Origin of the sequence: Helicobacter sp. CLO-3, assembly GCF_001854545.1 — a bacterium.
GTDB lineage: Bacteria > Campylobacterota > Campylobacteria > Campylobacterales > Helicobacteraceae > Helicobacter_B.
In genome coordinates, this window is sequence record NZ_MLQN01000018.1 from 1 (window position 1) to 47626 (window position 47626).

45 protein-coding genes and 2 pseudogenes are annotated in these 47626 nt (G+C 45.4%); 15 read left to right on the top strand and 32 right to left on the bottom strand.

The annotated features are described in order from the left end of the window. Positions 1-319 precede the first annotated feature (319 nt). Both fliQ and BKN38_RS05825 read left to right on the top strand, forming a co-directional pair. Complete coding sequence (gene fliQ / locus BKN38_RS05820) at positions 320-589, top strand: flagellar biosynthesis protein FliQ (RefSeq protein ID WP_066456489.1); 270 nt, start codon at positions 320-322, stop codon at positions 587-589. 75 nt (positions 590-664) lie between these two features. Continuing rightward, positions 665-1456, top strand: a complete 792-nt coding sequence (locus BKN38_RS05825) for a UDP-N-acetylmuramate dehydrogenase (protein ID WP_066456491.1) — start codon at positions 665-667, stop codon at positions 1454-1456. Positions 1457-1509: 53 nt separating this feature from the next. Here the strand turns inward: BKN38_RS05825 and BKN38_RS05830 are convergent, their stop codons facing one another. The 6 genes from BKN38_RS05830 to BKN38_RS05855 all read right to left on the bottom strand — a co-directional run bounded on the left by BKN38_RS05830 (position 1510) and on the right by BKN38_RS05855 (position 6900). Continuing rightward, the gene (locus BKN38_RS05830; protein ID WP_233712939.1) at positions 1510-2784 is read right to left on the bottom strand and encodes a glycosyltransferase family 4 protein; all 1275 of its coding nucleotides are present in this window, start codon (positions 2782-2784) and stop codon (positions 1510-1512) included. A gap of 166 nt (positions 2785-2950) precedes the next feature. Then, complete coding sequence (locus BKN38_RS05835) at positions 2951-4387, bottom strand: S-adenosylmethionine:tRNA ribosyltransferase-isomerase (protein WP_066456493.1); 1437 nt, start codon at positions 4385-4387, stop codon at positions 2951-2953. Positions 4388-4391: 4 nt separating this feature from the next. After that, entirely contained in the window at positions 4392-5171 is a 780-nt protein-coding gene (tatC, locus tag BKN38_RS05840; protein ID WP_066456494.1) for a twin-arginine translocase subunit TatC, read from the bottom strand. Positions 5172-5183: 12 nt separating this feature from the next. After that, the gene (gene tatB / locus BKN38_RS05845) at positions 5184-5954 is read right to left on the bottom strand and encodes a Sec-independent protein translocase protein TatB (RefSeq protein WP_070957734.1); all 771 of its coding nucleotides are present in this window, start codon (positions 5952-5954) and stop codon (positions 5184-5186) included. An 8-nt stretch (positions 5955-5962) separates the two neighbouring features. Then, complete coding sequence (locus BKN38_RS05850; protein ID WP_066456499.1) at positions 5963-6220, bottom strand: hypothetical protein; 258 nt, start codon at positions 6218-6220, stop codon at positions 5963-5965. Continuing rightward, on the bottom strand, positions 6217-6900 hold the full coding sequence (locus BKN38_RS05855; RefSeq protein ID WP_066456501.1) for a F0F1 ATP synthase subunit A: 684 nt from the start codon (positions 6898-6900) through the stop codon (positions 6217-6219). The genes BKN38_RS05850 and BKN38_RS05855 overlap by 4 nt, the downstream gene beginning before the upstream one ends. Positions 6901-7214: 314 nt before the next feature. Here BKN38_RS05855 and BKN38_RS05860 point away from each other — a divergent pair, with 314 nt between their 5' ends. Continuing rightward, on the top strand, positions 7215-7445 hold the full coding sequence (locus tag BKN38_RS05860) for a hypothetical protein (protein WP_066456503.1): 231 nt from the start codon (positions 7215-7217) through the stop codon (positions 7443-7445). 8 nt (positions 7446-7453) lie between these two features. Here the strand turns inward: BKN38_RS05860 and BKN38_RS05865 are convergent, their stop codons facing one another. From BKN38_RS05865 to BKN38_RS05875, 3 genes are read right to left on the bottom strand one after another with little or no spacing between them, the layout of a single operon-like run. After that, positions 7454-11632, bottom strand: coding sequence for a DUF2339 domain-containing protein (locus BKN38_RS05865; protein WP_070957735.1), 4179 nt, complete (start codon positions 11630-11632; stop codon positions 7454-7456). A 15-nt stretch (positions 11633-11647) separates the two neighbouring features. Further along, positions 11648-12301, bottom strand: a complete 654-nt coding sequence (locus tag BKN38_RS05870) for a metallophosphoesterase family protein (protein ID WP_066456507.1) — start codon at positions 12299-12301, stop codon at positions 11648-11650. Further along, positions 12279-13970, bottom strand: a complete 1692-nt coding sequence (locus BKN38_RS05875; RefSeq protein WP_066456512.1) for an ABC transporter ATP-binding protein — start codon at positions 13968-13970, stop codon at positions 12279-12281. The genes BKN38_RS05870 and BKN38_RS05875 overlap by 23 nt, the downstream gene beginning before the upstream one ends. A 209-nt stretch (positions 13971-14179) precedes the next feature. On the opposite strand from BKN38_RS05875, the gene glmS reads away from it, so the two are divergent. From glmS to BKN38_RS05890, 4 genes are all read left to right on the top strand, one after another. Continuing rightward, on the top strand, positions 14180-16000 hold the full coding sequence (gene glmS, locus BKN38_RS05880) for a glutamine--fructose-6-phosphate transaminase (isomerizing) (protein WP_066456519.1): 1821 nt from the start codon (positions 14180-14182) through the stop codon (positions 15998-16000). Positions 16001-16007: 7 nt separating this feature from the next. Then, positions 16008-16922: a hypothetical protein gene (locus BKN38_RS05885; RefSeq protein WP_066456522.1), complete on the top strand. Its 915-nt coding sequence runs from the start codon at positions 16008-16010 to the stop codon at positions 16920-16922. A gap of 144 nt (positions 16923-17066) precedes the next feature. Continuing rightward, on the top strand, positions 17067-17207 hold the full coding sequence (locus tag BKN38_RS11095; protein ID WP_156528177.1) for a hypothetical protein: 141 nt from the start codon (positions 17067-17069) through the stop codon (positions 17205-17207). 38 nt (positions 17208-17245) lie between these two features. Continuing rightward, positions 17246-18268, top strand: a complete 1023-nt coding sequence (locus tag BKN38_RS05890) for an alpha/beta fold hydrolase (protein WP_066455163.1) — start codon at positions 17246-17248, stop codon at positions 18266-18268. Positions 18269-18444: 176 nt separating this feature from the next. Here the strand turns inward: BKN38_RS05890 and hisG are convergent, their stop codons facing one another. The 18 genes and pseudogenes from hisG to BKN38_RS05975 form a co-directional block, all read right to left on the bottom strand. Beyond that, on the bottom strand, positions 18445-19056 hold the full coding sequence (hisG, locus tag BKN38_RS05895) for an ATP phosphoribosyltransferase (RefSeq protein ID WP_066455160.1): 612 nt from the start codon (positions 19054-19056) through the stop codon (positions 18445-18447). A gap of 2 nt (positions 19057-19058) precedes the next feature. Next, positions 19059-19718, bottom strand: a complete 660-nt coding sequence (locus BKN38_RS05900; protein WP_066455158.1) for a type III pantothenate kinase — start codon at positions 19716-19718, stop codon at positions 19059-19061. Then, positions 19718-21217: a hypothetical protein gene (locus BKN38_RS05905; protein WP_143000221.1), complete on the bottom strand. Its 1500-nt coding sequence runs from the start codon at positions 21215-21217 to the stop codon at positions 19718-19720. The genes BKN38_RS05900 and BKN38_RS05905 overlap by 1 nt, the downstream gene beginning before the upstream one ends. 45 nt (positions 21218-21262) lie before the next feature. Beyond that, positions 21263-22045: a hypothetical protein gene (locus BKN38_RS05910; RefSeq protein ID WP_066455148.1), complete on the bottom strand. Its 783-nt coding sequence runs from the start codon at positions 22043-22045 to the stop codon at positions 21263-21265. Next, positions 22015-22167, bottom strand: a complete 153-nt coding sequence (locus BKN38_RS11100; RefSeq protein ID WP_156528174.1) for a hypothetical protein — start codon at positions 22165-22167, stop codon at positions 22015-22017. Before BKN38_RS11100 ends, BKN38_RS05910 begins: the two co-directional genes overlap by 31 nt. Positions 22168-22170: 3 nt before the next feature. After that, positions 22171-22608: a dUTP diphosphatase gene (gene dut / locus BKN38_RS05915; RefSeq protein ID WP_066455136.1), complete on the bottom strand. Its 438-nt coding sequence runs from the start codon at positions 22606-22608 to the stop codon at positions 22171-22173. A gap of 120 nt (positions 22609-22728) precedes the next feature. Continuing rightward, positions 22729-23211, bottom strand: a complete 483-nt coding sequence (greA, locus tag BKN38_RS05920; protein WP_066455133.1) for a transcription elongation factor GreA — start codon at positions 23209-23211, stop codon at positions 22729-22731. A gap of 47 nt (positions 23212-23258) precedes the next feature. After that, positions 23259-24881, bottom strand: coding sequence for a DUF354 domain-containing protein (locus BKN38_RS10645; protein WP_066455131.1), 1623 nt, complete (start codon positions 24879-24881; stop codon positions 23259-23261). A 101-nt stretch (positions 24882-24982) separates the two neighbouring features. Then, positions 24983-25588, bottom strand: coding sequence for a GTP cyclohydrolase II (gene ribA, locus BKN38_RS05930; RefSeq protein ID WP_066455177.1), 606 nt, complete (start codon positions 25586-25588; stop codon positions 24983-24985). 280 nt (positions 25589-25868) lie between these two features. Next, positions 25869-26417, bottom strand: a pseudogene (locus BKN38_RS11915) (DUF3943 domain-containing protein); the annotation flags it as partial. A gap of 561 nt (positions 26418-26978) precedes the next feature. Then, on the bottom strand, positions 26979-28166 hold the full coding sequence (locus tag BKN38_RS05940; protein WP_233712935.1) for an AzlC family ABC transporter permease: 1188 nt from the start codon (positions 28164-28166) through the stop codon (positions 26979-26981). 193 nt (positions 28167-28359) lie between these two features. After that, positions 28360-29250: a hypothetical protein gene (locus BKN38_RS05945; RefSeq protein WP_066455120.1), complete on the bottom strand. Its 891-nt coding sequence runs from the start codon at positions 29248-29250 to the stop codon at positions 28360-28362. Positions 29251-29304: 54 nt separating this feature from the next. Beyond that, entirely contained in the window at positions 29305-29979 is a 675-nt protein-coding gene (locus tag BKN38_RS05950; protein ID WP_066455117.1) for a hypothetical protein, read from the bottom strand. Positions 29980-30366: 387 nt separating this feature from the next. Further along, the gene (locus tag BKN38_RS05955) at positions 30367-30705 is read right to left on the bottom strand and encodes a hypothetical protein (RefSeq protein ID WP_066455114.1); all 339 of its coding nucleotides are present in this window, start codon (positions 30703-30705) and stop codon (positions 30367-30369) included. Continuing rightward, entirely contained in the window at positions 30702-31118 is a 417-nt protein-coding gene (locus BKN38_RS11105) for a hypothetical protein (RefSeq protein ID WP_066455112.1), read from the bottom strand. The genes BKN38_RS05955 and BKN38_RS11105 overlap by 4 nt, the downstream gene beginning before the upstream one ends. A gap of 37 nt (positions 31119-31155) precedes the next feature. After that, positions 31156-32064: a 3'-5' exonuclease gene (locus BKN38_RS05965; protein ID WP_066455105.1), complete on the bottom strand. Its 909-nt coding sequence runs from the start codon at positions 32062-32064 to the stop codon at positions 31156-31158. Next, the gene (locus BKN38_RS05970; RefSeq protein ID WP_066455102.1) at positions 32061-32750 is read right to left on the bottom strand and encodes a trimeric intracellular cation channel family protein; all 690 of its coding nucleotides are present in this window, start codon (positions 32748-32750) and stop codon (positions 32061-32063) included. Before BKN38_RS05970 ends, BKN38_RS05965 begins: the two co-directional genes overlap by 4 nt. 256 nt (positions 32751-33006) lie before the next feature. Continuing rightward, positions 33007-34164: a GDP-L-fucose synthase gene (locus tag BKN38_RS05975; RefSeq protein ID WP_066455098.1), complete on the bottom strand. Its 1158-nt coding sequence runs from the start codon at positions 34162-34164 to the stop codon at positions 33007-33009. Between the two features lie 364 nt (positions 34165-34528). Here BKN38_RS05975 and BKN38_RS05985 point away from each other — a divergent pair. From BKN38_RS05985 to BKN38_RS06005, 5 genes and pseudogenes are all read left to right on the top strand, one after another. After that, a pseudogene (locus tag BKN38_RS05985) lies at positions 34529-35833 on the top strand (3-isopropylmalate dehydratase large subunit); the annotation flags it as partial. Positions 35834-35951: 118 nt separating this feature from the next. Further along, positions 35952-37376, top strand: coding sequence for a M23 family metallopeptidase (locus BKN38_RS05990; RefSeq protein ID WP_066455092.1), 1425 nt, complete (start codon positions 35952-35954; stop codon positions 37374-37376). Then, positions 37373-38167 (top strand): septum site-determining protein MinC, encoded by a 795-nt coding sequence (locus BKN38_RS05995; RefSeq protein WP_082942507.1) that lies wholly within the window; start codon positions 37373-37375, stop codon positions 38165-38167. The genes BKN38_RS05990 and BKN38_RS05995 overlap by 4 nt, the downstream gene beginning before the upstream one ends. Positions 38168-38214: 47 nt before the next feature. After that, positions 38215-39108, top strand: a complete 894-nt coding sequence (gene lpxC, locus BKN38_RS06000) for a UDP-3-O-acyl-N-acetylglucosamine deacetylase (protein WP_066455084.1) — start codon at positions 38215-38217, stop codon at positions 39106-39108. Between the two features lie 202 nt (positions 39109-39310). Further along, complete coding sequence (locus BKN38_RS06005) at positions 39311-40246, top strand: hypothetical protein (RefSeq protein ID WP_066455081.1); 936 nt, start codon at positions 39311-39313, stop codon at positions 40244-40246. 130 nt (positions 40247-40376) lie between these two features. On the opposite strand, the gene BKN38_RS06010 is transcribed toward BKN38_RS06005, so the two are convergent. Then, positions 40377-40688, bottom strand: coding sequence for a TRL-like family protein (locus BKN38_RS06010; protein WP_066455078.1), 312 nt, complete (start codon positions 40686-40688; stop codon positions 40377-40379). A gap of 311 nt (positions 40689-40999) precedes the next feature. On the opposite strand from BKN38_RS06010, the gene BKN38_RS11110 reads away from it, so the two are divergent. Together BKN38_RS11110 and BKN38_RS12295 are read left to right on the top strand one after the other, a co-directional pair. After that, entirely contained in the window at positions 41000-41152 is a 153-nt protein-coding gene (locus BKN38_RS11110; protein ID WP_176754196.1) for a hypothetical protein, read from the top strand. Positions 41153-41172: 20 nt separating this feature from the next. Next, on the top strand, positions 41173-41298 hold the full coding sequence (locus BKN38_RS12295) for a TRL domain-containing protein (protein WP_082942655.1): 126 nt from the start codon (positions 41173-41175) through the stop codon (positions 41296-41298). A 240-nt stretch (positions 41299-41538) separates the two neighbouring features. On the opposite strand, the gene xseB is transcribed toward BKN38_RS12295, so the two are convergent. From xseB to BKN38_RS06025, 3 genes are all read right to left on the bottom strand, one after another. Continuing rightward, a complete protein-coding gene (gene xseB, locus BKN38_RS06015; protein WP_066457693.1) occupies positions 41539-41757 on the bottom strand; it encodes an exodeoxyribonuclease VII small subunit in 219 nt (72 codons plus the stop codon). A 24-nt stretch (positions 41758-41781) separates the two neighbouring features. Further along, entirely contained in the window at positions 41782-43188 is a 1407-nt protein-coding gene (locus tag BKN38_RS06020; protein WP_066457695.1) for a sodium-dependent transporter, read from the bottom strand. Positions 43189-43325: 137 nt separating this feature from the next. Beyond that, positions 43326-44675, bottom strand: a complete 1350-nt coding sequence (locus tag BKN38_RS06025; protein ID WP_066457697.1) for a sodium-dependent transporter — start codon at positions 44673-44675, stop codon at positions 43326-43328. A 614-nt stretch (positions 44676-45289) separates the two neighbouring features. Here BKN38_RS06025 and BKN38_RS06035 point away from each other — a divergent pair. Then, a complete protein-coding gene (locus tag BKN38_RS06035) occupies positions 45290-46198 on the top strand; it encodes a spermidine synthase (RefSeq protein WP_158655956.1) in 909 nt (302 codons plus the stop codon). A gap of 200 nt (positions 46199-46398) precedes the next feature. On the opposite strand, the gene BKN38_RS06040 is transcribed toward BKN38_RS06035, so the two are convergent. Continuing rightward, positions 46399-47157: a hypothetical protein gene (locus BKN38_RS06040; RefSeq protein WP_104720828.1), complete on the bottom strand. Its 759-nt coding sequence runs from the start codon at positions 47155-47157 to the stop codon at positions 46399-46401. Positions 47158-47626: the final 469 nt, after the last annotated feature.

Consider the following 47626-nt stretch of genomic DNA (forward strand, 5'->3'; position numbering starts at 1 on the left):
TGGGGGTGCAGGGGGATAAGGGGAGCGACTTCGCAAAACGAAGTTTCTTTAGCAATTCAAGCCCCCTTGTCCCCCTGCGAAAACAAGCCGTAGGCGCAGTTTCTTTAGAAAAAGCTGGCGACGATAAACAAGAATAAACGCAAAAGTTTGGCGACAAGAAAACCAGAATCTAAAAAATACAAAAAACTAGATTCTAGTATTTGGATAGATTGCTTCGTCAGGCTATCGCCTTCCTCGCAATGACAAATATAGTTTTCAAAATCCGGCGCAAAAAGCCAGCCGATAGATTAACCAAACCGCAAACACAAAAGGAGCAACAATGGAAGGTCAGCTTATGGCATTGGCTATCGAGACATACAAAATCACGCTGCTAATCTCGCTGCCAATCCTAGCCACCGGGCTTGTCATCGGGCTTTTGATAAGCATTTTTCAAGCCACCACGCAGATAAATGAGATGACGCTTTCATTTGTGCCAAAGATTCTTGGCGTCATCGCTGTCATCATTTTCACCATGCCTTGGATGCTAAATATGCTTACTGACTACACGACGCATCTTATCAAATTTATCCCAGAATTTATCGGCGTTTAGGGCGCGTTTGCAAAAGCGATTTTGGCACGCGGGGCGCATACACAAAGACATCAAGGGCATATCAAAGGCGCATAAATGTATAAAAGCAGCATAGACTTCTCAAAATACAGCAGCATCAAAATCGGCGCGCCAACGCCCATAACCATCCTAGAAAAATCTGACATATCAAGGCTAGCCGAGCTAGAATCTAGCGCGTGCATCGGGCATGCGTGCAATCTCATCGTATCGCCAGAGGCGCGCGGGCTAGTGATGCTTGGCAAGGAATTTGATTATATAGAGGAATGCGCGGATTTCATCGAGGTGGGCGCGGCGACGCCTAGCGGGAAGATTTTTGCCTTTTTCAAAGCGCGCGATTTGGGTGGCTTGGAGTTTTTGCACGCGCTGCCCGGGAGTGCTGGCGGACTGCTTAAAATGAATGCTGGCATGAAGCAGCATGAGATGAGTGGCGTGGTGATTGGTGCTTGTGTGAATGGGCGCTGGGTGGATAGCGCAGAGCTTGGGCTTAGCTATCGCACGAGTCGCATTGGCGGGATTATTAGTGCGGTGCGGTTTGCCAAGCGCGCTGGATTCTCGCAGGAAGTGCTGCGCGCGTGCAAAGATATGCGAAAGACTCATCCCAAAATGCCAAGTTGTGGGAGTTGTTTTAAAAATCCTAGTGGCGATTATGCGGGCAGGTTGCTAGAGGCGGCAGGGCTAAAAGGCTTTGTGCGAAATGGCGTAGGATTTAGCGGCGAGCATGCCAACTTTTTGGTAAATCATGGTGGCGCAAGCTTTGAAGATGCGATATATGCGATAGAGCACGCGCAAAAAGTAGTGCTAGAAAAATCCGGCATCTTGCTAGAAAAAGAAGTGAAAATCATAGAGTAGGCGAGATTGATATATTGTAAATAAATTTATATTGTTTTATGGCAAGCAGTATTCTAGCTACTTTTTGACAAGATTTTACTATAAGCCTCTATGTATTGCTTGGCTACTACACCCATGCTAAATTTAGATTCTGCGCTTTGGCGTGCGCGCTGGCTTAGCGCCTCGTATTCGCTGGCATCAAGCCTTAGAATCCACTCTAAGCCTTTGGCTAAGTCAGCGATATCCCTTTCTTTTGCGAGATAGCCATTTTGCTTATGGCTTATCATATCGCCATTTCCGCCGATGTCAAACGCCACTACAGGCGTGCCGCATGACAATGACTCCATGATGGCATTGCTTAAGTTCTCGGCTAGACTAGGCGTCACAAAAATATCCGCCGCATTATATGCTATGCGCAACGATATATCATCGCCCAAGCGCCCCAAAAAATGCGCGTTTATGCCAGCGATTTGTGGTGCTTCGGATGTCGCGCCCAGCTGGTTTGCGCCAAATACAACTATCTCACACTGGCTTTTTAGGTCATCTGGCAGCATTTTTAGCGCGGATTCTAGCTCGGCGAAGCCTTTTCTGGCGATGCCAATATCTGTCGCGCCAAACGCTATGATTTTTTTATTTGGCGTTATTGTCAAAATTTCTCTAGCTATGACTTTAGACATTGGCGCATAGATTTTTGTATCTACAGGGGTTGGAAAACTTATGATTGGTTTATTTTTCAATAGGCTAGATTTTTTTGCATCTTCTGCCATCCATTTTGATGGTCCATGTATGGTGAGTTTTTTTAATCGCCCATATGTCCGCCTTTTTCTAAAAAAAGTCCAAAAAGATAAATCATATTTGCGATTGGAATCTAAAGCGGGGCAATTTCTGCAATACTCCAAAAAACCATTGCAAGATGGTTCTACATAGTGGCAGCCGCCAGTGTATGGGTTCATATCATGCAGACTCCAAAGCATTGGTGCATCTATGGATTCTAGATCTTTGATATTCAAAAAGCCATTTTCTATCCAGTGCAGATGCACGATGTCTGGCTTTAGCTCTTTTAGGCGCTTTAGCAGCGTGCGATTGTGCGGCGTGAAAAATGGAATATTTGGCGAAAAAATATCTTTGTGTCGCTTGGGATAAAACATCAATGGAAGCTGGCTTAATGGCGCGCGTAGTTTTTCCATGAGTTTTTGTGGTCTGGTGCGCGCAAGTCGCTCTACGCCCGCTATGCTGGAAGTTTTACTCATTGTCAGCACAATAGAATCGACACCATATTGCAGTAGTGACCTATGCACTCTAGTGCATGAATTGGCAGCGCCGCCAGAATCCAAACTCGTCACATGCACTACTCTCAAATGCCTATCCTTCATTTTATTTGGTATTGCGCGCGTTTGCCTTAGGCTTTGCGCTCTTTGCATGATTTTATCAGAGCGCGCATTGTATCAAAAAGTTTTGAAAATCGCTATAAAACGCCTGCAAAACACTCGCAAAAACAGCCTCACAATATCACCCTCACAATATCAGCATGCCATCGCCATAGGAGTAGAATCTATAGCCCTGCGCGATGGCTTCATCATAGATTCTGCGCCACTCATCAAGCCCCACCATCGCGGCTACGAGCATGACTAGCGTGGATTTTGGCAGGTGGAAGTTGGTAAGCAAATAGCGCGCGTGGGCGGGCGGGCTGCCCGGGTGGATGTATTCGTCGCACTGGGCGAAAAAGTCTTGTGTGACAGAGTCTTGTGCGGTGTTGTTTTGCGCGAAAAAATTTGGGTTGCTAGAATCTCGTGCTGAAAAGTCTTGCGCGCGCGCGGCTTTTGCTAGAAACTCCACGCTTCTAAGCGCGCTCGTCCCCACGCATAGCACATTTTCACTCTGCAAAATCTTGCTAGCATTTTCCGCGCTGATATGCAGCGCCTCGCTGTGTATAGGGTGCGCGCGTATGTCCTCGCTCTGCACGCTCGCAAATGTCCCAGCGCCGATATGCAGCGTGATATAGGCTAGCTCGAAGCGGCGGCGCATCGCCTCCAGCATAGATTCTGATAGGTGCAGGGACGCGGTGGGTGCGGCGATCGCGCCATCATTTTTGGCAAAGACGCTTTGGTATTCGCGCTCATCTTGCGCGTGCGCCTCGCGCTTGATGTAGGGCGGCAGCGGGATATGCCCGATAGATTCTAGCATTTCTAGCACAGATTTTTTATCCAGCAAATGTGTCTTGGCGCCGCCTGCGCTGGTGCTGTGGCGATAGAAAATAAGCTTTTTGTATTGTTCCTCCTGTCCCACCACAAGCGCAAAATATCCAGAATCTAGCGCGATTTTGGTGCCTATGGGTGCTTTGCCTCGCACTTGCGCTAGCACAAGCGCGCAAGATTCTAAAATATTGGATTCTAGCGCGCTGGATTCTAAAGCACAAGATTTTGGCGCGCCAGAATCTAAAATCTTAAAATCTAAAATAGCAGAATCTAAAATCCCAGAATCTAATATTTTGGCAGATTCTAGCACCTTGCCAATTTCTCGCCACTTCTCGCCACCATCCAAAAACGCATGAAACAAAATCTCGCTTTTGCCACCTAGCGCGCTTTCTTGCGCTGGTTTATCTGCGCCTTGATTTAGCGCGCTAGATTTTGGCGCGCTTTTTGTCGTGATAGCTGGCGCAAGAGTTGGCGCGCCAGATTCTGCTATCTCCGCGCGGATTTTGCGCCCATAGAGCCTAGCTTTCAGCACGCGCGTGTCATTTAGCACGATGGTGGATTTCGGCGGGATGAAGTCTAGGAGGCTTGCAAATGTCGTGTGGATGATCTCTCTTTTGTCGCGGTGATACACGAGCAGGCGCGCGCTTTCTTGGGGCTTGATGGGGTGGGTGGCGATGAGGTCTGCGGGCAGGCTGTAGTCATAGCTTGAGAGGTCGAATTCTTTGGCTATCGCGCTGTCTTGTCTAGAATCTGGCATGCGGTTATTTGCTAGACTCGCTAGATTCTGGCGCGCTGGATTCTGCCTCTGCCGCGCTATCCTCTAGCTTTGAAGCAGGATTTACAAAATGCGCGATAAGGATCGCAAAGCCATACAAAATCACCAGCGGGATAGCCATAAGCAGCTGCGAGAAAGGATCTGGCGGCGTGATGATAGCCGCGATGATAAAAATCAGCACCACCGCGTATTTGAAAAAGCCCTTTAGCGTCGCATCGGTGATAAGCCCGACTCTCGCCAGAAAATACGCAAGCACAGGCAGCTCAAACGCGATACCAAAGCCCAGCACCACGCGGATGAAAAAGCTCACATAGCTCTCAATAGAAATGTTGGCATCAAACATATCATTCCCAAACATCAAAATATACTTAATCATAAAAGGAAAGATGATGTAGTAGGCAAAAAGCGCGCCCAGCGCGAACATAATCGTGCCAAAAAAGACAAAAGGCAGGATGATTTTTTTCTCATTTTTATACAAGCCGGGCGCGACAAACAGCCATATCTGCCAAAACACGATGGGCGTAGAGATAGTAAATGCCGCCAAAAACGAGATGCTCATCGCTGAAAAAATCCCCTCAAGTGGGGTTAGCTGCATAAGCGTGCCCTGCACCTTGTCGGCAAAGGCGCTTTCTATGGGCGCTTTGACAAAGGCAAAAATCTGCTTCCAAAACGCAAAACACCCAATAAACGCGACTATCACGCAAGCGCATGAGATCATGAGGCGCTTTCGCAAGTCTTGGATGTGCGGTTTTAGGTCTTCAAACATGGTGGTGCCTTGCTATTTGGGGGTTTTGGTTTTGGTGGTTTTGGTGGCTTTTGTGGCGGGTTTGGATTCTGCTTTGGAATCTATTTTGGGATTTTTTGTTTTAGGTTTTATGCTTTTGGATTCTGCGCTTTTGGTTTTTGTGGTGTTAGTGGCGCTTTTAGATTCTGCATTTTTAGTAGATTTTGCTGCGCTTTTTGGCTGCTTTGTCGCAGAATCTGATTTTACGCTCGCGGCTTTAGCTGAAGCGGTTTTTGTCGCAATTGTTTTAGCTAAAGCAGTTTTTTTGCTTTTTGCTCCTTTTTTGGATTCTGAAGTGTCGCCAGAATCCGCCGCGCCAGATTCTATCATGCTAGATTTTGTCAGGCTAGATTCTAGCGCGCCAGCCGCCGCTCCAGCGCTAGCCACAGCACCCGCACTTTTAGCGCCAGCTGCGCCCCCGCCAGCTGCGCCCGCAGAATTCACAGAATCCGCAGAATCTAGGCTAAGCATTTTTGGCAGCTCTTTATACTCATCAAACATCGAGCCGATTTCTTTGATTTGTATGTCTTTGGTGATGTCATCGATTTGATTTTGGAAGTTTTGATGATATTGCAACGCTTCTTGCTTTAGCGTATCAATCTGCAGCTCTTTATCCAGCGTATCTTTTGCCTCATTTACCGTTTTTTTCACCGCTTTGAAAAACTTCACCACATCGACAATCGCTTGCGGCAGCTTATCAGGCCCTAGAAAAATCACGCCAACAATCAAAATAATAAGAATCTCAAAAAACCCCATACCAAACATATTTTTCCTTATGGGGTGTTGTTTGTGGTGCTTTGGGCGTGTTTTAGCAGGATGCAGATGGCTTTTGACACGATGCCAAAAAACACAAAAACACAAAACACGCCAAAGCCTATCAATAGCGCCAAAAAGGCAGAATCAAAGACAAACCTAGCCACAAAAAAACTACAAACCGAGCCTATGATCCCAACCCCGATAAAAAACCCGCTAAAAAAGTCCAAAATCCTAGGCAAAAGCTCTTTGAAGCGCTCTTCAAGCGGACTTGTCAATGATCCTCTCCATCCACCAAAACAGCGCCGGCAAGATACACATAAGTAAGGATCATAAACACAAACGCCTGCAGCACCGCCATAAACGCCAAAATCGCAAATGGCACGACAGGCACAAGCCAAGGCACAAGCATAAGCATCACGAGCAAAAACATATCATCGCCCTTGATATTCCCAAAAAGACGGAAAGAAAGCGAGATGATGCGAGAGAGGTGAGAGATGATTTCTATAGGGAACATGAGGGGGGCGAGGCATTTCACAGGGCCCATAAAATGCGCGAAATACTTGATGACGCCTTGTGTGCGAATGCCTTCAAAATGATAGTAAAAAAACACGATGAGCGCTAGCACCAGCGTAAAATCCCACGCAGAAGTAGGCGCCTCAAAGCCCGGAATCATACCGATGAAGTTACAATAAAACACGAAAAATCCAATCGTCCCAGCAAGCGGAAAATATTTGCGCGCCTTCTCCTCGACGATGACATCTTTTGCCATATAAAGCATGCCCGATATAGTGGCTTCATAGAGGTTTTGCAAGCCGCTAGGGATCACGCGCATATTTCTCGTGGCAAGTTTAGCCACCACCACCGTGACAATCGCGCACAAAATCGTATAAAACGCAATGATAACATGATGATCTGAAGTAAAAAGTCCCGCTATCGTAAAGAGCCTATCTCCCATCTGCGTCCCCTTTTTGGTTGATTTTAGGCTGGATTTTGCCCTAAATTTCCTCAATAAAACATTAAACTAGCAAAAAGCATTCACAAAATGTGATTTGCGTGTTTGTTTTACACTTTTTGTGTGTCGTGTTTGCGTCGCGTTTGTGCTGTGTGGCTTGTATTGTGCGCGCGTGTTTTGTCGAGCGTCACAAAGTTGGCAGCATTTTTGCTTGAGAGTTTGTGAGATTTTGGCAGGATTTATAGATTCTAGTAGTGTTTAAACGCTTAAAATTTTGGCTTAAATATTTTTGCAAAATTTAAAAAATAGGGGATATTATGGCACTTTGTGGATTTTGCAAGCGGTTGAAAATCCGCTCTACTGATTTTATTTTTATGATTATTATGTGTGTGGTGCTGTATTTTGTCTATAAATACCAGTTTGAAGAGATAAAAATCGCCCATAAAGAGCGCAAAGATTCTTTTGACACACTCCAGCAATCCTGCATAAATGGCGATGATAACGCCTGCGCACAAATCCGAGAAATAATGAAGAAAAATAAAAAATAAACTAGAATCTAAAATTGGTCCTTTTTGAAGACATATTTGGAATACACCAGCGAGATGGCGAGGAAGAGTGCGCCCATGATGATGAAAAGCGCGATTTTGGCAAGTCCGCCAAAGGAGCTTGTGTCGATGAAAAATACTTTGAGCGCTGCCAAAAGTAGCAAAATAAGCGAGTAAATGCGAAAACTTCGCACACCAAAGCGCAAAAACGCCACCAAGCACGCCACGCCAAGCAGCGCCAAGATAAGCGAATACGCATAGCCTTCTATCTCGCCAATGCCTACTTCACCAATGCCCGTTCCGCCGCTTCCACCAAAAAGCTTATACATATAGCTTTCGATTTCGACTGGGCCTGAGCCAAAATGCTCAAACCACCAAAAACTCGAGCGATTGGGTAGTGTCAAATCCGCTGTGTCGACAAATAGCAACCTCATCGCAAATACCACGACAAACACGCTAAGCACGAAAATCATCGCATCTAGCGCGATTTCAGACGCCCTAAAAATGCGGAGTAGTTTGGCTGGCTGGATGAAGGATGAGAGAGAATCTAGCGTGCTGGATTTTGGCGCGGTGGATTCTGCGGGCGCGGATTCTGGTGTGGTTGTTGCGCTGGATTTTGGTGCGGACTCTGCGATGCTGAAATCTAAAGTGCCAAAATTTCTAGCTTGCTGGCTTGATAGCGTGGATTTTGGTGTGTCAAGTTTTGCGAGCGTGGATTCTGCGATATTAGAATCTATTTTGCCAAAATCTAAATTTGCAGAATCTAGCCTTTTAGATTTTGCCCCCTTAGATTCTGGCCCCTTAGATTCTAGTGTGCCGGGCTTGTTGGCAAATGCTAGCCTTATAGATTCTGCGCCGCGCGCGATATCAAGCTTTAGCAAAAAGCTAGCCACGCACACCACTATCATCATCAAAGGCGCGCTATACACGAGCATCGCGGCACTTCTGCTAGGAGTGTCTATGAGGATATAGCCCGCAAAAATCAACAAAACTCTCATCATATCAAACGCCGCATAAACCATCAAAAACGCGCTAAATGCGGCAAAAAGCGCCAAAAGTGCATGCGCTCTACTTTTTGCCTTCCACACGCCAAGCGCGCAAAGCGCAAGCAGCGCGCCATGAAGCGATAGCGCAAGGACATCGCTATTGCCATGAAGCCCAAGCGCTGTAAAAAACCATATACAAAAATAAAGCATAAGCCACGCGAAAAACAGTATGCCAAATATCAAATGCGCGGTGAAAAATACGCGCAATGTTTGGTGCGCGCCTGCGCTAAAGGTTTGCGGCTCTGCCAAATCACTAAAATTATCAAGGTTGCCAGAATTGCCAAAAACACCAAAATTGTTTCGTTTTGCCTTAGATTCTGCGCTATTTTTGGCTTTGGCGCTAATTTTGACGCCGGATAAAAAGCGCGCAAAAATCGCGAGATTTACCACGCACACGACAAAATAAACCATGAGCGAGATGACATCGCCAGAATCCAAAAGCGTGCTGCTAGCAAGCGCATCAAGCATATTTTCTAAAAGCGGCGCATTTCTGACAAACACTATCGCGCCCATCGCCATAAACACAAAGCAAAAGCCAGCGATATCGCGCGGCGCAAATCTCGTGCGCCCAAGCACCAAAAGCACCGCCCCGCCAAGCATCCACCAAGCAGCCGCGCGCGCATAGATGAAACGCTTTGCCTCCAAAATATCGCCAAAATACATGCTAGCAGGCACAAAAAGCGCGCCAATAGCGCATAAAAGCAGCAAAGAATCATTGCGCAAAGCTATCTTGTATCGCGAACAAATTGCATAAACGCCGACAAAAATGATGATAGCAAAAGATTTCGTGGCATTGAAATACCCGCCAAAAGGCGAGGTCAAATCCACCACATCAAAGCCCCTTAAAAGCGGCATAGCAACAGCCAAAAAGCCAAACGCCACACCACAAAGCCATGCCACCCAAAGATACCAAACCTCATGCGTCTGAGATGCGCGCGATTTGGGCTTGCCGGCTGTATTGGCTGTATTTGACTTGTTGGTTGTATCGGCTGTATCGGCTTTATCAGATTCTATTTGGCGCGATTTGGCACGCAAATTTTTGGCGATATGAAGCGCGATGCCAAGCGCAAAAAGCAGCATAAACGCACCCACGATAGCCTCACTCGCGCGCTCGACAAAAAACACGCAAGTAGCGCTTAGCATGGCAAAAATCATCGGCAGCGTCAGCACGCGCTCATCGATGGCAAAGCGCGCAAAATTCCGCAAAAATGGCAAGGCAAGCAAGATAACACAAAGAAGCGCCAAAAAGCTGTATTCTAGGCTTTGGAATCCAAGCTCTTTGGCTTGCAAAAGCAGCGCACCCAGCACCAAAAAGCTAAGCGCGGATGTGAAGCTAGCGGTGCGCGGCGCTTTTTGGCGCGCTTGGATAGTGCTTTGCCCGCTAGATTCTGCGCGTGCAAGATGTGGGGCGCTAGAATCTACAGAATCTACATTTTTAGAATCCGCATTTTTAGATTCTACATTTTGCGACGCAAGCCACAGCACAGGGCTTGCAAACACCAGCAAATGCGCGCAAATCACAAGTGCCACCATAAAAGCCACCACCAAAAAGCTAGGCGCGTCAATCTCGCGATGAATCCCAAAATCTAGCGCATAAAGCAGCACAAACGCACTCGCCAAATACAAAAGCGCGACATACCCGCCACGATACGCCAAATACGCCACCACCGCATAAAACATCGCTAGATACGCAAACAAGCTAAGCGCGTTGTAAGTGTTGCTAGCTAGCAAAATGGGCGTGCAAAACGCGCCCAAAAGCCCAAAAATCCCAACCACTAGCCCAAATCTAAGTGAGAGCACCAGCGCCAAAAGAGCACTTAGGCTAAGCCCTGCAAACACGCCAAATGCGCCAAAAAATCCATAAAGTTTAAATCCGCCATAAAAGCTAAAAAATATCACCACAAGCCCAGCGCCTATGCAGGTTTGGGTGATGGTAGAGAGTGCTTGGATGGAGGGCAGGAATGATGCAAATAAGGAGGGTTTGGCGCGGGTGGTGCTAGTGCTTTGCGCGGCGTTTTGTGAATCTATGCTTTGCGCGGTGCTAATGTTTTGTGTGGCGGTATTTTGTGTAGTCGCGCTTTGTGTGGATTCTAGCGTAGCGTGGCTTATGCCAAATCTTTTGCCAATGCGCGCAAAAATGCCGCTTTGGCTTGGGGCTGGGCTTTTGACATACCTGCCAAACGCATCGCAAAAAAAGCCAAAGCAAAGCAAAAGCGCGCCAAAAATCATTGATAGCGCGATACGCACTTGTGGCGTGAGGAGGGCGTTTTCTATGGAGTATCGTATCAGGAAAAATGCGGCGAAAATAAAGAAAATGCCAGCGATAAAAACCATGCCTTTTTGCGTGAAAATCCGCTCAAATGAGCGCGCGGATTTGGCGCGCGAGCTAGAATCTGCATCGCGCGCTTTGTCATAATTTAGGCTGCTAGAATCTAGTCTAGATTCTGATTTGCTAGATTCTAGTTTGCCAGATTCTAATTTGCTAGATTTTTGGATTTTAGATTCTATAGTTTTGGGATTTTGAGTTTTGGATTCTGATATTTTAGATTCTGGGATTTGTGTTTTTGCAAATACTTTGCGCTGTGCGAATTCTGCGTGCGCGTCAAATCCCAAAGCGCTTGCGCTAGATTCTGCGCTTGCGTGGCGTGGCGCGGATTCTGCGTTTGTGGCGCGCGGTGCAGATTCTGTGCTGTCATTGCGAGCCACGCTTGCGTGGCGTGGCAATCCATTGGTTGCGCTAGTTGCTTGGGCTGAAGAATGGATTGCTTCGTCGGCTTCGCCTTCTCGCAATGACGACGAGGCAGGGGCATTTGTTTTGTCGGCGACAAATCCTCGCAAAGCGTCAGCTTCTTTTAGTAAAGCGTCAGCTTCTTTTAGTAAAGCGTCAGCTTCCTTTGGCAATGACGAAAAATCGCGTTCAGCAGAATCCGCAAACCCCCTAGAATCCATAGCCTTTCCAAAATCCATAGCTTTTACAGAAGCCCTTATATCCTCTATCATGCGCTCTAGGCGACTTATTTTGGATTCTAGTTTGGCTTTGGATATTTCATAGTCTTTGGAGCGCGCAAAACTCGCAATGTCAAGTATCGAGCCCACAATCACCAGCAGCACAATAATACATATCAACGCAATGATGCCTATCATACAAATCCTTTAAATCTATCTAATAATCTCGCTAAGCCTTATGGGCGTAAATCCTATCTCTTCACAGCTCACATTCACGCAAAATCGATTATAAGTCTTTTTGGAATGCGTGTGCCCGTGGATATTGAGGCTACATTCACACATTTTATACGCCTCATCTAGCACATCCCTCACCGCGCAAAATCTATCATCTTTCTTGCGATTCATCACCGGAAAATGGCTAAACATCACGCGCTCACTCCCAATATCTAGCACGATAGCGTTTAGGTATTCATTTTTCACTAGCTTGCCAAACTTTGCTTTTAACTTCTCTTTTATGCGTTTAGATTCTGGGATTTGTAGCTTTAGCTTATCACACACGAGCCAATCATCCATTTTTTTGACGCGCTTAAACTTGCCTATGTCATTATTTCCGACGACTAGAATCTTACTTCCATTTAGCCGCGCGAGGTATTTATAGCCTTCATCAAAGTATAAATCACCTAGATGTAGCACAGCATCGCGCTCGTCAACCACGCTATTCCAGTTATAAACACTTAGCTCATCAAACACGCCAAACCCGCTATTTTGTAGTGCGAGCTTGCGCAAAGGCTCTTTTTTCATCACTGCTTTGTGTCCGAAATGCGTATCAGAGATAAGAAATGTATCAAGCGTTATGCTGTATTTCATCGCTGTTTAAATATCCTTGTGGAGTGGTGATGTCTATGATTTTGCCCTCTTGCATGCAATACACGCGCGAGGCTAGCGAGATGGTGCTTGGGCGGTGGGCGATAAGGATGATGATTTTATCTTGTTTGATAGAATCTATCGTGCCTCGTATCGCTTCTTCGGTGTGTATATCTAGCGCAGAAGTCGCCTCATCAAATATCAGCACCTCCGCATCTTTGTAGATAGCGCGCGCTATTGCTATGCGTTGCCTTTGTCCGCCGCTTAGATTTGTCCCAAACTCATCTAGCATTGTGTGGATTCCATTTTTTAGATTCTCGACAAACTCCCACATTTGCGCGGCTTTGAGGCTCTCTATCACGCGTGCTTCATTTATCTCGCTGCCATAGGCGACATTTGCCGCGATGGTGTCGTGAAATATAAAAATGCGCTGGGTGACGATAGCGATATTATCGCGCAGGGATTTTTGCGTGTATTCTTTGATGTTTTTGTTATTTATGCAGATTTCCCCGCCGCTCACATCATAAAGGCGCAGTATCGCATTTACAAGCGAGCTTTTGCCACTGCCGCTTTTGCCTACAAGTGCGATGATTTCATTTTTCTTGACTTCTAGGCTTATGTCATTTAGCGCGGCTACTTTGTCATAATGCAGCTGCACGCCGCGCACAGCGATGTCATTTATCGGTGCTTGCAGGATTTGTGCGCCATCTTTGATTTTTGGCTGCATATCCATGATCTCGCCTATGCGTTCGCCACCCACAAGCGCATCTTGAAAGCTTGTGACTATGCCAATCATGCGCTTTATCGGGGTATAAAGCATAAAAAGTGCTGTGGTAAAAGAGCCAAACTCGCCTGTCGTCATACGCCCGCCTATCACTTCAGAGCCACCCACAAAGATAACGATGCCTATCGCCACCGCGCCAAGTGTCTCCATGATAGGGCCATTTAGCCCGCCTATGAGTGTGGATTTGATGCCGAGCTTGAAAAATATTTTATTCTCGCGGCGATAGTGCTCTAGCTCGATTTGCTCGCCATTGTTTGCTTTGATGATTTCAGCACTATTAAATATTTCAGAGGTTTTAGAGGTGATGTCAGAGTTTTTTTCTTGCGTTTTTCTAGAGATGCGCTTGATATGGCGGATGATGATAAGGATAGGCACAATAGCAAGTGGCACGACTACGAGAGAAAAAAACGCCAAGCGCGGATTGCTATAAATCACCACGCACAAAAGCCCAATGATAGTAAATCCCTCGCGCACAAAATCCGCAAAATAGTTTGACACCGCCGCGCGAATCAGCCCTATATCATTGGTGATGCGCGCGATAAGCTCGCCCTTTCGCATTTTGTTGAAAAACTCTAAATCAAGCTTTAGCATATGCGCTAGCAAATCCTCGCGCACCCTACGCACAATATCTAGCCCTATGTAATTGACAAAAAAGCCCTGCGCATACGCGCCCAAACTTTTGCCAAAATACGCCGCTATCAGCAAAAGCGGCAGGATGATAAGCATTTGCGCGTCTTTGTTGGTAAAAATCTCATCTAGCACAGGCTTCACAAGATAGGTAGAATACGCCGTGCAGCCAGCAGTCAGCAAGCTAGATAAAATCGCTAAGACAAAAAAGAGATAATAATCTTTGATATATGGATAAAAGCGCTTATAAAAGGATTTCATCCGCACTCCTTTGTTTTTATGGTTTGGGATTTTAGCATTTTTTGCTAGCCTTTTGCCAAACATACCAAAAACTATTAAGACAAAATACTATACAATATCGGCTTTACTGCGCTTATTTGAGTGCGTGTGACGCAAAATGCAAAGACGCAAACGCGCCAAACACAAAAGCGCGCATAGAATCCAAAAACTAGAATCTAAAAGGAGTATAAATGTGTGGAATCGTAGGCTATGTCGGAAGTGGCGAGAAAAAGCAGATTCTGCTAGATGGGCTAAAAGAGCTGGAATATAGAGGCTATGATTCTGCGGGGCTTGCGGTGCTTTCAAATGATGCGCTGTATTCTTTCAAGGCCACCGGGAAGCTTAAAAATCTAGCCGATAAAACGAGGGATTTTAGCTCAAGTGGCTTTGGGCTTGGTATCGCACATACGCGCTGGGCGACGCATGGCAAGCCCACAGAGATAAACGCGCATCCTCATACCGGCGAGTTTAGCTTCGTCGTGCATAATGGGATCATCGAAAACTACAAAGAGCTAAAAAGCGAGCTAGAGAATCTAGGGCATACCTTTATAAGCCAGACAGATACTGAAGTCATCGTGCATCTTTTCGAGCAGGAGTTTAAGCGTGTCAAGGATGCGCGTGCGGCGTGGGAGGCGACAGCTAGCAGGCTGCAAGGCGCGTATGCGACGCTACTTATCACAAAAGTGGCACCCGATAGGATCTTTTATGCCAAAAAGGGTGCACCGCTAATTATCGGCAAACCAAAGGTGGCAGGGGGCGCAGAATCCAAAGCAGATTCTAGCGCGTGCGATATTTATTTTGCCTCCTCTGATGCGCCACTTATCGGGCTTGTAGATGAGGTGGTGTATCTTGAAGATGGCGCGGTGGGGGATTCTAGCGATTTTGACAAGCTAGCGCCCAAAACTACGCTTTCACATTCCAAATCCTTCGCGCAAAAAGAGGGCTTCCGCTATTTTATGGAAAAAGAGATTTACGAGCAAGAGCAAGTCCTGCTTGAGACGATGATGGGGCGTGTGAATGAAAGCACAATAACGCTAGATGAGATAGATTCTAGCCTGCTTGAAGGCATCAGTGAGATCACGATTTGCGCGTGCGGGACGAGCTATCACACTGCGATGGTTGGCAAATACCTCCTAGAGCGCAAAGCAAAAATGCGGACTAATGTCGTGCTAGCAAGCGAGTTTCGCTATGCCAAGCCCATTTTGCTGCCTTATGAGCTTTTCATCGTCATCTCCCAAAGCGGCGAGACAGCAGACACGCTAGAAGCGCTCAAACTTGCCAAAGCGCAGGGCTTACGCACGCTAGCGATTTGCAATGTCGATAATAGCTCTATCGTGCGAGAATCTGACTGCGTGCTACTCACGCGCGCGGGCATCGAAAAAGGCGTGGCTAGCACCAAAGCATTTGCCACGCAGGTGATGGTGCTGTGGATTTTGAGCGTGTTTTTGGGTATCAAACGCGAGGTGATAGATAATAAAGGCATCGCCAGCGAGCGCGCCGCGATGATAGCTGCGATAAATGCGACCAAAATAAATCCAGCGTTGCATGAGCGCATCAAGCGGCTTTCCAAGCGGTATTTGCACGGGCATGGGTTTTTCTTCATCGGGCGCGATGTGTTTTATCCGCTCGCACTTGAAGGCGCGCTCAAGCTTAAAGAGATAAGCTATCTGCACGCGGAAGGCTATGCGAGCGGGGAGATGAAGCATGGTCCTATCGCGCTTGTCGATGCCAATCTTTTCACTATCGCCCTTGTGCCAAAGCATCTGCTGTATGAAAAAATCGCCTCTAATGTCGAGGAGCTAAGCGCGCGCGATGCGACGATATGCGTCATCGCGCAAGATGAGTTTGCGCTGGCGGATGACTGGATAGAAATCACAAAGGCGCAAAGCTATATGGAGGAGTTTTTCGCGATGATGGTGGCGCTCCAGCTGCTTTCGCTAGAAATCGCTATAAGGCTTGGCAATGATGTGGATATGCCGCGCAATCTAGCAAAATCTGTAACGGTGGAGTAAGGCGCACATGAATAATTTTCACGCCATAGATTCTAGCTTTTCTTTGCATCGTGCGCGCGTTGGCATAGCGCTTGGTGGCGCGCTGATGATTATCGTGTTTGTGTTTTGGAGTGCGCTTGTTGCGATTTCTGGGCTTTTGTGGTGGCTTATGGTGATAGCACTGCTTATTTGCATCGCTGTGATGATTAACGCGCATAGCGCAAATAATCTTCTTATAAGCATCACCGAGCCCACCGCAAATGCGCCCACCAAAAGCGCACTAGAATCTAGCTTGGCATCAGAATCCAGCTTTAATGAAATTTTCCTAAAATATGGCATGACAAGGCTTTGCATACCAGCAAAGCATATAGTCATCATGCATATTATAAAGCATAGCAGCTTCGCGCCCAAAAGGCGCTATTATGAAGCTTTGGCGCAAAAGGTGCAAAAGCTCTATGGCGTGGATTTAGGCAATATAGAAGCATTAGCACCACAAAAATTGGGTGCTTTAGGCGCCGCAAGCGTGATAAATGTGCTGCCATGGGCGTTTTTTGTTTTTTGTTTTTTTGTGGTGGTCATGCTAAAGGCTGATTTGCCATTTAAGGGATTTGGGGTGGTTTGCCTTATGTTTTTGCCATTTTTTAGCGTGCTTGCTGGGGCATCTATCGGATACAAGCTAGGCGCGTATTTGGCGCAAAAGCGCGCGGATTCTGCGATGTTTTTGCTAAGTGAAGGCAGGCGCAAGATAGTTTTGCACCTAAGTGCTGCAAGCGCGGCTAGGCTTATGGAATGGTTTAAATCCTATCTCTATGCCAACCATATCGCAAGAGAGCAAAACCGCGCGGATGAGAATCTAGCGCTAAACCCATACGCCGCGCGCGCGAGCTTTGGGCTAGAGGCGCTAGATAAGCAAGACAGCGGCGACATTTTTATAATACCCTAGAATCTAGGTTGTAGGATTTTGGATTCCGGGATTTAGATTTTAGATTTTTGAGAATTTGGATTTTGGGATTTTAGATTTTTAGATTCTGACATTTTTGGATTTTTTAGATTTTTTTTAGAATCTAGATTCTAGTATTTTGGATTTGTGGATTCTATATTTTGCAGAATCCAGAATCCAAGATTTTTAGATTCTGGTATTTTGGTGCGCTTTTATTTTGCGCCTTTATACTCATTTTCTGCGCTTTATTTTTTGCATTTTATTTTTGTAGAATCTAACCCGCGCTAGAATACGCAAAAAATGAGGCGACAATAAAGGAGAGAGGCATGCAAAATCAAAATACACAAAAAGCAAGAGAGATAAAAGTTTCCAAAAACTTGCGCTTTGCATCAGATTTTGGCGATGTGGCTTATGATTTGTATGAGCCGCTTGATGATGCAAGTGATAGTGCGAGCAAAGATTCTAGCGCGCAAGCTAGCAAAGCGCCCGCCCAAACGCCCAAAATCATCCAAATCGCACATGGCATGATAGAGCACAAAGACCGCTATGAATGGGTGGCGCGCGAGTTTGCCAAGCGCGGCTATATCGTGGCGGTGAGCGATCATCGCGGGCATGGCGAGAGTGTGAATGAAAGCAGCGGCATCGCGCTTGGCAGCATGGGCGAGGATGGCTTCGCGCGCGCAAGCTATGATCTCTACAAGCTCACTTGTTTGCTAAAAGAGCGCTATGAAGGCGCGCGGGTGGTGCTTTTGGGGCATTCTATGGGTTCGCTGCTTTCAAGGCGCTATGTCTCGATGTATGGTGAGGCGCTAAGTGCGCTTGTACTAAGCGGCTCGCCAGCGCTAGATCCAAACCTAGAGCTTGGTATAAAGCTTGCCAAAATGCTGCGATTTTTTGGCGCGAAGACTTTCGGGCAGAAGTTTTTTACTAAGCTTTTGTTTGGCGGATTTGAGAAAAAGTTTCGCAAAAATGGCGAGATGAGCGGCGTGGGCTGGCTATGCTCGGACAAAGAAGTCGCTAAGGCTTACAAGGCAGATCCAAAATGCAGCTTTATGTTTGATATGGAGAGCTTTTTGAATCTGTTTTTGGGGATGCAAGATGTGTATGGCGAGTATCCAAGCCCCAAAAATCCGCATATTCCGATACTTTTTGTAAGCGGCAATGACGATGCGAGCGGGCATTTTGGCGTGGGCGTGCAGAGGGCGTGCGCGCATCTTGAGGCGCAGGGCTTTGATGATGTGGGGATTTTGCTCTATCAGGGCGCTAGGCATGAGATACTAAATGAACCCATAAAAGCGCAGGTGGTGGCCGATATCGCGCTGTGGCTTGAGGCAAAGGGGCTGCAATAGCCCAGATAGCAGAATTTAAGAGTGCAGGATAAATATTATCATATTCACTGATTTGCTAAAATGGTTGTCTGCAGATTGCTGCACTAAAAAGATGTATAAGGGTAAAATACAGCCCAATAATCAAGATTTGCAAAAAACTAAATCAGGAGGCACAAAGATTGCAAAAAGACAGCGCCTCATCCCAGATGCTTGCGTATGCGCGTGCAGAGATCAAGCGTTTCTGATTTTTTGGCGTAGAAGCTGTTGGTGTTGCAGATGAGATGTGCGCTAGAGTGCAGGATGGTCTCTACCTCGACTAGGTTGTTTTGGCGCATAGTATCACCCGTCTCTACGATATCGACAATCCCATCCGATAGCCCAACAAGTGGTGCTAGCTCGATAGAGCCATAAAGCTTCACAACATCCACAGGGATAGCTTTTTGCGAAAAATGCTTAAGCGTGATGTTTGGCATTTTGGTGGCGATTTTGATTTTGGGCTTTAGGTAGTCGATGGGGTTTTCTTGGTGCTCGCCTACGATGACGCGGCATTTGCCGATGCCTAAATCCATAAGTCGCATCACACTAAGCGGCTGCTCCTCTAGCACATCAAGCCCCACCACGCCGATATCCGCAGCTTGATGATATACATAAGTGGCGACATCTTGCGAGCGCACGAGCATGAAGCAAAACGTGCCCTTTTGCAAGATAAGCTTCCTATCATCAAATACAAATTCCTCGCCAAAAACGCTTGAAAACACCGCCAGCGTCTCTTTTGCTATGCGCCCTTTTGGCAATGCGATTTTTATCACAGCTATTCTCCTTGTATGGCTTTGTGTCGGCGGTGTTTTTCTAGCGCGCGCTCGATAGATATACGCATACCGCGAAATACAAGCGTCTCATCATAGATAGCTTGCGCGAAAAACTTGGCTAAATATTTGCCATCGCCGCCGGTGAAATACGCCTTCTTGCTTCCTATGGTGTTTTGGATGGTTAAAATCGTGCTTTTTAGGATGCCATAGGTTATGGCATCTTTGGTGTTTAGCGGCAGCTCTTTTGGCTCTAGTCCGAAGTTTATGCCACATTTGAGCGCTGGCGAGATTCTGGCGTATGCGTTTAGAAACTCATTGAGTCCGGGCAAAATATACCCGCCACAATGCTTCCCCCCACTCATCACATCAACGGTGATAGCACTCCCCACATCCACCACCACGCCATCATTCACGCAAATGCACGCCGCGCGCCTATCCACGCCAAGCCCCTTATACTCGCTAGGCAGGTGGATGATAGATTCTAGGTCGTAAGTGGTTTTAAACACCTTGTTTAGCAGCTTTTCATGTGCCGGATTTACGCTGATATAATATATCGCATCATCGTCAAACATCCGCTTATGCAGCGATTTTGGCAGCACATGGTGGATTTTACCATTTTCCCAAAAGTGCAGATGTGTGTTGCCAATATCGCACAAAAGCATTATCTAAACCTAGCGAAGTCGAAATAATATTTATTGTAATAAAAAATATTTTTGCTATAAAAATTTAGCTTATTTTGCGCCACTTTGCCAAAGGCATCTTGGGCTTGATAGACTTTGTATGAAAAATCATCAAGCGAGATACCGATGATAAATCCGCCAAATTTTTCAAATGTATAAAAGGTGTTGTTCGCCACTACCATGCCATTTAGGCTAGCATAGGGGAATTTCTCGGTGTTTATCTCGCGCAAGGTGTGGTTAAGCTGTGCAAACTTCCCATCTAGTGTGATGACATAAATATACCCACCATAAAAAAGCACATCTTTTATCTGCGCGCTGTAGCTAAACTCTTGGCCAGAGATTATGCTTATTAGCTTTTTGGGCGTGGCGGCAAAAATGCGCGTGTCATCGCCTTCGAGGTAGATGATGTTGTTGAAAAATTTATCGCTAGAGATGATGATATTTCGCTGCACGCTGAAATCTTTGGTGCTGACGACTAAAAGCCTGCCATCAAGGGTTGGAAAAACTACGATAGATTCTAGGAAAAGGGGCGCTGCGATGAGCTCATTTACCGCGACGACGGAGGAGCCTTTTTGTGAGAAGCGCGGGGTGGCCGGGGTTTTGTCTGCTGATTTTGTGGAGTCGGTTTTGTTCGAGTCGGATTTGCCAGAATCTGCGGTGGATTCTGCGCCCGCTTTGGATTCTGCGCTAGAATCCGCGCTTGTATCTTTTGCGCTTTTATTTGCCACTTCATTGACATCAAAAATATTCATGCTATTATCTGTTGAGATAGTGGCTAGGAGATTTTTATTTAGGCTTGCCATGATGACGCAAGAGTTTATAGGCACTTCTATCTCATCTTGCGCGCACGCGGTGTTTTCCTCTTTTATCATACACACGCCGCTATCAAACACGCCTTCATCCAGCAAACTAGCGCGCAGCAAAAGCACACTTTCACAGCCATTTGCAAAGATATAATATCCGCCGGATTCATTTAAAAATCTAGCATTTTTTGGGATAAATTTTTGCGTATTTTTGCTGGCGGGCAAAATGCCATTTTGCGTCAAGATGCTGCCATCTTTGAGTGTCGCGCCATAGCGGTTATTGTGGTCTATCGCAGAATCTAGCGATTGGTGGAAAATGATTTGCGAGGTTATTTCTTTGGGGGTGTAGTATTTTTTGGAATTGCACCCGGTAAAAAGTGCGATAAAAAATAAAATACAAAATGTGATAAAAATTTGGCTATTTTTGCTAAAAATAATGCTGGCATTTGTGATGAAACTCGCGCGATTTTTTGCGCTAGATTCCGGTTTGTAAATGCCAAAATTGCTGGCGCTAATTGCGCCATTCTCAATCTTGCTGGCATAAATCTTGCTAGATTCTGCGTCCAAATCCGCGCTAGCGCCAAAGCTAGATTCTGCCTTTTTCACACTTAAATATTCTTTCGCACCCAAATATTTTTTTACACTTAAATATTTTTTTGTGCCTAAATATTTTTTCATCGCCAAATGTTTTTTTGTCTCAAAGTTTGCAATCATTGTTTTCACTTATTGTTTATTTTTGCTAGCATCCGCACCAGAATCTAAGCCCGCACTAGAATCTACATTTTTAGAATCCGCATTTTTAGATTCTACACCAGAATCCGCGCCAGCCTTAGCATTCGCTCCAGAATCCACCTTCACCCCAGAATCCGCGCCCGCCGGCACTTCTTGTATTTTCATATCAGATTCCAGCGGATAGTCCTTTATCCCAAAATGTCGCATCTGCGAAGCCACGCCAAACATCGCAGAATCCTCGCCTATGCCCGTAAGTATCGCGCGCGCTTGTGGGATCTGCCCGCTTGAAAGCAGCAGATACGCCTCTTGCACCTTGGCAAAATCGCCAAACGCGCCTTTTATCGCCTCTAGCCCCTTGCGCTCAATGCTAGCTAGTTCATACTCTGCGATTTGCTTTACTATGGGGTTTTGCGAGTCTTTTAGCGCGCGCAGTGCATCGCTTGGCTCGCTAGATTCTAGCGCAAGCTTCAATGCATACAAATCATAAAGCTCGGGCGCTTTTTCTTGCAAGGATTTGCGTAGCACCTCATTATTTGGGTTTTGCACCAGCTCATCATAGAGCGCGCTTATTTCTTGCGCCTTTTTCTCGCGCAGTGTGTCATAGATTATCGCATACGCGCCCCATATCACGATGAGCGCCACCACCGCGATAATCCAGTATTTATACTTGCGAAAAAGTCGCTCCAGCCTAAACGCATTTTCTAGGATTTTCTCATCTTGCTGAAACTCCTGCCTGATAGCGTTTAGATTCTCGCTTGCTTTTTTGGTATCCATTTTTGCTCCTTTATTTTATTTAGATTCTCGCGCGTTTCAAATCGCTTTTTGCTCGCCACCAGCTGCGCGCCAGCCGCCAGCACCGCGCAAAATCCCAGAATCCACCTACATACGCCCGCCAAATATCACTTGCCAATGCCACTAGAGCCAAAGCCCTTTTCACCGCGCTTTGTGCTGCTTAGCTCGCCCACTTCCTCAAAGCGCACTTGATAGATTTTTTGTATCACGCCTTGCGCGATTCTATCGCCCTTTTGGATGATGAAATCCTCGCTAGAATGATTGATAAGTATCACCATCACTTCGCCGCGATAGTCGCTATCTATGGTGCCGGGCGTGTTTAGCACAGATATGCCCTGCTTCAGCGCTAGCCCGCTTCTAGGGCGCACTTGCAGCTCATAGCCATGCTCCACCTCCACCGCAAGCCCTGTGCGCACCACACCTCTTTCATGCGCGCCTATGCGTGCGGATTCTAGCGCGTGCAGGTCAAACCCAGAAGCGCCCTCACTTTGGTATGCTGGGATTATCGCATCGCTATGTAGTTTTTGGATTTTTAGTGTTAGCATTTTGCCCCTTATTTTGTGTTTTGCGTTTATTATTTTGCCATTGTCGCCCTTGTGATGCGCGCGCGTAGTAAGAATCTAAAAGCGCAAGATTTTAGCTAAAATCTACTAGCCAAAGTCTATCTAGCTAAAATCTATCGGCTTATAATACACTTTTAGTATCTCAAAATCACACTCGCCGCGCGGCAGTGAGATGCTGACCTCTTCGCCCTCTTCTTTTCCCATGAGTGCTTTGGCAATCGGAGAGCCATAAGAGATAAGCCCTTTGTCGATGTTGCTTTCTACGCTGCCTACGATAGTGTAAGTGGTTTTTTTCTCGGAATCCAGATCCATAATCTCCACCGTGCTACCAAAGCTCACTTTGCTATGATCGAGCTTTGCAGGGTCGATCACTTGCGCGTTTGCTAGCATTTGGCTTAGATCTTTCATGCGCGCGTCCAAAAACAGCTGCCTTTCTTTGGCGGCATGATATTCTGCATTTTCTTTCAGATCCCCATGCTCGCGCGCGGTATCGATTTCTTTGATGATATTTGGGCGCTCGACTTCTCTTATGTGTTTTAGCTCCGCGCTTAGTTTGTCATATCCATATTGACTGATTGGCTCCATTGTTTCTCCATTGCTTTAAATAAAACCCAAATGATACCAAAATTCGCTTAATCCCTTAATATATTTGCGACATTTAGCGCGCTTCCATGTTTGAGATATGCGCGAAGTTTGCGCGCATTGGCGTGGGATTCTAGCGCGTTGGCGTTGTGATACGCATCTAGGAGGTTTTGCGCGCTCATTTTTTCTTGGATGAGTTCTTGATGCATTTGAGAATCCCCGCGCCCGGCTTTTTCGCCATTTAGCGCATTGTAGAAAATGTTGGCAAGTCCTATGTAGCGCAGGCTCACAAGGCGTTTGGCGATGAAATAATCAAGCGGCGAGCTTTTATACCCCAGCACAAATGGCACGCCCATAAGGGCTGCCTCAAGTGTGGCTGTGCCAGAGCAGATGAAGCCAAAATCCGCCATTTCTAGCGCGCTTTTGGTGTCAAAGCAGAGCTCAAATTTTTCTAGCGCGCCGGCGGTGTTTTGATTTTCATAAATATCTTTTAGATTCTCGCGCGCGAAAATGCTTGGGATGACTAGGATTTTGCGCGCGTGTTTTAGATTCTCCGCGACTTCGCAAAATATCGGGAAAATCCGCGCTATCTCGCCCCGCCTACTGCCGGGCATAAAGATGATGCAAGGGGGTTGCGCGGTGTTTTTGCTTGGTGGCGCGGGGCAGTGCTGGCTTTGTGGCGAAACATTTTGGCTTGGTGGCGCGGTGTCTGCGTTTGGATTCTGCGTAGTTTGCGCTATTGTTTGATTTAGATTCTGCGCTAGATTTTGGTGCGTGGCTGGATTCTCGCGCGTGGCTAGATTCTGCGTTATGCTTAACATTGCGCTTTTACTAGAATCTAGCGCGCTGGTTTTGGTGAGATTTTGCACTCTTTTATCAATGGTTGAAAAATCTAGCTCATCTAGCAAGGGATGCCCCACATACGCGATCTGCCCGCTCTGCCGCGCGCGCTCGCTATACCACTCCAGCTCAAAAGGCAAAATCGCCAGCAGCTTATCGCAATACCGCTCCATCTCCTTAGCGCGCCAAGGCTTCCACGCCCACAATTGCGGTAGGATGTAGTAGATGATTTGCGCTTTTTTGGGATTCTCACCCATTTGTTTATTTTGCGCTTGTTTATTTCGCGTTTGATTTTTGCGCGCGTTTTTGCTTTGGGATTCTTGCGCGTGGCGGATTTTGCGCGCTAGGCGTATATGGAAGGATGAAGAATCCATAAGCATGACTTTATCCGCGCTCAACGCGAGGCTCAAAAGCCTAGCTTGCGCGCGATAGAAAAAGGAGATTTTTCGCAAAATCGCGCTAAATCCCATCACCGAAAAATCCTTAGGAGCAAATGTCGCAAGCGCGATGATACCGCTTTTTTGTGCGGATTCTAGCATCGCCTTTTTGGCTAGCAAATCTTGCTTATCTTTTGCTATTTGCGCGCGTGAGAGGTTTAGGCTAGCGAGCATTGGCGCATCAAACACGCCGATGATTTCAATGATAGAATCTAATTTTTGGGATTCTATTTTATTAGTCGCGCGAGAATCTATATTTTGCAAATCCGCGTTTTTAGATTCTGTGTTTTTGCCAGTCGTGCGCGCTTCGTTTTCTAGCATACCATTTAGCGCGCGTAGCACTTCCATGAGATGCAGATTGGAGCTTGGCTCTAGCGCACTTACGAGGATTCTCATTTTTGCCCTTTATTTTTGCTTTTGGATTCTAGCATGAGCGCGACGCGCGACAAAATACGCCAGAATCCGCGCCACAAAACCAACGCCCGCCAAACTCAAACCTACAGCAAATGCCCTAGTTTTGCCTTTTTGGTGGCGAGATATTTTTCATTATGGCAGTTGCTTTTGACGATGATACTATCGCGCGACACTTCGACATATTCGCTTATGGCTTTTATCTTGCGCGGATTGTTTGTGAGAAGTGCTACCCTTTTGATACTATAAAAATCAATAATCTTACCCACTATGCTATAATCCCTCGCATCGCTTTTAAAACCCAGCGCCTCATTTGCCTCGACCGTGTCATAGCCTTTATCTTGCAGCGCGTAGGCATTCACTTTGTTGAAAAGTCCGATGCCCCTGCCCTCTTGGCGCAGATAGATTAGCATCCCGCCCTTTTTGGATTCTGCGATTTTCTCCATCGCAAGTGCTAGCTCACCGCCGCAATCGCACTTCAGCGAGCCAAACACATCACCTGTCAAACATTCAGAATGCACGCGCAGCAGCGGCTCCTCGCTCAAATCTGGCGTCATCACCACCAAATGCTCCAGCACGCATTTGCACTCACTATCGCCCGGAAGCGCGGCTGGCTCGCGAAAAGATTGTATGATAAAATCGCCAAATCTCGTTGGAAGCTTGGCTTGGTTTGAAACCTCGACATTGCCGATTTTGGCGGCGCTGGCATTTTTGGCGACACTAGCGGCGCCATCATTTTTGGCAGCGTTGGCATTTTTAGCGACACTAGCGACACTATTATCCGCATTATTTACATTTTTGGATTCTGCTTTCATAAAACTCCTTTTGATAAATTAAGCGCGTATTTTAGAATCTCAAGGCAAACCCAAAGCCAAGCGGCGTGACATAAGAGGTAAAAAGTTTTTTGGGCGCTTTGGCGTTTTTGCTTCGCGCGCTAGATTCTACGATGTTTTGCGCGCGCGGGGCGGGTGCGTGCGCGTTTTCTATCCCCACAAGCTTAGCTAGCCCCAAATCGCGCATGATGACGCCTATAGGATCCATGAGTGCCACTATCGTATAGCCCAAAATCTTGGAATTTAGCAGGCGGTATTCGTGGTTTTGGATGTATTTGGTGCTCTGATAAAAAATCTCGCCAAAAATCGAGCCCATCGCAGGCGTGTAGATGAGATCCTGCCAGCTTGGGATCTCGACAAACGCCTCGATGCCATACTCCCAAAAGATGCTCGAAGTGATGAAAGAAAAAAGTGCCGACTCCGCCCAAGAATACCCAGCCACACGCGGCTGCATATAATACACAGCGCCAAAATATGGATGCGAGATGCCATTTAGGATGAAGTTGTCATTATCTAGCACGGGGCCAATTTTGACATCCTGCACCCACACATTGAAGCCAAAGCGCGAGCGATCCCAGTTTGTCACGGATTCTGGCATGAGATATAGCCCGATGATCGCCACCACCACGCCGCCACTTAGCAAGCCAATCGTCGTGCCTAGATACTCGCCGCGCGAGTGTGGTTTGTAATAAAGCGGCGGTTTGGATTCTAGCAGCGAGAAGGGTGTGGGGGTTTTGGCGAGGTTTTGGCTGGAGTTTGCGCTGGAATCTAGGCTGGACTTTTGGCTGGACTTTTGCGCGCTGGATTCTGCGTTGCTAGATTCTGTATTGTCGGATGAAGCATTGGCAAATCTATACTCAAAAGCGGGATAAAATGGAGTCGCATCAGAATCTAAAATTTTGGAAAAACCCAAAGCAGAGCCAGAATCTGTCTTGCCAGAATCCAAAGCAAAAGCAGAATCCGCCACGCTAAAATCTAACGCGTGAAAATCCCCGCCAAAATCCGCCCCATTAAAATCCACTCCAAAATCCACTTTGCCAAAATCCAGCGCGCCAGAATCCGCCCCGCCAAAGCCTGCCAAGCCCACATCGCGCGGCGTTTTGGTATGCGCGCAAACTTCAGCACATAGCCCAAACAGCGCGCACCACAGCAAAATAGCATACCCTTTCATCCAAACCCTCAAAATTTATATTTCTTTATTTATACTTATTGAAGCCACAAAGCGCGCATTGCGCCACATCAAAAGCGTTTATTCTAGCGCTTTTTTGCTGTTATTCGCATTAAGATAGAGCAATATCGCGCATATCGCCACGAGTGAGGGCAGCAAAAACGCCTCTTTGCCAAACGCCACAAGGCAGATGACACTCACCGCCACGCCGATGATTGCCGGGCTGTGCGTTTTGCTGGAGCTCCACTGATCGATGAAAATTACCACAAAAATCGCGCTCATCACAAACTCCATGCCCCGTGCATCAAAAGTAAAATAGCTAGAAGCCAGCGCGCCAAGCACACAGCCCACCACCCAATAAAGCTGATTTAGCGCGGCAATCCAAAACATAAACCAATCGTTGTTTATGTGCTTTTTTGGGGTTTTGAGATTTAGCAGCGCAAAAGTCTCATCGGTTAGCGAAAAAATCAGATACCAGCGCTTTTTGCGCTCGGTTTTGGCGAGCTTACCAAGCATGGAGAGCGCGTAGAAAATCTGCCTAGAGTTAATCATAAGCGCGATGATGAAGCTATCTAGCACGCTCGCCCCCGCCGCCAAAAGCCCCACGCACGCAAACTGCATCGCGCCCGCATAGATGAAAATCCCCATGAGCGCCGCATAAATCGCGCCAAAGCCTTCTTTCTCAAGCAGTATCCCAAAAGTCGCGCCCATGGCGATGTAGCCAGCGAGTATGGGAAGCGTGTGCGGAAAGGCGTCCAAAAGCGCTTGCGTGGCGATGTGCGCGGTGGAGTTGGTGTTTTGCGCGCTGGCGCTGGCGGTGCTTGTGGTTGTGTTTGTGTTTGTGTTTTGGGCGGCTGTGGCGTTTTTTGTATTTTGGGTGGCGTTGGCGATTGTGTCGGCGCTCGTTGTGCTTATTGCGCTTATTTTGGTTTGCGCGCTAGAATCCAGCGCTTTAGAATCTGCTTGATAATCCCCACCAGAATCTATATTTTGAGAATCCATATTTTGAAAATCCCAGCTTTTAGATTCTGGTGCAGAATCTAAAATTTCAGAATCTATACTTTTGGATTCTAGCTTTTTGGTTTTTGTTTTGCTGGATTTTTGCTTGTGTGATTCTATCTTTTGGGATTCTGGCTTTTGCGATTTTGTCGTTTGGGATTTCGCTTTTTTGGATTCTATTGTCTTAGATTCTGTTTGTTTGGATTCTGCCGCCTTAGATTCTACTTTTTTGGATTCTAGCTTTTTATTTTCCATATCTTTTTGCTTCATTTTTCCTCAAATTTTGATGCTTTTAGTTTTAATACTCTGCAAATCTTGCCAAGCCTCATTTCGCTTCAGATTCTACCAAAATCTACAACCAATCCGCAATAAAACAACACGAAGCATGACTTTATCACAAAAAGCTTGCCTCAAAGCCTCAAGGCAGCTCTTGCAATTTTCTCTTTGAGCAATATGGCGCAAATCATTCCTTATTCTTGTTTATAGGAACAAGTTTGGCTAGGTAGTAGTATGCTGGATCATTTTCTGTGGAAATATTAGAATGCCGAAAAAGTATGTATATATTACCATCTTTAAAGAATGCAGAGAATATATATATCTTTTCCTCCTCATTTAAATTAATAAAATCTTTATCTATTTCTTTTACAGCAAATCTTTGAGAGAATTCATTGGTAAAAACTATCCAATCATTATTGCCTGCCAATATAATCTCATTATCAAGGAATATATCGACTATAAAAATTCTTGCGTTTGGATTATTATATATTAATTCTTGAGTTTTAAAATCATAAATTTGAGAGCTATCGTTATAATTTACAATGAGATATTTATTGTTAGGCGATAAAGATGCAGAAAATGAAAAAGCGGCACCTCCATAGTCGCTACACTTTATATGACTATACTCTTGAAGCTCCCTTAAATCATTGTCGGCATCAAGAATTTGAAGCCTTTCATTATTGCAATATACAACATACTCTTTATTTGTAGAAGCCAAATTAGTAAAATGCGGACTGCTTGCCTTACTAAGATAATATTCTGACTTTTGTTTATAAAAAATATTGTTATATTCCTGTTTAGTCAATTGCTTGATGGGCTGAAATTTTACTTCTATAGTAGGAATATTTGTTTGTATAGTATTATTTGTCTGTATAAGAGTAAAAGATGGTGGTTTAGGACTGGGTATTTCACTATAAACTTTTCTACCAGGAGGGTAAAAGGGGCAAGCATTCAAAGATAAAGCTAAGACAAACAAAGTTAAGATTCTTAAACTTAAACCAAAAACATAAAGCAAAGCTCTTAATTTCTTTTTTAAATTTATGCCATAGTTTAAAACTCTTAAATTTAAATCTTTCATTTACATTCTCCTTTTTTAGATTCATAATAACATAAATTTAAAGAAGCATAAATACTATTTGTTTGATTTATCATTTTTAAGCCTTTCTTGTCTTTCATTTTCTAAAGCCTTTAAATCTATCAAGCGTTTAAAATCTGAGTCTAATAAATCATCTCTGCAAATAGCTGCTTCTTTATCATCTACTACATTTAAGTAATATTCTTTAACTCTTGGCAATAAGATATTTTTATAGAGTTCTCTTATGCTCTCATCTTGACCCACATGAATGATATAGGCTACTCTAAATAATCTTCCCTTATTGCTAAGTATATAAAAATCAGTAGTTGAATGTGGACATCTTAATAAACGATGTAAGCCATATATGGGAAGCTCTAAAGATAGAGTTTTTGTTTTACCTAAATATTTTTTAAAAATAAGCTTATCCTTTGTAGCATATACTGCTTTTTGATTAAACAATCTAAAAATAGAATAAAGCGGGTAGGCAAACATTATCAAAAATAAACCTAAAAAAGCTACATAATGCCCAAAACCGGGATTTACCCAATTTGCCGCTTGATCTATAGTAAGGCGATAAAAAGTATAAATATAAATCATATGTACCGCTACAACTATACAAAACCACACTTTTGAATCTCCCTCATATTCCCAAATAATCTCATCTCCATTTTTATCGTATTTTTTGTTTTGTGCTGAATTTAGGTTTTCTTTGCTTGGTTCTTTATCGTTCATGGTTTAAGTCCTCTTTTTTAAATACATTATACCATCTACAAAAGCAAAATTTGCAGGCAAATACATATTTAAAAAGCGCGCTAGCTACGCCTAAATCTCTGCGCTGATTATAATTTTGGGTAAATCTTTTTCAGATTCGCCATGACATAAATTTCATAACATATATTTAAAGAAGCATAAAAGTTATTCGCTGGATTTGTCATTTTCTGCCCTTGCGCTAAAAAGTTTTATAATTTTCATCTAGATTGATAAGGCCTCTTTGGCGTTCTATCTACCGCGCCCCAATCTTACTCTATCTACCCCTCCAAGCTTGCCCTATCTGCCGCCCCAAGCTTACCGCGCTTTGCATTATCGCGCCCCTAAAGGCATCCATCATCTAAGCCCCCATCATCTAAGCTTCCTCCCTCTAAAATTTGTTGCTCTTTGTAGCATGTTTTCTAGATCAGCTCCCCATTCTCTAATTGACCGGCGTTTACCGTATGTAATATTTTCACCATGAACATATCCAGTAATTTCATTTTCAATAAAAATTATCTCTTCATATTCTGTGCCTATATATTCTTTATTATTAAAAGCTTTGCTTTTCATTATGCTATTGTATTCTTTGGCTTTGCTTTCTCTTATATCATCAGGATATTCTTTAGCTTTACTTCCCAAATCAAAATATTCTTCCTCATTTTTAGCATAAAAAAAGGGTGCATTTAATGGTTTTTTCAGTAATATCATGCGGCGTGAAGTGTTGATGTTTCCAGCTTGTGTGATATATAAAGCCTGCTATATAAACATAATAATATGGACTGTATTGACTGTATGCATCTCCCACGCTTCCTAACTATAATGGATATAAATTTCCCCAATTCTATTTTTCTAGAAAATAAAAACATATCCTCCAGCTTAGCCCCACTTCTTACATCTTGCACAGGCTTTGCATACAAAACTTGACCTACTTCCTCTTTACATAATCGCTCATATTCTTTATATTCAGAATCCAGAGATTTAGGAATAAAAGCGCGATAGCTTGTAGGGGTATAACAGCCTTTTATCATAAAAGATATAATAAGGATTCCAGTGATTGCCAAGCCATTGATTGCTGGGCTAGTGATTGTCAAGCCAGTGATTGCCAAGATGGTGCGTTTCATTTTATGCCTTTTTGTCACCAACTAAAATTCCTATTTCTCACCCTCGCCCAAGCTTTCCCAGCTCTTTTTGTATATTTTGGCAAAAAGCCTCGCTGTAGCCGCGATCTTTTGGCATACGCTCGCTCCACTCTTGCAGTATCACGCTGTAGTCACCAAGCGTCAGCTCGCCTTTCAAAATCGCGTATTTTAGGTAAAGCCAATAGGTGTTTAGCACATCGCTTTGGCAGTATTCATCGATTTTTGCTAGGTCATTTTGCGCGTAGTAGATTTTATACACATCCGAGCCGCTGACATCGTATTTGCCGACGATTCCTAGCATTTTGCAAACGCCATCGAGGTTTAGCCCGCGCACGCTGCCAAAATGCCCCAGCGTATCGAGCAAATCGGTATGCCACTGCTCGCTGTATCGCGCGCGGTAGTTTTCCCATTTGTTTTTGGTGCGCGCGGGATTCTCGACCTCATAGAATCCATTGGCGCAGAGATTGTAGCGCATCGCCCTTAGCATGATGGCTGGGATGTCAAACCCCCTGCCATTGAAGCTGACTAATCGCGGCTCTTTTTTGTTGATATAATCGATGAAATCCTGCAAAATCGCGCGCTCATCGCCGCCTCTGCCAAAATTGCCAACCTTTACAAAATGCCCGTAATCATCGCAAATCACGCTAGAAATCGAGACGATTTTATGCAAAAATATAGGCAAAAATTCGCTTCCGCTTTTTTCTTTTTGCGCGGCAAATGCGGCTTCGCAGATGGCGATGCTGGATTCTGCGTTTTTATCGATGTTTGCGCCCGCGCCAGAATCTACATTTGCACTAGCGCTAGAATCTACATTTTCATCGACATTTGCGCTGGCACCAGAATCTATTTTCCCGCCAGAATCCAGCCCAAAATACCCCCTCACTAGCTCAATATCCGGCACGCTCTCTATATCAAATACACATATCATTTTTGCTCCTTATTTTTATCTGAATTTTCATCCGAATTTTTACCTGATTTTTTATTTGGATTTTCACTCGAGGATTCTGGCGACTCAAAAGAAAACACCGGCACCGAGATTTTATACCAAATCGCCCACAATCGTATCACAAAGCCAATCGCCACCGCCACGACGCTAGCGGTGTTTATGTCGCATTCTAGCTTGCAAAGCCCATAATACACAAGCGCGGTGATTATCGCCACGCCCGCATACAGCTCTTTGCGAAACACCAGCGGCACGATACCGCAAAATATATCGCGCAGCACCCCGCCAAACACCGCTGTAATCACCGCCGAGCTCACCACCAGCACCACGCCATGCCCTGCACCTAGCGCGATTTGCGCGCCGATGACTGCAAACGCCACCAGCCCCAGCGCATCCAGCACCAAAAACAGCTTCTCCAATCGCGCCACAATGCGCGGTATGAGCGTGGTGAGGAGTGCTGCCACGCAGATTATCACGATGTATTCGGGGTGGGCTACCCAAGTGAGCGGGTAGTGCTCAAACAGCACATCGCGTATCGAGCCCCCGCCGATAGCCGCCGCAAGCGCGATGAAAAGCACGCCTATCAAATCCATCTTGTGCCGCCCAGCGATAAGCGCGCCACTCATCGCCTCCGCGGTGATGCCTATGATATACAAGACTAGGAGAAACATCGCTATCCTTTGGCGGGTTTGGATTCTAGCCAATTTTGGATTCTGACTAGCTTTTAGATTCTAGCTTGATTTTAGATTCTACTACTTTTGGATTCCGACTGGCTGGGCTTTTGTTGTTTTGGCTGGTTTGCTACTTTTAGACAAGCTAGTTGATTCCTATCGCTGCGATTGTGCGCTTTTGGATTCTAATAGATTTTAGCAAAAAATTGCTTTGCAAATCTAGATTCTGGTGTTTTGCGCTAGTTGTTTGGTTGTTTTAGCTGTTTGTGGTTTTGTAGTTTTTATAGACGCTTTGGATGCCTTCGCGCAGAGTGATTTGGGGTGTCCAGCCTAGCGCGTTTATTTTGCTAGAATCCATGAGCTTTTGGAATGTGCCATCGGGTAGGCTTTTGTTAAACACCAGCGCGCCTGTGAAGCCGACTATCTCTTTGATGAGCTCTGCTAGCTCTTTTATGCTGACATCGCTGCCAAAGCCGATGTTTATGTGTGTGTTGCGCACTTGGCGGGGCTTGCTAGTCGGCACGCCAGAATCCAAATTGCCAGAATCCGCGCTTTTAGATTCTCCCCCCCTAGATTCCGCCGCGCCAGAATCCACATTTTTAGAATCCTTGCCAAACTCCCCGCTAGCTAGCATCTCAAAATCCACATGCTCCATCACAAACACGCACGCTCGCGCCAAATCCTTCGTATGCAAAAACTCTCGCCTAGGATTCCCACTCCCCCAGATTTCCACGCTTTCAGCGCTTATGCCAAACCGCTTGAGAAACGCCGCTAGCGCCTCGCCAGCAAGCCCTGTATTTTTCTCCACTTCAGACATTTTGCCCTCTTGCAGAAGCTTCGCTAGGTGGATTTTGCGAAGTAGTGCTGGCAGGACATGCGAAGTCTCTAGATCAAAATTATCGCCCTCGCCATAGAGGTTTGTAGGCATCGCACTTATGAAGTTGCAGCCATATTGCAGCGCGTAGCTTTCGCATAGCTTTAGCCCCGCGATTTTGGCGATGGCGTAGGGTTCGTTGGTGTATTCTAGCTCGCTTGTAAGCAGTGCGCGCTCAGTGATTGGCTGGGCGGCGTTTTTGGGGTAGATGCAAGAGCTACCGAGGAAGAGTAGCTTTTTCACGCCATATTTGTAGGCGCTGTGGATGATGTTGTTTTGGATGACTAGGTTTTGGTAGAGGAAGTCTGCGCGGTAGGTGTTGTTTGCCATGATGCCGCCCACCTTTGCCGCCGCGACAAAGACAAACTCCGGGCCAGCCTGCCTAAAAAACTGCTCCACCGCCGCAGAATCCAGCAAATCAAGCGCATCTCTGCTGCGCGTCAAAATGTTTTGATAGCCTCTAGATTCTAGCTCTTTTGCGATGCTAGAGCCCACCAGCCCGCGATGTCCTGCTACAAAAATCCTAGAATCTAGCTTCATAAATCACTCCTAAATTATAAAATCGCTATCGCGCGTTTTGTGCGTTTGCGTCGCTCGTATCAAAGCTTGTGCCAAAACTCGTGCGCTTTAAACTTAAACGCGCGCATTATAGCATATATTTTTGCATTGGCTTTTGTATTGGCATATTTTGCGCTGGCAAATTTTTTGCTAGAAATCCGCGAAAATCCGCCGACATCAGCGCGTAAATGTTGTATAATTTGCGCTTTGTTTAGAATTTGTTTAGATTCTGGATTATGCAGGCGCTTTGCCAAAGGCGCAAACGCGCAAACACAAAATGTGAGCGCAAAAGTGCGAGCGCAAAAGCCAAACGCAAAATGCCAAGCATAAACTAGCGGAGAGAAAAATGCAAGCAAACAGCCAAACGACAAACGCCACCAAACCCCAAACAATCACAGAAAAAATCTTTTCAGCGCACTGCGGCAAGCCCGTATATGCCGATGAGATCATCGAATGCGAGATTGATATGGTGATAGGAAATGACATCACCACGCCACTTTCCATCAAAGCTTTTGAAAAAAGCGGGGCAAAGAAGCTTGCCAAAGCGGATAATTTCTGCATCGTAATGGATCACTTCATCCCCGCCAAAGACATAGCCTCTGCCAACCAAGCGCGCATCAGCCGCGATTTTGCGAGCAAACATGGCTTGAAGCTATATTTTGATGAGCGCGATATGGGGATAGAGCATGCGCTTTTGCCAGAAAAGGGGCTTGTGGTAAGTGGCGATGTCATCATCGGTGCAGATTCTCACACCTGCACGCATGGCGCGCTTGGGGCGTTTAGCACGGGTATGGGGAGCACGGATTTGGCGTATGCGATGATTACTGGGAAAAACTGGTTCAAAGTCCCTCAAAGCATCAAAGTAGAGTTCGTCGGCAAAATGGCAAAAGGCGTGTATGGCAAAGATCTCATCCTAGAAGTCATCCGCCAAATCGGCGTGGATGGCGCGCTGTATAAGACGCTGGAGTTTTGCGGCGAGGCGATAGAGAATCTAAGCATGGATGATCGCTTCTCTATGTGTAATATGGCGATAGAAGCGGGCGCGAAAAATGGCATCATCGCACCCGATAATATCACTAAAGCTTTCTTAGAATCTAGAAAAAAAGAAAATAGCACTTTGCGCGCGGAGCCGAAGTTTTATGCAAGCGATGAGGGCGCGACTTATGCGCAGATTTTGCGTATCGATGTCTCAAAGCTAGAGCCGGTTATTGCCTATCCATTTTTGCCAAGCAATGGCAAAAGCATCACGCAAGCAGTGCGCGATAACCTAAAAATCGATCAAGCCTTCATCGGAAGCTGCACCAATGGCAGGCTAAGCGATCTAAAAATCGCCGCGCATATTTTAAAAGGGCAGAGGGTGCATCCCTCCGTGCGCCTCATCATCACGCCCGGCACGCAGAAAATCTACCGCCAAGCGCAAAAACTAGGGCTTATCGACATACTTTTAGATTCTGGTGCGCTTATCTCAAATCCTACTTGCGGGGCTTGCCTTGGCGGGTATATGGGGATTTTGGGCGATAATGAGCGCTGTGTCTCTACAACAAATCGCAACTTCATCGGGCGCATGGGCTCAAGAAGTTCAGAAGTTTATCTAGCAAACTCCGCTGTAGTCGCGCGCTCGGCGATAGAGGGCAAAATCGCTGATCCAAGGGATTTTATAGATTCTGGTGTTTTGGATTCTGCTTTTTTGGATTCTAGCGCAGAATCCGCCACTTTAGAATCCACTTTGGCACAATCCGCCCCAGAATCCAAAAATATAGGTGCCTAAAATGTTTTGGGATTCTAAACTGCTAAATTTTCTAACTATCGTAGCGGTGGTGCTTTTTGGCTATTTTTTATACACGCTTGATTTGTTTAAAGCCGAGCCTATCGAAGTCGAAGTCTCGCTGTATGTAAATCCCACGACGCAATTCCCCATCGATGACAAAGCCGCGTGGAATCCAGAGCGACGCATCGCTATCAATGCCAAAAGCGAAAATCGCATCAAATCCTATAAAATCAAAGCGACAACTGAAGATGGCTTGGTCGTGCTAGAAAAAGAAGAAGTCATCGTAAATCGCCCAAAAACTCTAAAAATATGGCTGCCAAAGCCAGATATAAACCTGCCTGATAAAACGAGAATCCACTATGATGTGGCGATCACAGACTGGAGCAATGCGAATTTTTTCAGCGGCGCGACACTGCATAAAAAGCTAGATTTCATCATAAACACCAAGCCCCCAACGATAAAGATTCTCGCAAATTCGCACAAAATCAGCTATGGCGGCAGCGCGCTGGTGGTGTTTAGCGTGGATAGCGTGGATATCAAAGAGATTCAAGTAAGCAATGGCAAGGATAGCTTCATCCCCTTTCCTTTCATGCGCGAGGGGTATTATGCAGTCATCATGGCATGGCCTATTGCCAACCAAAACTTCAGCGGCAAAATCACCGCCACTGATACCGCGCTAAACACGCAACGAATCGCAATACCTTTCATCAAAGACACCACGCCGCGCTATCAAAGCTCCACTATCGCGCTAAAAGAGGACTTTTTGAGCGAGAAAATGGATAGTCTCATCGATGATATTTTGGATATTTATCCAGATGCAGCACTGCTGGCGCTTAATAATAATTTTGAAAAATTTGTCTATATCAACGAACAAGTGCGCGAAAATGATGAAAAAACGATAAAAGAAATCTCACAAGAAGCCAGCGAAAAAGATGCGCAAAGCCTTTCAATGCCGGTATCTTGGACATCTTTCACGCCTATCAAAGGCTATGCGGTGGTGGGAAAATTTGGCGATAAGCGCACCTATATAAATGATAAAAATCAAGTCAGCCACTCCGTGCATCTAGGGCTTGATATGGCAAGTGTGAAAAATGACAATATCATCGCGCAAAACCCCGCGCGCGTGGCGCTCGCCAAAAAGCTAGGCGTGTATGGCAACACTATCATATTAGATCATGGCTTTGGCGTGATAAGCCTTTATTCGCATTTGGAAAAATTTCTAACAAGTGTGGATTCTAGCGTGGAGAGTAAGGATGTGATAGGGCTTAGCGGGCAGAGTGGCTGGGCGTTTGGCGATCATTTGCACTTTGGCATGCTCGTGCAAGGGCATAATGTGCGAAATGTCGAGTGGATGGATTCTTGTTGGATAAAAAACAATATCACTGATATTTTTGAAAAAGCTAGGGTAATCATAGAATCCAAATGAAAACACGACAAAAACAACAACGAGTGATGATTTTTGAAGAGGGTAGCGTGGAGGAGTGGCACGCGTTTATCATCAAAAATCAAGCGCTTTTGCAGGGCTTTGTGCTGTATTTTGGCGCGGTGGATAATGGCGGCGCGGGTGGTGCCGGTGCTGGCGGTGCGGATAATGATAATAAAAAAGCCCAGCTAGCCCAGCTAGAATCTTTATGCGCCTCGCTAAATCTAGCCTATATCATCGGCACACTGCCCGCGCAAAAAGATAGAAAAGAAATTGATCTAAATGGTTTAGATTTTGCACTAGAATCTAAAAACGCAGATTCTAGCGCAGAATCCAACGCCAAGCCAGAATCTAAAAACGCCGCCTCTAACGCCAGCGCCCAAAACACCGCGCCAAAAGCCCTAGATTCTAGCGCCAAAAGCCCTTTTGCAGGCAACTTAGCAGAATCTATCATAAACAAAACTATTGCAAACGCCACACAAAACGCCGATAAAATAATATACAAAGTCCGAAGCGGCGAGGAAATCATCTCACAAGGCAATGTCATCATCATCGGCGATGTCGCAAATGGCGCGCGCGTGGTGGCAAAAAATGCCGTGATTTTGGGCGATTGTAGCGGGAGCGTGGAGATAGCAGGCGAGTTTATCATCCTCAAAAAATTGCGCGCAGGATACCTAAAAATCGGCGATGAGGTGCTAGGAAAAGAGATGATAGACCTTATAAATGCGAGCGAGCATTTAAACATTGTTGCCAAAAATAGTGATAATATTCTTATCAAAGAAATACATCTCTAAGCGCGCTTTAAGCTTGCAGAATCTAGCGCCGCGCACAAAGGAAAAACATGAAACAACGAAGCGTAAAGAAAAAAGTCGAGCTAACCGGCATCGGACTGCATAAAGGCGTGCCTGTCACTATGGTGCTAGAGCCGCTGGAGGCAAATAGCGGGATCGTGTTTTATCGAAGCGATTTGGGGGTTAGCATCCCCATGCAGCCTAGCAACATCATAGACACCAAAATGGCTACCGTCATCGGCAAGGGCGATGCCAAAATCTCGACTATCGAGCATCTCATGAGTGCTGTGTATGCCTATGGGATAGACAACCTAAAAATAAGCGTGGATAACGAAGAAATCCCCATCATGGATGGCAGCTCGATATCTTATTGTATGCTTTTGGATGAGGCGGGGATTCAGGAGTTTGACGCGCCGCGCAAGCTTATCGAGATAAAAAAGCCAATCGAAGTGCGCGAGGGCGATAAATTTGTGCGACTAGAGCCAAGCGAGCGCACGATTTTTGATTTTTCTATAGATTTTGGGCATCCGGCGATAAGGGAGCAGAGCTACAAATTTACCTTCTCCAAAAAAGACTATATCCAAGAAATCGCCAAAGCGCGCACTTTTGGCTTTTTGCAAGAGGTGAATTATCTGCGCTCTATCGGGCTTGCAAAGGGCGGGAATCTAAACAACTGCATCGTGCTAGATGAAAGTGGTGTGATGAATAAAGATGGCTTGCGATATAGCGAGGAGTTTGTGCGCCACAAGATTCTTGATGCTATCGGGGATATGGCGATACTTGGCATCCCGCTGCTTGGCAGCTATGTGTCGTTTGCCGGCAGCCACAAGCTAAACTCGCTGCTTACCCAAAAGCTGCTAAGCGATGAGAGCGCGTATGAAGTCATCACCACGCAAGAGAGCCAAAAAGTGGCGGAATTTGAGCGTGCGGTGGCGATTGGGTAGAGGGGGGCTTTGGATTCTGGATTCTGCTTTGCGCTTTTTTGTGCGCGCTAGAATCCCGCGAGAATCTAAAAGCAGAATCTAAAGGCGCGCTGGATTCTAAAGTGCCTTAGATTCTAGGCAAATCCAAGCAGAATCCAAAATTAGAGCAGAATCCGCCACAAAACTAAGCCCAGCGCGTAAATAAACCAAACAAGCCAAATCGATGAAAACTTACAATATCCTGCTTTTTTGTATCAACCAGCCGCTGCATTACGCGATATACGATGATGATGTGCTGGTGTCTGCGCGCACTATCGATGAGAAGCCTTCCAGCGCGCTAGCTATTGCGTTTCAAGAGATCGAGGCGTTTTGTGAAAATAGGCGCAAAAATGAGCGCGCGCAAAAAAATAGCGATAAAAGCGCCACACAAGAGCGCGCGAAAATTGGCGCGATATATTATGCTGCGGGTCCGGGGAATCTAAGCGCGCTTAGGCTTACGCATGTGTTTTTGCATAGCTTAGCTATCATCAAAGGCATCAAGCTTTACGCCGCCGATAGCTTCGCATTTTTGCCAAATAGCTATATCTACGCCTTTGGCAAACGATATTTTTACAAAGCAGATTCTATGGATTCTATGGATTCCGCGCGAGAATCCCGCGCGTCAGAATCCAAAAGCACAGAATCCAAAAGCACAGAATCCAAAAGCACAGAATCCAATTTGCCACATTTTAGCGCAGATTCTAGTGTGGGTTTTTTGCCAAACTCGCGCGCGCCAGAATCCAAAGCGCAGAAATCTAAAACAATAGAATCCAAAAAGGCAGATTCTCGCGCGCAAGAATTTAAAAATGTAGATTCTAGCAACGCGCACGATACAGATTCTGCCAATTGCAAAGATTCTGGCGTTTCACCAAAACCCAGCGCACCAAAATCCAAAAATGCAGATTCTAAAAGCGCAGATTCTAACAACGCGCACGATACAGATTCTAGCGACTCGCCAAAACCACACACCAAAGCTTTATCGCCAGATACCACACATGGCATAACTTGCGTGCTTTTAGATACGCCACCAGAGATTGCACCTTTCACCGCGCCACAGATTCTACCCAAAGAGCACTTCACTCTCCCCTGCGAACCACTCTACATACTCCCACCATTATGAAGTATTTGCGAGCAAAATGACACAAACAAAAATGAAAAGAAAACAAGAATCCAAAAAACGAAAGCTAAAATATAAGTTTCAAAAAGAAAGTGCTCGGCACAAGCGTTAGCCGGCCGAGCAAAAGCGCGCGTTAGTTGCCTTTTACGACAGTAGTGTATGTGCTGTATAGACCAAGCACGCTGAACACTTTGTTATCTACGCTTTTTATGGAGCTGATGTTGCCAGCTTTTGCTGCTGCTTCTACGGAGCAATCACCTAGTGCCACAAGCCCAAGGAAGCTAGTGCAAGTGGCAGTTCCTTCTTTGTTGCTGGAGCCTGCTGATGTAGCAGTGACAGGCAGGCTAGCATCAGTAAATAGAAGCCCCACAGGCTGTGTGCTAGCGCAACCACCAAATAGCGATATTGCAATAATCGCGCTCAATCCAAAAATAAAACCTTTCATGTAATCCGCCTTTAAAAAATTTGTCTATGCAAATGTGCTGATGTCAGAATCTAGATTCTGCGATTCTGTATTATCGCCTATGGACACAACACAAATGCAAAGAGACTTTATTATAATAGCGATATATATATATATATCTTAAATTGTTTAGATTTTTATATGGGGTGTGTGAAAATTTTACACATTTTTAGCATTTTATCGGGGGGGGGGGCAAAAATTGATTTTGACAGATTTTGTTAAGTATAATCCTCCTCGAAAAATGGCTAAATCTTAGATTTAGCCATTTTATCTATTTTTTCAGGAGTATTATGATGAACTTTTTCAAGAAATTTGTGCCCACTGTTGGTTTGGCGTTTGTTCTGCTTTTTAGCGCGGGGTGTGCTTATAGAATAGGAGACCCGTTGGTTACAAATGTAGAGGTCAAAAAAGATGAGGCAAAATATGGACGAGCTAAAAATGCGTAAGCATCCTGTTCCTCTTCAATATGGGCAAATGTACAGTTGGCAAGGCTATCGAAAATGGCGGCTTGACACAGGTCCAAGCAGTAGATTATAAAGCATTCTACACTTTCATCTACAATAGCAGCACCGTAGAAGTAAGAGGAAAATAGCCCGCTTCTTTAAAGATTCTAGATAGCTTTGGCTTTCTGGAATCTAAAATGCGCTAGAGATTTGCATTTCTTTCGTGATTTCTTGTCTTTCTTGATTTTTCTTTGTTTTTATTTTGGATAAAACGCCGTTAGTATTTCTATCAAAATAACCAGCACTTTTTGCGCTAGTTTAATGTTGCTCGCCTAAGATTCTGCGTTTAAAATTCTACACTTAAAATTTCAGACTCAAGACTTTGCGCTTTAAGATTCCGCGCTAGATTCCGCGTTTGCATCGCTCACATCTTGCGCTTTTATTTCCTCATACTCCGCCTTTGCGCGCTCTAGCATCGCTTGCGCTGCTTTTAGCTCCTCTACGCCGACTTTATAAAGCGCTAGGCTTTCTTTTAGGCTTAGATCCTGCGCGTTTAGCTTGCTTAGGATTTCTTTGGTTTTTTGGATTTTTTCTTCAAAATGCTCCATTTTGCACTCCTTTTTTCAAATTTATTACAAAACCCCCATAATCTCCATAATCTTATACACTAAAATCCCCGCGATTGCAAACAGAGTATCCGCCAGAATCTTATACGCCAAAATCCCAATGATTACGATAGGCGCGATATATCGCAGGATAAACAGCCACACGCCAAACGCGATAGGCGAGAAAAAGTCTTTGGTGTAGTCTTTTAGCCGCTCCTTGCCTATGATAAATCCCACAAAAACCACGCTAATAAGCGCACCAATAGGCATAATAATGCTAGAGCTCACAAAATCTAGCCAGAAAAACGCACTCTCCCCGCCCACACTTAGCTTCGCCCCATATGGCAGACTCATCGAATAAAGCGCAAGAAGCCCCAGCGCAAACACCACCACACTCACGCCAAAAGTAGCGCCTATGCGGTTAAACCCACGCCTTTGTGTCAGATAATACACGCTTGGCTCAAGCAGCGAGACGGTAGAAGTGATGCCAGCAAACAAAAGCGCACTAAGAAACGCTACGCTTAGAATCTGTCCCACCGCGCCAAACTCCGAAAAAATAAGCGGCAGTGAGATAAATACAAGCTTCGCGCCATTATCGCTTAGATTTTTCGCTTCACCACTATATCCAAAGAAAAATGTAAAAATGATAAGCCCCGCTATCAAAGAAATGGCGATGCCGGGTATCACTACCCAAAGCGCGGATTTGAAAAGATTCTGCTTCTCTTGTGACGCGGCGGCGTAGGTGATGATGGTCCCCACACCAAGTGAAAGCGAGAAAAACATCTGCGCGAGCGCTGACATCAGCACGCTGGGTGTCAAATCTTGATATTTGAAATCAAACAAAAAATGCACCGCCTGCATGAAAGAAGGCTGAAACGCCGCATAAATCAAAAGCCCAATAAAAAGCACAAAAAGCAGGGGCATCAGCACGAGATTTAGCCGCTCGATGCCATCTTTTATCCCAAAAGAAACGATGAGTGCGGTGATAAACAAGCACGCAGCAAATCCCAGAATCTGATAAAAAATCCGCTCGCTCATAAGCGCCTCAAAAATCGCCTGCGAGCTAGGCATATCGCTAGGCAGCGCGAAGCTAACCGCTAGCAGATAATACAAAATCCAGCCCAAAATCACCGCATAAAACGACAAAATAATCGGACCGCCAATAATCACAAAGCCGCTAAGTCGCCAAAGCTTCCTAGGACTTGGATCCAGCGCCTCAAAACAGCCCACGACATCGCGCTTGCCCTTGTTGCCTATCAGCATATCTGCTACAAGCAGGCTAACGCCGATAAAAAACGCCAGCAGCAAAAAGAGCAACACAAACGCGCCACCGCCCATTTGCCCCGCCATATAAGGGAAGCGCCAAATATGCCCTAGCCCTATGGAGCTGCCGAGTGTCGCTAGGATGAAGCCGATTTTAGAAAATTTTCCCACGATGCTCCTTGAAATTTTGAGCTGCTAAAGATTTGAGCTGCTAGAATCTGCTTTGCAAAGCTAGACTTTGCTCCCAAACGCTAGATTCTGATAAGACTAGATTCTGATAAACTTGCGCGCCTTTTGGATTCTGCCTTTTAGATTCTGCCAAACCACAAATCCAAAATCTTACCCGCCCAAGCCACGATAACCACAAGCGGCGCAATGTAGCGTATCACAAAAAACCACACGCCAAACGCCCTCTCACTCAAAAATCCGCGTGTCATCTCGCGCACGCGCGCTTTGCCCACAAAATACCCCACAAAAATCACGCTAATAAGCGCGCCAAGCGGCATGATGATAGCAGAGCTTGCACCATCCACCCATGAGAAAAGGTTTTTGCCAAAAGCGCTTAGCAGCCGCTCATAGTCTTGATGCAGCGAAAAAATAAGCACCAAGCCAACCGCATAAATCACAGCGACAATCGACCAAGTGATGACTTTGCGATTTTTCTCATATCTTTGGACAAAAAACATCACACTTGGCTCTAGCAGCGAGATAGCCGAAGTGATGCCTGCAAACGCCAATCCCAAGAAAAATAGCACCGAGACTATCACGCCGCTAAAGCCCATTTTGCCAAACACAATAGGCAGCGCTTTAAACACCAAGCCTGCACCCTCCATGGCTTTCACATCATACTCATACACAAAAGTAAATATCATCACCCCCGCAATAAGCGAAATAAGCACGCCACAAATCGCCACCCAAAGCGCGGATTCTAGGAGATTTTGGTCTTTGTCTGTCGCGGCGGAGTAAGTGATGATGATGCCTATGCCAAGGGATAGCGAAAAGCACATCTGCCCCATCGCGCTTATGATGACATCGAAATTTATGTCATAGTATTTGAAATCAAACAAAAAATGCACCGAGCGCATGAAAGAGGGCTGAAACGCCGCATAAATCAAAAGCCCGATAAAAATCACAAAAAGCAGTGGCATCAGCACGAGATTTAGCCGCTCGATGCCATCTTTTATCCCAAGCGCGACAACAAGCCCAGTAAGCCCCATCACCACGCTAAAGCCAAGAATCTGCCAAGAGGCTTGCGAAGTCAGCAGCGAGCTAAAGGCGAAATCTGCCTCGCTCGCATTCTGTGGCAAATCCATACTCACGCCAAAAAGATAATACACCACCCAGCCAAGCACCACCGCATAAAAGGTAAGGATGAACGGACCACCTATCAGCACAAGCCCGGCAAATCGCCAAGGCTTTTGCGGGCTAGGATCTAGCTCGATAAACGCATCGGCGGCGTTTTTCTGCGTGCGATTTCCCATAAGCATCTCGCCAACCAGCATCGCCACACCCACAATCATCGTAAGCAGCAAAAAGAGCAACACAAACGCGCCACCGCCCATCTCCCCCGCCATATAAGGGAAGCGCCAAATATGCCCTAGCCCTATAGAGCTGCCAAGTGTCGCTAGGATGAAGCCAAATTTTGAAAAGGTATTCATTTGCTGCCTTTTGTTGTGGTTTGCTTGTGGTGTCGTTTGGTGTTTTTGGTTTGCGCTTGCCTGCGCGCGTTTTGTTTTGTTTGCGCGTGGCGCGTTGTTTTGTGTCGCGCGTTTGCCTGTGCGCTTTGGATTCTGGCGTTTGCGCGCGTTGCGCTTTTTGTGCGCCAGAATCTAGCGCGATAAACAGCGCATTATAAGCCATTGCTTCTTAAATTTTGATATGTATGCGTGCGTGGCGTGTTTTGGTATGCGCGCCAAGCCAAAAATACACAAAAATGATGCAAAATCCATATAGCTTTTGGCGGCCTTTAGTGATATTTGGCGATATTTTGCACGATTTTTACGCGCTTACATTTATGCGCCTACAAAATTTATCGCAAAATTTTGTAGCGTTTTATGCAAAAATGCGCGCGCAAATGCTTCAAATATGCTAGAATCCAAGCCCAAATGCGCCCTCAAATATGCTTGCAAAATATGCTTGCAAAGCTAGATTCTGGGTTGTGTTAGATTTTTGGAATTGCGTTTTAAAGATTTTCAAAATCCTAAGAATCCGCCAAAATCTAGCTGGGATCTGCACGCAAGCGGGCGCAAATCAAAGATTGACAAGGATTTTTATGTGGCTAAATAGGCAAGTGAGTAAGGATTTTCATACAGAGTTTTCAGTGGAAGAGAAGCTTTTGGATGTGCGTAGCGAGCATATTTTGGAGGTGTTTAAAAGCAAGGAGTTTGGGCAGATTGCGCTGTTTGATGAGCGCGATATTTTGTTTGAAAAATTTATCTATATCCAAAGCGAGCTTTTGGCGCATGTGGGTGCGTGCTCGCTGCCCATCGCTAGCACTAATAGCGCGGGCGCGGGCGCTATTAGTGCAGATGCTGGTGTGGGCGCAGAATCTAGTGTAGAATCTAAGGGCGCAAATGCAGATTCTAGCGCAGAATCTATCGCTGGCGCAGAATCTAGCGCGCTGCTTCTAGGCGGGTTTAACCTAGAAATCGCGCACGAGCTAGCTAAGCATCGCATGCAAATCGATTTTTTGCAAAGCGATGAGAAGGTGCTGGACTCGCTTATTAGCTTTTTGCCACATTTTCAAGAAGTGCGCGCCAGCAGGGCGTTTGCGCTATATAGCAAGGCGATTGATCTGCCGCTAAAAAAATATGATCTCATCATCCACCAATCCATCCCAAACGCCCATGAAATCGATGGTTTGCAGCGTATGCTAAGCGCGCAGGGCATTTTGATAGCGCGCCTCCCGCATCCATATTTGCAAGAAGAGGCGTTTGCACAGATTCTGGGCGCGTTTGGCAAATTTTTTGGCATTGTGATGCCATTTTTTGCCCCACTCGCACTTTTTAGCGATCAAGGCTTTGTTTTTGCCTCCAAAGCCACGCATCCGCTGGCGGATTTTTGCCTGCATAAATGCGATATGCTAAAAGATCTGCGCTTTTACAATGCCGACATCCACCAAGCAGTCTTTGCGCTTCCCTCCCTCCTCGCACAGAATCTAAAGGGCGTTATCAAAAATTAGCCAAACCAAACGCGCACACCAGCACGCACATCAAGCACGCACGCCAAGCACACCAGCACACACCCAACGCGCTTGGTTTGGTTTTGCCGCAAATTAGCTTCAAGTCAAACATGCTTTGTTTAATGCGCTTGGTTGGGTTTTTGTCTTGCGAATTATTTTTTGTGTCAAAATCAAAAGTCTTTCAAATCTGCTTTTTTGCACTAAATTATGCGGAATTGGTGCACAAACTCAACACCTTTAGGACTTAAGCTTCTAGCTTCAGCACTTCTTTTGTCTGTATGGCAATTGGAATTTCTTTTGTTTTTTTTCCACATATCGCGGCAATAATCACATGCTTTATAAAAATCTTTAGCATAAAAATCTACAATATCTTGTCTAGAGAAGTTTTGCAAATTGATATAATCCCCGCTAAATTCTTCTAATCCCAAAAGCCTTGATAGAGAACTGGCTATTGGGCATACAAACATGGCGCCCACCAAGCTTTTTTTGTCACTTTCGCCACTATCATTTTGCTTACCTTGCAATTCGCATTTTGACTTGGTATTATCTGCCACTCTTATTCCCTCATTGCTCATTATACTCACACAAATCATTTTGCATGCTAAAAAATTTCGTCTTATACCATCTCTGTCTCGTCCTCGCTTATATATTTTGCCAGGATCAAACCATGCGTTATCTTTTTTTTCCCAGCGGAGATGATAGACAATGTCATTAGCTTTTAGTTTTTTAATGATTGATTCTTGGCGTAGTGGTATTGTGAGATTTGGCGATTTGGAGTAATCTGAAATATGCACACAAGCTTTATTCGATTTTCCAAGCGCCCGCAACAAGTCCTCTTTAAAATCTATGGTACCATTTGTTACTATATAAAAGTGCTTGATTTTGTCTCTAGCATCAAGTGCTTCTACTACTTGCGCGATTTGCCTAAATAATAGCGGTTCTCCACCAATAATACACACATGCTGAACAAAATCTACTTTTGATAAAGCGCATCGATGGTGGATATGATGCCCTCAAATGTACATTTATACTGATTATTTGGTGAAAAATATTGCATAAGATTATTGCAGGACTCACAGCGTAAGCTGCATGAGGTTGTGAGCACCAGTTCAAAATGAGGTATATCTACAAAACCCAAAATAAAGCGCATAGAAAAATATTTTTCAAATATTTTTACTTTAGATTCATATGCTTTGCATAAAATGTGCAAAATTTTTCTAAAGACAAAAATACTTATATTTTTTGGTGTTTTGGCGGACTTTTTGCGGCGTATGGAGTATAGTGCAATTACCCAGCGATTGGCATTTATTGTAATATATCGCTCATAAAAAAGCTTATCTTTTAATTTTTTATACCTTCCATAGGGGGGTGGTTTTTTTTTGTTTTTTTTTTTTTTGTTTTATGCTTGCGTTTTTATTTCAAAATGAG

What these genes read in the sequence shown, in the direction of transcription:
- BKN38_RS05910 (WP_066455148.1), bottom strand. Translation starts at nt 22,045, where the DNA reads ATGGATACCAAAAAAGCAAGCGAGAATCTAAACGCTATCAGGCAGGAG.
- BKN38_RS05970 (WP_066455102.1), bottom strand. Translation starts at nt 32,750, where the DNA reads ATGTTTCTCCTAGTCTTGTATATCATAGGCATCACCGCGGAGGCGATG.
- BKN38_RS05875 (WP_066456512.1), bottom strand. Translation starts at nt 13,970, where the DNA reads ATGAAATCCTTTTATAAGCGCTTTTATCCATATATCAAAGATTATTAT.
- BKN38_RS05835 (WP_066456493.1), bottom strand. Translation starts at nt 4,387, where the DNA reads ATGCCAGATTCTAGACAAGACAGCGCGATAGCCAAAGAATTCGACCTC.
- BKN38_RS06010 (WP_066455078.1), bottom strand. Translation starts at nt 40,688, where the DNA reads ATGAAAGGTTTTATTTTTGGATTGAGCGCGATTATTGCAATATCGCTA.
- BKN38_RS05890 (WP_066455163.1), top strand. Translation starts at nt 17,246, where the DNA reads ATGCAAAATCAAAATACACAAAAAGCAAGAGAGATAAAAGTTTCCAAA.
- fliQ (WP_066456489.1), top strand. Translation starts at nt 320, where the DNA reads ATGGAAGGTCAGCTTATGGCATTGGCTATCGAGACATACAAAATCACG.
- BKN38_RS05825 (WP_066456491.1), top strand. Translation starts at nt 665, where the DNA reads ATGTATAAAAGCAGCATAGACTTCTCAAAATACAGCAGCATCAAAATC.
- BKN38_RS05955 (WP_066455114.1), bottom strand. Translation starts at nt 30,705, where the DNA reads ATGATATTACTGAAAAAACCATTAAATGCACCCTTTTTTTATGCTAAA.
- BKN38_RS05905 (WP_143000221.1), bottom strand. Translation starts at nt 21,217, where the DNA reads ATGAAAAAATATTTAGGCACAAAAAAATATTTAAGTGTAAAAAAATAT.
- BKN38_RS05950 (WP_066455117.1), bottom strand. Translation starts at nt 29,979, where the DNA reads ATGAACGATAAAGAACCAAGCAAAGAAAACCTAAATTCAGCACAAAAC.
- BKN38_RS11110 (WP_176754196.1), top strand. Translation starts at nt 41,000, where the DNA reads ATGAACTTTTTCAAGAAATTTGTGCCCACTGTTGGTTTGGCGTTTGTT.
- BKN38_RS05965 (WP_066455105.1), bottom strand. Translation starts at nt 32,064, where the DNA reads ATGATATGTGTATTTGATATAGAGAGCGTGCCGGATATTGAGCTAGTG.
- glmS (WP_066456519.1), top strand. Translation starts at nt 14,180, where the DNA reads ATGTGTGGAATCGTAGGCTATGTCGGAAGTGGCGAGAAAAAGCAGATT.
- BKN38_RS05990 (WP_066455092.1), top strand. Translation starts at nt 35,952, where the DNA reads ATGTTTTGGGATTCTAAACTGCTAAATTTTCTAACTATCGTAGCGGTG.
- dut (WP_066455136.1), bottom strand. Translation starts at nt 22,608, where the DNA reads ATGCTAACACTAAAAATCCAAAAACTACATAGCGATGCGATAATCCCA.
- BKN38_RS05855 (WP_066456501.1), bottom strand. Translation starts at nt 6,900, where the DNA reads ATGGGAGATAGGCTCTTTACGATAGCGGGACTTTTTACTTCAGATCAT.
- BKN38_RS05900 (WP_066455158.1), bottom strand. Translation starts at nt 19,718, where the DNA reads ATGCTTTTGTGCGATATTGGCAACACACATCTGCACTTTTGGGAAAAT.
- BKN38_RS05945 (WP_066455120.1), bottom strand. Translation starts at nt 29,250, where the DNA reads ATGAAAGATTTAAATTTAAGAGTTTTAAACTATGGCATAAATTTAAAA.
- BKN38_RS10645 (WP_066455131.1), bottom strand. Translation starts at nt 24,881, where the DNA reads ATGAGAATCCTCGTAAGTGCGCTAGAGCCAAGCTCCAATCTGCATCTC.
- BKN38_RS06035 (WP_158655956.1), top strand. Translation starts at nt 45,290, where the DNA reads ATGTGGCTAAATAGGCAAGTGAGTAAGGATTTTCATACAGAGTTTTCA.
- BKN38_RS12295 (WP_082942655.1), top strand. Translation starts at nt 41,173, where the DNA reads ATGGGCAAATGTACAGTTGGCAAGGCTATCGAAAATGGCGGCTTGACA.
- greA (WP_066455133.1), bottom strand. Translation starts at nt 23,211, where the DNA reads ATGGAGCCAATCAGTCAATATGGATATGACAAACTAAGCGCGGAGCTA.
- BKN38_RS06025 (WP_066457697.1), bottom strand. Translation starts at nt 44,675, where the DNA reads ATGAATACCTTTTCAAAATTTGGCTTCATCCTAGCGACACTTGGCAGC.
- lpxC (WP_066455084.1), top strand. Translation starts at nt 38,215, where the DNA reads ATGAAACAACGAAGCGTAAAGAAAAAAGTCGAGCTAACCGGCATCGGA.
- BKN38_RS05995 (WP_082942507.1), top strand. Translation starts at nt 37,373, where the DNA reads ATGAAAACACGACAAAAACAACAACGAGTGATGATTTTTGAAGAGGGT.
- BKN38_RS06005 (WP_066455081.1), top strand. Translation starts at nt 39,311, where the DNA reads ATGAAAACTTACAATATCCTGCTTTTTTGTATCAACCAGCCGCTGCAT.
- tatB (WP_070957734.1), bottom strand. Translation starts at nt 5,954, where the DNA reads ATGTTTGGTATGGGGTTTTTTGAGATTCTTATTATTTTGATTGTTGGC.
- BKN38_RS11105 (WP_066455112.1), bottom strand. Translation starts at nt 31,118, where the DNA reads ATGAAACGCACCATCTTGGCAATCACTGGCTTGACAATCACTAGCCCA.
- xseB (WP_066457693.1), bottom strand. Translation starts at nt 41,757, where the DNA reads ATGGAGCATTTTGAAGAAAAAATCCAAAAAACCAAAGAAATCCTAAGC.
- BKN38_RS05865 (WP_070957735.1), bottom strand. Translation starts at nt 11,632, where the DNA reads ATGATAGGCATCATTGCGTTGATATGTATTATTGTGCTGCTGGTGATT.
- tatC (WP_066456494.1), bottom strand. Translation starts at nt 5,171, where the DNA reads ATGTTTGAAGACCTAAAACCGCACATCCAAGACTTGCGAAAGCGCCTC.
- BKN38_RS05870 (WP_066456507.1), bottom strand. Translation starts at nt 12,301, where the DNA reads ATGAAATACAGCATAACGCTTGATACATTTCTTATCTCTGATACGCAT.
- BKN38_RS05860 (WP_066456503.1), top strand. Translation starts at nt 7,215, where the DNA reads ATGGCACTTTGTGGATTTTGCAAGCGGTTGAAAATCCGCTCTACTGAT.
- BKN38_RS05885 (WP_066456522.1), top strand. Translation starts at nt 16,008, where the DNA reads ATGAATAATTTTCACGCCATAGATTCTAGCTTTTCTTTGCATCGTGCG.
- BKN38_RS05940 (WP_233712935.1), bottom strand. Translation starts at nt 28,166, where the DNA reads ATGAAGCAAAAAGATATGGAAAATAAAAAGCTAGAATCCAAAAAAGTA.
- BKN38_RS05975 (WP_066455098.1), bottom strand. Translation starts at nt 34,164, where the DNA reads ATGAAGCTAGATTCTAGGATTTTTGTAGCAGGACATCGCGGGCTGGTG.